General features: G+C 71.4%; 43 protein-coding genes (1 of these 43 running past the window's edge). 29 read left to right on the top strand and 14 right to left on the bottom strand.

The window, feature by feature from the left end; genetic code table 11:
* Both K7C98_RS23575 and K7C98_RS23580 read right to left on the bottom strand, forming a co-directional pair.
* Positions 1 to 1071, bottom strand: a 1071-nt coding sequence (locus tag K7C98_RS23575; RefSeq protein WP_224193997.1) for a serine/threonine-protein kinase, incomplete at its 3' end; no start/stop codon positions are given.
* A gap of 41 nt (positions 1072 to 1112) precedes the next feature.
* Positions 1113 to 2261 (bottom strand): FAD-dependent monooxygenase, encoded by a 1149-nt coding sequence (locus tag K7C98_RS23580; protein WP_224193998.1) that lies wholly within the window; start codon positions 2259 to 2261, stop codon positions 1113 to 1115.
* A 256-nt stretch (positions 2262 to 2517) separates the two neighbouring features.
* Between K7C98_RS23580 and K7C98_RS23585 the strand changes: the two genes are divergently transcribed.
* Positions 2518 to 3510: a TetR/AcrR family transcriptional regulator C-terminal domain-containing protein gene (locus K7C98_RS23585; RefSeq protein ID WP_224193999.1), complete on the top strand. Its 993-nt coding sequence runs from the start codon at positions 2518 to 2520 to the stop codon at positions 3508 to 3510.
* Positions 3511 to 3770: 260 nt separating this feature from the next.
* Here the strand turns inward: K7C98_RS23585 and K7C98_RS23590 are convergent, their stop codons facing one another.
* On the bottom strand, positions 3771 to 4121 hold the full coding sequence (locus K7C98_RS23590) for an MmcQ/YjbR family DNA-binding protein (RefSeq protein ID WP_224194000.1): 351 nt from the start codon (positions 4119 to 4121) through the stop codon (positions 3771 to 3773).
* Between the two features lie 246 nt (positions 4122 to 4367).
* Here K7C98_RS23590 and K7C98_RS23595 point away from each other — a divergent pair, with 246 nt between their 5' ends.
* From K7C98_RS23595 to K7C98_RS23610, 4 genes are all read left to right on the top strand, one after another.
* Positions 4368 to 5456: a ferritin-like domain-containing protein gene (locus tag K7C98_RS23595; protein WP_224194001.1), complete on the top strand. Its 1089-nt coding sequence runs from the start codon at positions 4368 to 4370 to the stop codon at positions 5454 to 5456.
* Positions 5457 to 5832: 376 nt separating this feature from the next.
* Complete coding sequence (locus K7C98_RS23600; protein WP_224194002.1) at positions 5833 to 6843, top strand: alcohol dehydrogenase; 1011 nt, start codon at positions 5833 to 5835, stop codon at positions 6841 to 6843.
* Positions 6844 to 6910: 67 nt separating this feature from the next.
* Positions 6911 to 7273: a hypothetical protein gene (locus K7C98_RS23605; RefSeq protein WP_224194003.1), complete on the top strand. Its 363-nt coding sequence runs from the start codon at positions 6911 to 6913 to the stop codon at positions 7271 to 7273.
* A gap of 105 nt (positions 7274 to 7378) precedes the next feature.
* Positions 7379 to 7933 carry a cysteine hydrolase family protein gene (locus K7C98_RS23610; protein WP_224194004.1) on the top strand — a complete coding sequence of 185 codons (555 nt, stop codon included), beginning with the start codon at positions 7379 to 7381 and terminating at the stop codon, positions 7931 to 7933.
* A 40-nt stretch (positions 7934 to 7973) separates the two neighbouring features.
* On the opposite strand, the gene K7C98_RS23615 is transcribed toward K7C98_RS23610, so the two are convergent.
* Complete coding sequence (locus tag K7C98_RS23615) at positions 7974 to 9473, bottom strand: M14 family metallopeptidase (protein ID WP_224194005.1); 1500 nt, start codon at positions 9471 to 9473, stop codon at positions 7974 to 7976.
* 196 nt (positions 9474 to 9669) lie between these two features.
* Between K7C98_RS23615 and K7C98_RS23620 the strand changes: the two genes are divergently transcribed.
* From K7C98_RS23620 to K7C98_RS23645, 6 genes are all read left to right on the top strand, one after another.
* Positions 9670 to 10443 (top strand): sigma factor, encoded by a 774-nt coding sequence (locus K7C98_RS23620; RefSeq protein WP_224194006.1) that lies wholly within the window; start codon positions 9670 to 9672, stop codon positions 10441 to 10443.
* A complete protein-coding gene (locus K7C98_RS23625; protein WP_224194007.1) occupies positions 10440 to 11117 on the top strand; it encodes a hypothetical protein in 678 nt (225 codons plus the stop codon). The genes K7C98_RS23620 and K7C98_RS23625 overlap by 4 nt, the downstream gene beginning before the upstream one ends.
* A 16-nt stretch (positions 11118 to 11133) precedes the next feature.
* On the top strand, positions 11134 to 13860 hold the full coding sequence (locus K7C98_RS23630) for a CHAT domain-containing protein (RefSeq protein ID WP_224194008.1): 2727 nt from the start codon (positions 11134 to 11136) through the stop codon (positions 13858 to 13860).
* Positions 13861 to 13961: 101 nt separating this feature from the next.
* The gene (locus tag K7C98_RS23635; protein ID WP_224194009.1) at positions 13962 to 16151 is read left to right on the top strand and encodes a DUF4215 domain-containing protein; all 2190 of its coding nucleotides are present in this window, start codon (positions 13962 to 13964) and stop codon (positions 16149 to 16151) included.
* Positions 16152 to 16428: 277 nt separating this feature from the next.
* Positions 16429 to 17259: a hypothetical protein gene (locus tag K7C98_RS23640; protein WP_224194010.1), complete on the top strand. Its 831-nt coding sequence runs from the start codon at positions 16429 to 16431 to the stop codon at positions 17257 to 17259.
* Between the two features lie 961 nt (positions 17260 to 18220).
* Positions 18221 to 19462 (top strand): PAS domain-containing protein, encoded by a 1242-nt coding sequence (locus K7C98_RS23645; RefSeq protein ID WP_224194011.1) that lies wholly within the window; start codon positions 18221 to 18223, stop codon positions 19460 to 19462.
* A 152-nt stretch (positions 19463 to 19614) separates the two neighbouring features.
* On the opposite strand, the gene K7C98_RS23650 is transcribed toward K7C98_RS23645, so the two are convergent.
* A complete protein-coding gene (locus tag K7C98_RS23650) occupies positions 19615 to 20049 on the bottom strand; it encodes a hypothetical protein (RefSeq protein WP_224194012.1) in 435 nt (144 codons plus the stop codon).
* A 293-nt stretch (positions 20050 to 20342) separates the two neighbouring features.
* Between K7C98_RS23650 and K7C98_RS43855 the strand changes: the two genes are divergently transcribed.
* The 4 genes from K7C98_RS43855 to K7C98_RS23670 all read left to right on the top strand — a co-directional run bounded on the left by K7C98_RS43855 (position 20343) and on the right by K7C98_RS23670 (position 25615).
* A complete protein-coding gene (locus tag K7C98_RS43855; RefSeq protein WP_263429761.1) occupies positions 20343 to 21857 on the top strand; it encodes an efflux RND transporter periplasmic adaptor subunit in 1515 nt (504 codons plus the stop codon).
* A gap of 16 nt (positions 21858 to 21873) precedes the next feature.
* Entirely contained in the window at positions 21874 to 22611 is a 738-nt protein-coding gene (locus tag K7C98_RS23660) for an ABC transporter ATP-binding protein (RefSeq protein WP_276572694.1), read from the top strand.
* A complete protein-coding gene (locus K7C98_RS23665) occupies positions 22608 to 23837 on the top strand; it encodes an ABC transporter permease (RefSeq protein WP_224194013.1) in 1230 nt (409 codons plus the stop codon). The genes K7C98_RS23660 and K7C98_RS23665 overlap by 4 nt, the downstream gene beginning before the upstream one ends.
* A gap of 98 nt (positions 23838 to 23935) precedes the next feature.
* Positions 23936 to 25615: a hypothetical protein gene (locus K7C98_RS23670; RefSeq protein WP_224194014.1), complete on the top strand. Its 1680-nt coding sequence runs from the start codon at positions 23936 to 23938 to the stop codon at positions 25613 to 25615.
* Positions 25616 to 25704: 89 nt separating this feature from the next.
* On the opposite strand, the gene K7C98_RS23675 is transcribed toward K7C98_RS23670, so the two are convergent.
* Both K7C98_RS23675 and K7C98_RS23680 read right to left on the bottom strand, forming a co-directional pair.
* Positions 25705 to 26088 carry a hypothetical protein gene (locus K7C98_RS23675; protein ID WP_224194015.1) on the bottom strand — a complete coding sequence of 128 codons (384 nt, stop codon included), beginning with the start codon at positions 26086 to 26088 and terminating at the stop codon, positions 25705 to 25707.
* A complete protein-coding gene (locus K7C98_RS23680; protein ID WP_224194016.1) occupies positions 26085 to 26954 on the bottom strand; it encodes an Ig-like domain-containing protein in 870 nt (289 codons plus the stop codon). The genes K7C98_RS23675 and K7C98_RS23680 overlap by 4 nt, the downstream gene beginning before the upstream one ends.
* Before the next feature lie 299 nt (positions 26955 to 27253).
* Here K7C98_RS23680 and K7C98_RS23685 point away from each other — a divergent pair, with 299 nt between their 5' ends.
* The 3 genes from K7C98_RS23685 to K7C98_RS23695 all read left to right on the top strand — a co-directional run bounded on the left by K7C98_RS23685 (position 27254) and on the right by K7C98_RS23695 (position 29598).
* Positions 27254 to 28669, top strand: a complete 1416-nt coding sequence (locus tag K7C98_RS23685) for an inorganic phosphate transporter (protein WP_224194017.1) — start codon at positions 27254 to 27256, stop codon at positions 28667 to 28669.
* 55 nt (positions 28670 to 28724) lie between these two features.
* Positions 28725 to 29003, top strand: coding sequence for a hypothetical protein (locus K7C98_RS23690; protein WP_224194018.1), 279 nt, complete (start codon positions 28725 to 28727; stop codon positions 29001 to 29003).
* A gap of 145 nt (positions 29004 to 29148) precedes the next feature.
* The gene (locus K7C98_RS23695; RefSeq protein WP_224194019.1) at positions 29149 to 29598 is read left to right on the top strand and encodes a hypothetical protein; all 450 of its coding nucleotides are present in this window, start codon (positions 29149 to 29151) and stop codon (positions 29596 to 29598) included.
* A 234-nt stretch (positions 29599 to 29832) separates the two neighbouring features.
* On the opposite strand, the gene K7C98_RS23700 is transcribed toward K7C98_RS23695, so the two are convergent.
* Positions 29833 to 30687, bottom strand: a complete 855-nt coding sequence (locus tag K7C98_RS23700) for a hypothetical protein (protein WP_224194020.1) — start codon at positions 30685 to 30687, stop codon at positions 29833 to 29835.
* On the opposite strand from K7C98_RS23700, the gene K7C98_RS23705 reads away from it, so the two are divergent.
* Together K7C98_RS23705 and K7C98_RS23710 are read left to right on the top strand one after the other, a co-directional pair.
* Complete coding sequence (locus K7C98_RS23705; protein WP_224194021.1) at positions 30677 to 31756, top strand: sigma factor-like helix-turn-helix DNA-binding protein; 1080 nt, start codon at positions 30677 to 30679, stop codon at positions 31754 to 31756. The genes K7C98_RS23700 and K7C98_RS23705 overlap by 11 nt on opposite strands.
* Positions 31757 to 32171: 415 nt before the next feature.
* Positions 32172 to 35135, top strand: a complete 2964-nt coding sequence (locus tag K7C98_RS23710; protein WP_224194022.1) for a carboxypeptidase regulatory-like domain-containing protein — start codon at positions 32172 to 32174, stop codon at positions 35133 to 35135.
* 79 nt (positions 35136 to 35214) lie between these two features.
* Here the strand turns inward: K7C98_RS23710 and K7C98_RS23715 are convergent, their stop codons facing one another.
* Positions 35215 to 37185 carry an FG-GAP repeat protein gene (locus K7C98_RS23715; RefSeq protein WP_224194023.1) on the bottom strand — a complete coding sequence of 657 codons (1971 nt, stop codon included), beginning with the start codon at positions 37183 to 37185 and terminating at the stop codon, positions 35215 to 35217.
* Positions 37186 to 37354: 169 nt separating this feature from the next.
* On the opposite strand from K7C98_RS23715, the gene K7C98_RS23720 reads away from it, so the two are divergent.
* The gene (locus tag K7C98_RS23720; RefSeq protein WP_224194024.1) at positions 37355 to 38890 is read left to right on the top strand and encodes an RNA polymerase sigma factor; all 1536 of its coding nucleotides are present in this window, start codon (positions 37355 to 37357) and stop codon (positions 38888 to 38890) included.
* 320 nt (positions 38891 to 39210) lie between these two features.
* Positions 39211 to 39501, top strand: a complete 291-nt coding sequence (locus K7C98_RS23725; RefSeq protein WP_224194025.1) for an antibiotic biosynthesis monooxygenase family protein — start codon at positions 39211 to 39213, stop codon at positions 39499 to 39501.
* A gap of 96 nt (positions 39502 to 39597) precedes the next feature.
* Here the strand turns inward: K7C98_RS23725 and K7C98_RS23730 are convergent, their stop codons facing one another.
* The 3 genes from K7C98_RS23730 to K7C98_RS23740 form a co-directional block, all read right to left on the bottom strand.
* Entirely contained in the window at positions 39598 to 41133 is a 1536-nt protein-coding gene (locus K7C98_RS23730) for a serine/threonine-protein kinase (RefSeq protein ID WP_224194026.1), read from the bottom strand.
* Between the two features lie 362 nt (positions 41134 to 41495).
* The gene (locus K7C98_RS23735) at positions 41496 to 41903 is read right to left on the bottom strand and encodes a response regulator (protein ID WP_224194027.1); all 408 of its coding nucleotides are present in this window, start codon (positions 41901 to 41903) and stop codon (positions 41496 to 41498) included.
* Positions 41900 to 44971, bottom strand: coding sequence for an ATP-binding protein (locus tag K7C98_RS23740; RefSeq protein ID WP_224194028.1), 3072 nt, complete (start codon positions 44969 to 44971; stop codon positions 41900 to 41902). The genes K7C98_RS23735 and K7C98_RS23740 overlap by 4 nt, the downstream gene beginning before the upstream one ends.
* Before the next feature lie 236 nt (positions 44972 to 45207).
* Between K7C98_RS23740 and K7C98_RS23745 the strand changes: the two genes are divergently transcribed.
* Positions 45208 to 46404, top strand: coding sequence for a mechanosensitive ion channel family protein (locus K7C98_RS23745; protein WP_224194029.1), 1197 nt, complete (start codon positions 45208 to 45210; stop codon positions 46402 to 46404).
* A gap of 9 nt (positions 46405 to 46413) precedes the next feature.
* Here the strand turns inward: K7C98_RS23745 and K7C98_RS23750 are convergent, their stop codons facing one another.
* Together K7C98_RS23750 and K7C98_RS23755 are read right to left on the bottom strand one after the other, a co-directional pair.
* Positions 46414 to 47037, bottom strand: coding sequence for a CAP domain-containing protein (locus tag K7C98_RS23750; RefSeq protein WP_224194030.1), 624 nt, complete (start codon positions 47035 to 47037; stop codon positions 46414 to 46416).
* 456 nt (positions 47038 to 47493) lie between these two features.
* Positions 47494 to 49173 (bottom strand): RCC1 domain-containing protein, encoded by a 1680-nt coding sequence (locus K7C98_RS23755; protein ID WP_224194031.1) that lies wholly within the window; start codon positions 49171 to 49173, stop codon positions 47494 to 47496.
* 990 nt (positions 49174 to 50163) lie between these two features.
* Between K7C98_RS23755 and K7C98_RS23760 the strand changes: the two genes are divergently transcribed.
* The 6 genes from K7C98_RS23760 to K7C98_RS23785 all read left to right on the top strand — a co-directional run.
* On the top strand, positions 50164 to 51138 hold the full coding sequence (locus K7C98_RS23760; RefSeq protein WP_224194032.1) for a VWA domain-containing protein: 975 nt from the start codon (positions 50164 to 50166) through the stop codon (positions 51136 to 51138).
* Positions 51139 to 51288: 150 nt separating this feature from the next.
* Positions 51289 to 53595 (top strand): heavy metal translocating P-type ATPase, encoded by a 2307-nt coding sequence (locus K7C98_RS23765; RefSeq protein WP_224194033.1) that lies wholly within the window; start codon positions 51289 to 51291, stop codon positions 53593 to 53595.
* A 67-nt stretch (positions 53596 to 53662) separates the two neighbouring features.
* Positions 53663 to 54268, top strand: a complete 606-nt coding sequence (locus tag K7C98_RS23770; protein ID WP_224194034.1) for a hypothetical protein — start codon at positions 53663 to 53665, stop codon at positions 54266 to 54268.
* A gap of 88 nt (positions 54269 to 54356) precedes the next feature.
* Positions 54357 to 55244 carry a hypothetical protein gene (locus K7C98_RS23775; RefSeq protein WP_224194035.1) on the top strand — a complete coding sequence of 296 codons (888 nt, stop codon included), beginning with the start codon at positions 54357 to 54359 and terminating at the stop codon, positions 55242 to 55244.
* A gap of 84 nt (positions 55245 to 55328) precedes the next feature.
* Positions 55329 to 56804, top strand: a complete 1476-nt coding sequence (locus K7C98_RS23780; protein ID WP_224194036.1) for a carboxypeptidase-like regulatory domain-containing protein — start codon at positions 55329 to 55331, stop codon at positions 56802 to 56804.
* Between the two features lie 137 nt (positions 56805 to 56941).
* Positions 56942 to 57671: the 5' portion of a hypothetical protein gene (locus tag K7C98_RS23785; RefSeq protein ID WP_224194037.1), read on the top strand. It continues 221 nt past the right edge of the window; only the first 730 of its 951 coding nucleotides appear in the window; the start codon lies at positions 56942 to 56944; the stop codon falls past the right edge of the window.

Below are 57671 nucleotides of genomic sequence, written 5' to 3' on the forward strand. Positions count from 1 at the left end.
GGATTCGGCGGAGACGCCGAGGCCGTGCAGCGTGTGCAGCAGCTCGTCGCGCGCGCGACCTGTCGGATCGCCGACCGAGAGCTCCTCCGGGAGCAAGGTGGCCCCGCGGCTGTGATCGTCGGTCGTGTCGCCGCGGCGGGGCGCGGCGAGCACGACGCTGCACAGGTGCTGCTCGTGCTGCGCGAAGGCGGTGACCTGGCGCGTGGCGAGGGTGTCCCCGAGGACAGGTTCTCGCAGCTCGCCGAGCGCGGCCAGCTCGGCGTGGAGCGCCGCGGCGTCGGGCAGGCGCTGCGCCGGGTCCTTGGCGAGCAGGCGGTCGACGAGCCGGACCAGCGGCGCGGGCAGGCCGGGCCGCCGCTCGGCCAGCGGCGCGGGCGCCTCGAACAGGATCCGCACCAGCACCGCGGCGAGGTGCTCGGCGCCGAACGGCGAGTGGCCGGTCAGGCACTCGTAGAAGATGCACCCCAGCGAGAACAGGTCGGCGGCCGGTGTCAGGTCGCGCGCCCCTCGGGCCTGCTCCGGCGCCATGTACTCCGGCGTCCCGATCACTCGCCCGGTCGCCGTCAGGACGTGCGACGCGGACAGGCGGCGGGCGATGCCGAAGTCGAGGAGCTTGGCCCGCGCGAGCTCCCCGTCGATCAGAAACACGTTGCTCGGCTTGAGGTCGCGGTGGACGACGCCGCTCCGGTGCGCGCACGCGAGGGCGTCCGCGATCCGCCGGAGGAGCGCGACGCAGTCGGGCAGCGGCAGCCGACCCCGCACCAGCCGGCGGCCGAGGTCCTCGCCCTCCAGCCACTCCATCGCCAAAAATCGCTGACCCTCCGGCGTCCGGCCGTGATCGACGTAGCCGACGATCCCCGGGTGGCGCAGCTCCGCCAGGAGCCGGGCCTCGCGAGTGAACCGCGCCGCGTCGTCCGGCCCGGCGACGCCCGCCTGGAGCAGCTTGAGCGCGACCCATTCGCCGCTGACGCGGTCGCGCGCGCGGTACACCACGCCCATGCCGCCGCTGCCGGCCACACGGTCGATCTCGAAGCGATTGGCGAATAGCGTTCCGGCGCCGAGCTCGGGCATCTTGGACCTGTCGGGGCGCAGCCGGCCCTGGGCCCGCGAGTCTACGGCACATCGCCCGGGACGGGCGCTCCATATGCGCGCAGCGCGACGGCGGCGGCCCGCTGGACCGCCTCGGGAGCGGGCGGCCGGCGCTGCTCGACGGCCAGCAGCGCGAGCTGTTGGTTCTGCGCGACGTAGCCGCGCAGGGCCGCCTCGTAGCCGGCGAAGCCGCGCCGGTGATCGCCGCCGGCGGCCGCGAGCTCGCCGGCGAGCACGTAGGCGCCGACGAGCGCGACGCTCGAGCCCTGGCCCGACATCGGCGAGCTGCAGCACGCGGCGTCGCCGACGAGGGCGACCCGGCCCTGCGACCAGCGCTCGAGCTCGATCTGGCTCATCGAATCGAAGTAGAAGTCGGGCGCCGTGGCCATCGCCGCCAGGAGGCGGGGCGCCACCCAGCCGACCCCGGCCAGCCGCTCGGCGACGAGCTGCTGTTGCCGCGCCACGTCGCGCGGGTCGAACTCCAGCGGCGGCGACGAGAAGCCGAGCATCGCCCGCGCCTCGCGGTTGTCGCGGGCGCTGTAGATGCCGACCATCGCCTCGTCGGTGTCGTGGAACACCTGCCAGTGGTCGAGCTCGAGGAAGTTCTCGACGCTGAAGATCGCCAGCCAGGTGCCGAGGTGGCGGATGAACCGCGACTCCTCGCCGAACACCAGCCGGCGGGTCGTCGAGTGCAGCCCGTCGGCGCCGATCACGAGGTCGAAGCGGCGCGGCTCGCCCCGCGCGAAGCGGACGTCGACCCCGTCGTCGTCCTGCGCCAGCGCGGTGATCGTGTCGTCGAACACGTACTCGACGTCGTCGCGGGTCGCGTCGTACAGCAGGCGGGCGAGGTCGTCGCGCATCAGCTCGACGTCGGGGCTGTCGAGCTTGCCGCCGGTCAACGTGGCCTCGGTGGTGCGCATCAGCTCGCGGCCCTCGGCGTCGACGAACGACATGCCGCGCATCCGTGTGCTCGCGCCGCGGACCTGCGCGAGCAGGCCCATGCGCTCGACGACGTCGAGGGCCGCGCCACGGACGTCGATCGCTTGACCGCCGCCGCGGATCGCCGGCGCGCGCTCGACGACGGTCGGGTGAAAGCCGTGGCGACGCAGCCAGTAGGCCAGGGCAGGCCCAGCGATGCTCGCCCCCGAGATGAGGATCTTCGTGTGCTTCACAAGGTGCTCCGATCTTCGCTGCGCGACCGGCTCCGCGCCGATCGCGATGTACACCGTACGGAAGATGCGTGCGGCATACAATCCGCCGTGTAGCCGCACTTGTGCCGTATTTGGTAAGAATTCTGGGTGTCGGTGTCCTAGGACGTGGTTCGCCCGGCGCAGAAGTGGAAGATTCGGATTCCTGGGCTCGCATGGCGGCCGATCGGCGCTGGCCACGGCTGCAGGTGTACTAGTACAGTGGGCTCGGAGCCCCGTGATGACCCGACAGCCCGCCAAGCCCGCCCGGACGGGCGATCCCCCGTCCGTCCGCATCGTCGCCGAGCTGCGTCGACGCATCGCCGACGGCGAGCTGCGGGTCGGCGACCGACTGCCCTCGACCCGCCAGATCGCCCGCGAGTGGCAGGTCGCGATCGCCACCGCGACCAAGGTGCTGACGCAGCTGCGCCACGAGGGCCTCGTGCGCGCGCTGCCGGGGGTCGGCACCGTGGTCGCACGGACGCCGCGCCCCGCGACGAAGCCCGAGCGGCGCCCGGGCGGACGGCGGCCGAGCGCGCCCGGCGAGGACCTGCACCGCGAGCCGATCGTGCAGGCCGCGATCGAGCTCGCCGACGCCGAAGGCCTGGCCGCGCTGTCGATGCGCGGCGTCGCCGGCAAGCTCGGGGTCGCGACCATGTCGCTGTACCGCCACGTCGACAGCAAGGACGACCTGATCGCGCACATGACCGACGCCGTGTTCGGCGAGGCGCAGCTCCCGGACGCGCCGCCCGCGGGCTGGCGAGCGCGTCTGACCGTGGCCGCGCGGCTGCAGTGGTCGATCTACCGCCGCCACCCGTGGCTCGCGCAGCTGGTCTCGATCACGCGACCGCAGCCGCTGCGCAACCTCCTGGTCCACGGCGAGTGGGCGCTCGTCGCGATCGACGGCCTCGGTCTCGACGCGGCGACGATGCTCCACGTCCACGTCACTCTGTTCAGCTACGTGCGCGGCCTGGCGATCAACATCGAGTGGGAGAACGAGGCCGAGGCCGCCTCCGGCCTCACCGAGGAGGAGTGGATGGACGCCCACTCCCCCGCGCTCGGCGAGCTCGCCGCTTCGGGCGCCTTCCCCACCTTCGCCAAGGTCCTCGCCGACCTCAGTGACAACTACGACCTCGACCTCGACCTGCTGTTCGAGTTCGGCCTCGAGCCGCTGCTCGACGGCCTCGCGCCGCTGCTCGACGGCACCCGGGCGGCGACGCGACCGTCGTCGTGAGCCGGCACGCTGCCGCGCGGATGTGGACCGCCGAGGTGCAGCAGCGGGAGGAGCGCGGCGCGCCGCCCGGGACGGCGCCTGTTACGCCGCCTCGCCGCACCTCGGCGCCGCGCTCGGCTGCATGGCCTTCACCCTCGTGATCAGCTTCGCCATCGGTCACGGCATGTACCTGCCGACCCGCCGCGCCTTCCTCACCGGGCTCGCGCTCGACCGCAGCGGCGACATCTTCGAGGACCTCGGAGCGTCGCCGCCTGCCGGCATCAGCGCCGGCGGGCGCGCTTCGCCGCCGGCTTCTTCTTCGGCTCGCTCGCACGCGCGTGCGCTTCGGTCAGCGCGGCCAGCAGATCCGGCTCCGACACGACGCGCAGGTTCACCGTCGTGTAGCCCATCCGTCCCCAGCCGCCGGGCACCGGGGCGAACGCCTCCGGCTTCGCCTCGCACAGGGCCTCCTGCAGATCACGCTCGAGGAGGAGGTTGGCGGTCGCGCCGTCGGGCGGCAGCGTGGCGAAGATCCGCCGCTTGGTGCGGAAGGCGGCGCGATCCATGTGCGGCACTTCGCTCGCGCCCTCGAAGCCGAGCGCGATCTCGCGGAAGCGGGCGGTGGCGATCATGGGCCGATGTTACCCGCCACGACGGCGCGGCGCGACCGTCGTGGTGAGCGCGACCGGCGGGCCCACGTCGCCCTCCTGCTCGGCGACGACGTGTGCCCCGGGCCGGCGAGATCATCGCGTGGCCGCCGTTCGCCAGCCGCGTCTCGAGCCCCGTCACCCCCACCCGCCCGGGGCGCCGTCTCGGTCCCTGCAGGGTCGGGCGCCCTGGGCAGCGGGAAGATGACGAGCATCTGCTACAGTTCGGGGATGATCGATCCTTATCGTTTGTTCTTGTGCTCCATCCTCGTCGCTCTCGGCTCCGCCTGCACCGTCGAGGGTGAGGCCTGCATGGCGGTCGACCCGTCCGTCGAGGAGTGCCCCGCTCCCAGGGACGTCGACCGCGACAAGCTGACGGGCGCCTGCGGCTCGAAGATCGTGCGGGTCCTCGGCGAGGGCGAGCGCGTCGACAACATCTCCGACTGGGTCGAGAGCGAGGAAGACTGGGTGCCGGGCTGCTGCTATCCGGTCAAGGAGACCAAGCCCAACTGCGATTACGGCCGCCCGCTGCGGGTCGAGGGCGAGCCCGTGCTCGCGGCCACGGTGACGGACGATCGCTGGGCCGCGGCGCTGGCGGTGACGGCCTCGACGCTGCCGCAGGCGGTACGCGAGGAGCTGGTAATCCGCTGGACGCGGGCCGCGCTCGACGAGCACGCGTCCGTGGCGGCGTTCAGCCGGGTCGCGCTCGACCTGATGCGCCACGGGGCGCCGCCCGAGCTGATCGAGCAGGCCCACGCGGCGGCGCTCGACGAGGTGAGGCACGCGCGCCACGGCTTCGCCATCGCGTCGGCGATCGGCGGCGCACCGGTCGGCCCGGGCGCCTTCCCGCTCGGGGCGAGCGTGCCGCTGGCGCCGGACCTCGTGGCGGTCGCGGTCGAGGCGGCGCTCGACGGTTGCATCGGCGAGACGGTCGCGTCGCTGCTGGCGTGGGAGGCCGCGGCGGTGTGCGAGGAGCCGGCGATCCGCGAGGTGCTGCGGGGGATCGCGGAGGACGAGCAGCGCCATGCGTTGCTCGGCTGGCGCACGGTGGCCTGGGCGATCCGGCACGGCGGCGCGGCGGTGCGTACGGCCGTGGCAGAGGTGTTCGCGGCGGCCGCTCGCGAGGGCGTGGCGGTGCCGCTCCCGGGTCGACTCGACGACGCGACCGTGCTCGCCCAGGTGGGGCTGCTCGACCGCGCGACGTCGCAGCGACACGCGGCGCGGACGCTGCACCAGGTGATCCTGCCGGCAGCGCGAGACCTGCTCGCCGGCGGAGCGCGCCGCGGAGGAGCGGAGCGGGAGCAGGAGATGAGGGCCTGAACCCCTCGAGAGGTCACGGTGGTGCGGCGCATTCGCGCCACCGTGACGGCGGCGGCCCGACGGAGGGCTCGACGCGCGGCGGACCAGGCTCCCCGTCGAATGTATCGTGATCAAAAGGACACGTCGAAGTGTGCATGTCCATATAGACATGTTCATATAGACATGTTCTTACGGTCATGCACCGTGTCGCGGCCGCGAGATGCATCGGGCGTTCTCTCGGCTGCGTGCTCGCGCTAACGGCGCCCTGCCCCTGGGGGCGCCGGAGGGTCGAGGCTCAGGGTAGCCGCCGGAGGGCGTCCAGGAGGAGCTGCGGGGGCGATGACCCGCTTCGACGGGGCCCTTGCGGGAATCGGCGAGGTCGACCATCGTCGCTGGCATGTCCACGATGCGTGCCCTTCAGGTCAGCAAGCCCAACGGTCCCTTCGAGCTCGTGCAGCGGGAGATCCCGACGCCGGGACCGCGCTGGGTGCGGGTGAAGGTCGAGGCGTGCGGCGTGTGCCACAGCGACGCGTTCACGCGCAGCGGGGCATATCCGGGGATCGTGCTACCGCGGGTGCCGGGGCACGAGATCGCGGGGCGGATCGACGCGGTCGGGGCCGATGTGACGGCGTGGAAGGTCGGCGACCGGGTGGGGGTGGGCTGGCACGGCGGGCACTGCTTCGAGTGCGACTCGTGCCGGCGCGGGCTGTTCCTCAATTGTGTCAAGGCGAGGGTCACGGGCATCTCGCACGACGGCGGGTACGCGGAATACGCGGTGGTGCCCTCGGAGTCCGTGGCGCGGATCCCCGAGGAGCTGTCGGCGGTCGACGCGGGGCCGCTGCTGTGCGCGGGGGTGACGACCTACAATTCGCTGCGCAACAGCGGGGCGCGTGCGGGGGCGACGGTGGCGGTGCAGGGCATCGGCGGGCTCGGGCACCTGGCGATCCAGTACGCGGCGCGGATGGGCTTTCGGACGGTGGCGCTCTCGCGCGGGGCCGACAAGGCCGCGCTGGCGCGCGAGCTCGGCGCGCACGAGTACATCGACACGGCGGTGGTCGACGCGGCGGAGGGGCTGCAGAAGCTCGGCGGGGCCGACCTGGTGCTGGCGACGGCGCCGAGCAGCGCGGCGATGGAGGGCACCGTCGGCGGGCTCAAGCCGCGCGGCAAGCTGCTGATCGTGGCGGCGCCGTTCGAGCCGATGCAGGTGTCGGCGATGGGGCTGCTGAGCGGGAAGACGATCGCGGGCTGGCCCAGCGGCAGCGCGATCGACTCGGAGGATACGATGGCCTTCAGCGCGCTGACGAACGTGCGCCCGCGGGTCGAGACCTACAAGCTCGAGCAGGCGGAGGAGGCGTTCGCCAGCATGATGGAGGGGCGCGCCCGGTTCCGTGCGGTGCTCGTGCCGTGAGCCGGTGATCGCTACTCGGCGCGCGTGGCCATCACGTCGTGGACACCGACAGCGACGAATGGAACGAGTGGGTCGCGCTGCCCGACGGGTCGCGCGACTGGGTGTGGCGGGTGGACGCGATCACCGAGACCGCGCGGGTCACCTGTTCGTCGCGGGCTGCCGCAGCAACCAGGGCCGCTGCTACCCGCTGTTCGACCGGGTCGTGCTGCTGTGCGCACCGATCGACGTCATGCTCGCGCGGCTCGTGGCACGTACGACGAACCAGTTCGGCAAGTCGCCCGCCGAGCGCGCCAAGATCCTCGCCGACCACGCCGAGGTGCAGCCGCTGCTGCGCGCGAGCGCCGATCTGGAGATCGACACCACGGCACCGCTCGGCGCCGTCGTCGACCAACTGGAACACGCCGCCGACCTGGTTCACGCAGGACAGTGAGCGAGGGCGGCGTTGTCGGCACCGCCTACCGTCAATCCGCCGGAATTCAGCGGATGGCCTCGGTGTGATGTTGACCGCGGGGCGCCGGATGGACAAGCTCGCATCATGCGTAGCGCGCTGATCGTCGGCGACCTCCAGGCCGGGATTCTCGACAACTACCCGTTTACGCGGGCGGTGGTACCGCCGGTGACCGAATTGCTGCCGCGAGCTCGCGCGGCCGGGGTGCTGGTCGTGTTCGTACGCACCGCGTTTCGGGCCAACGGCGCGGACGTGGCGGGTGAGCCGTTCGCGGGCTTCTACCGGGCCGGTGAATTTTTCCATGAGGGTTCGCCGGGTACGGAGGTCGCGCTGGAGGTCACCGCGGATGACGTCGTCGTGCTCAAGCGGCGCACGAGCGCGTTCGCGGGGACCGACCTCGATCTGGTGCTCCGCGCGCGCGGCGTGGACTCGCTCGCGCTCACCGGCGTGGCGACCAGCGCCATGGTCGCGGCGACGCTGTACGACGCGTCGGACCGGGGCTACGGGCTGACCGTGCTCCGCGACGGGTGCGCCGACCATGACCCGGCGGTGCACGAGTTCCTCGTCGACACGGTCTTTCGCGGCAGGGGAGCGGAGATCCTCACGTGCGCGGAGTGGCCAGCGCCCTCTCGAGCCAGGTAACCGCTCACCGGGCCATCGGCGATCGAACGAGGGCTGATGATCAGCGCAGGCGCCAGGCCGGGTGTTCGTCGCCGAGGGCGGGGGCGGGCGCGAGGCCGTTCTCGACCGCGCCGTCGTCGCTCTCGGGCTCGCAGAGGTACACCGCGATCGCGCCGAGCGGCTGGTCGGTGTCGACGCGCGACCAGCCCGCGGGAGCCGGTCGCGCCTCGCTGCGCCACTCGACGCTGACCTCGCCGACGCGGGCCGCCTCGAGGATCGCGCGACCGCCCTCGGCGTCGATGGCCGCGACGCGGGCGACCTCGACGTCGTGGGTGCCGGCCGCAGGTTCGACGCGCAGTCCGTGCTGTCGCAGGTGCGCGGCGATCGGCGGCGGCACGAGGTAGGCGCGCGGGCGGTCGACGACGGCGGTGCCGACGAACCTCGCGTGGTGGGGGATCGTCACGGAGACCGGCGCGCCGTCGGGCATCCGCGGCTCGCGGGTCAGGATCTCGATCGGCTCGGCGAACCGATCGAGCCGGTAGCGCACCGCGACGCGCCCGGGCGGGCGGGCGCTGGCGGCGACGACGTCGCGGATCGCCGCGGGGTGCCGCGCGGCCCACTCGAGCGTCTCGATCTGCCACGCCGACGCCGTCGCCACGCGCTCGGCGAACGGCAAATAGCTGTAGCACTCGAGCAGCAGGTCGAGGCGATTGGTGAGACCGCGGTAATTGGAGCCGAAGCGCGGGTGGTGCGGGTAGGTCATCCAGCCGAGGCCGACGGCGGTCGAGGGGTCGACGTCGCCGCCGGCGTCGAGCACCTGCTCGTCCTCGACGAAGTTGCCGTACCACCCGCTCTCGAAGCCGCGTCGGCGGACCGCCGCGATCACGTCGGGCACCAGCCGCTCGCGCATGAAGGCGATCGGCTCGGCGCGGCCGGACTCGACGGTGTGCGGGACGTCGACGGTCATCTGGAACCGGTGCACCGAGCCGTTGGTCGCGTGGTTGTCGATCGTCAGGTCGGGCGCCCACGGGATGCACACGCGTTGCTGCAGCAGGCGCATCTCGAGCGCGGCCTGGCGCAGGTAGTCGCGGTTGAGGTTGATGCCCTCGCTCTGCGTGCGCGTGCCGACGACCGGGCCCGGCTGGCCGGCGAGCTTCTTCAGGTCGAGGCGGCGGTTGGCGGGGTCGAGGGCGTCGTTGCCGTCGGGGTTGAACAGCGGCACGACCAGCAGCACCAGCTCGGACAGCCAGTCGGGGTGCTTGCCGTCGAGCAGGTCGCGGACCAGCGCGAGGCTCGCCTCCTTGCCCTCGACCTCGCCCGGGTGGATCCCGTCGAGCATCAGCACGACCGGTCGGCCGGCGCGGCGCGCCTCCTCGGGCGTGCGCACGCCGTCGCGCGACAGCACGAGCAGCGGCAGCTCGCGTCCGCCGGGGCTCGCGCCGAACTCGGTGACGTGCAGGCGCGGGTCGTTGCGCGCCTGCAGGCCGGCGACGAATCGCATCACGTCGGCGTGCAGGGAGGTCTCGCGGTATCCGGTCGCTTCGGCGCGGGTCAGCAGCATGGCCGCCTTGTGGCACGAAAACCGCGCCGGCGTCGATCGCCGCGCGCCGCTCGAGTCCCGAGAGCCGCCCATTCTCGCCAAAGCAGGTCGCAGGCGGGGCTGGCCGGCCCCAGGCACATCCATCGACGCCTCGAAGTACCCGTCTTTGAGCCGCGCATCTGTGATTTTTTACACGAGTTAACAGGAAAGATGGGGCATGAGCCTGTCCAGATTCTCGGGGCTCGAAGCCAATAGTAATTTTTGCACGCCCTTGCTCATGGACGAGACGATCGCAACCAAGAGGGGCGCCGAGCTCCGGCCCGACGACATCGACCTCGCCTTCCATGGCTCCGACGAAGCGCGGCGGAGGCTGGCGGTCACGCTGTGGTCGGTCGTCGAGCGTGCCGTCCAGCAGACCGTGCGGCCGATTGCACGGGCTCTGGGACGAGATATCGGGCAGGAGATCGAGGAATTCGTGCAGGAGACCTGGATCCTCCTGCTCAAGGACGAGGGTCGAGTGCTGCGCATGTGGGATCCGGCCCGCGGCCGGAGCCTGAACAGCTGGGTACACCTCGTCGCCCAGCGTCACATCCTGCGCACGCTCAAGGGGCATCGCAAGAACCCGTGGGCCAACCATTCCTTGCCTCTCCACGAGATCGTCGCCCTGATCGACGACGGTCTGCCGCTGCGGCATGACCTGGTGTCCGACCTGGACCGCATCGTCGATCTCATGACACTGCTCGATGCGGTGCGAGCGGAGCTCGGTGAGGCCCGGTGGAGCATCTTCCGCCAGATCTTCATCGAACAGCGCGCCCCGGCCGAGATCGCCGCAGAGGCGCGTTTGGGGGTGAGCCAAATCTATGACTTGGCCTCGTATTTTCGCCGTCAGGTTCGCTCCATCGCGAAGTCTCTCGACAGTCCGCTGTTGTCGCCGGCGCCTCCGGCCCAACCATCGCCGCGAGACAGGGAAAAATTATGCATGAGCCCATGACCGACGATCTACTCAATGAGTTAGGGGCCGCGGCGCGGCTGGATGATCGCATCCATGCGCTCGTGACCGAGGTCGCCGTGCCGACGGCCGAGGAGCGGTGGATGACGCCAGGCGACCGGCGGGGGCGCGAGCTTCTCTTACGAAAGTTCTTCGACGCCGGGGCGAGCCGACCTCCGCCGGTTCGCCGCGCTGCGGTGCGCGGGGCTCTCCTCGTCTTTACGCCGCTGCTCGCGGCCGCGGCGGTCCTGCTCGTCTTCATGCGGCCCGACGTCTCCCACCGCCCCGCCTCGCCGCCTCCCGAGAGCGCGCAGAGCGGATCTTGGGGGTACGCATTGGCGGTCGAGGGCCACGCTGTCACGCACCGCGACAGCCGTGCCGGCGGCGTCCATGTCTTCCGATCGGGGGAGCGGGTCACGCTCCGGCTCACACCGCGAGCTCCGGTGCATCAGGCGCTCGCGCTGCGTGTCGTTGCGGCCCACGCCGATCGGCAGGTCGAGCTCGCGTGGCCATGGCTGATGGATCCGAGCGAGGGGGTCATCGAGGTCCATGGTGCCGCGGACGATCTCTCGCGCGAGGCCACCGGCGTCTGGACGCTGTCCGTCGAGCTCCGCGACGCAGCGCAGCCGCACGAGGTCCAGGAGCGACTGCTCGCGCGGGTCGAGGTCTCGTCCTGAGGTCGGTGTACGGCGCATGCTGTTGGCCGCGCTCACTGCGCTGCGGCTGCTGACCAGCACCGGCGCACAAACCTTCCATGACCCGGAGGTGGGCCATGTCGAGGTCTCATGGCAATGTGACGAGGAGCGGACGGGGCGCTGTTTCCTGGCTCCGGACGGGTCCGGGAGCATCGTCGTCTGGTACCGGGCCGGGGACGCCGTCCCGCGTCTGCAGAGCGCCGGTACCAACCTCCACACGTTTGCCGGCCGGGAGAGCGACAGCAATTGGGCTCGCGTCGAGTTGCCACCCGGAGGTGGTCGCCTGTCGCTCATTGCGCCGTCGGGTCGTGCGATATGGGCGCTGGACGTGGAGCCGCTCCCGTCCGAGGCCGCGGCGCTGAGGGAGGCCCGACGGGCGTTCAAGCGCGGGGAGCTCGTTCGAGCCGAAAAGATCCTCGAGGCGACCACCCAGGCCGGGGTCGACGAGGGCGACAGCGGTCAAACCGCGGCCGCCCTCGACCTACGCCAGCGCATCGCCTTTCGAAACGGGCACTTCCAGCGGGGCGTACAGCTCGCCGAGCGAGCCCTGGCAGCCTATGACCGGGTCGGATGGACATCGCGGCGCTGCGAGCTCGCCTTCGCCCTTGCTGCGCGCCACATCGACGACAAGAACGACCTCGAGGCCGCGGCCTCCATCCTCCGGGCCGAGGCGCATTGCGGGAGTTCGGTGCCCAGTCTCGCCGCGGAGTATTATTATCTCTGCGCCAGAATCGCGGAGCTGCAGGAGCGCTGGCGGGACGCGAGCTCGGGTTACGAGCACGCCCGCCGGCTCGCGGAGCGCCTCCAGCGCCGCGCTGACGAGCTCGGCTATCTCTCTTCACATTATGTCCTCGCCGACGCCATCCATGATGACGCCGCGCTGCGACAGATCGAGGCCAAGATCGCGGGTCTTTCGCGCGATACCCTGGATCTCTGCGCGCACGCGACTGCCTGGACCAATATCGGCTGGACGCTCCTGATGCGTCGGCAGCGCGGAGGGACTGGGCCGGATCCCCGTGTGTTGTTCGAATGGGCCCGAGCGGCGTACGAGGGACCGACCGCGTGCCGGAGCCACCGGTTGGCGCAGAACAACCGTATCAACCTGGCGCTCGCCCAGCTGCAGGACGGTCGTCACGACGAGGCCCTGGCGCTGTTGGTCGCCATCGATCCCGACGAGCTCGACCTCGACGAGGCGCAGTGGTACCGAATCGCCGAGATCGAGGCCCACCTCGCGGCTCGCCAGCTCGAGCGGGCCGACGCGAGCGTCGCTGCGCTCTCGTCGCTGGCGCTCCGGACGCGGCGGCCCGAGCTGATGATGCACGCTGCCTATCATCAGGGTCTGCTCCACGAGGCCCAGGGGCAGCCCGAACGGGCGCTCGCGGCCTACGCGGCCGCCGAGGCTGCGCGCGATGAGCTGCTGCTGCCGTGGGGGTTCGGAGCGGCCCGCGAGCGCGCGGCGGCGGACTGGTATCAGGGCGTGGCGCGCATGCTGGCCCTCTCGCTCGCCGCAGAGCGCCCCGCCGAGGCGCTGTGTACGATGCGGACGGCGAGGCGACGCGCGCTCCGGGCAGCCGAGCGACTCGTCAATCTTCCACCGCAGCGACTCGCGCCCGCCCGCGAGCGGTTTTTGGCGCTCCGCCGAGCGAGTGCCATGAATCGCGGTGGGGATCGCCTCCGGAGCGCAGTGACCCGGCAAAGACGCTACCAGGAACGGCGCAGCCTCGACATGGCCGCTCGCTCGGGGCTGGAAGAAGCGCTGGACGGCGACGAGCCGGCCTCGACCGCCCCGACGTGCGTCGGCCTTCGCTCCCCGGAGCCCGGCGAGCTCCAGCTCTTCTACTTCCCTGTCGGAGGAGGTCTGTTGATGTTCGCGGCGGACGAAGAGGGGATTCAGACCCGACGGGCCGCGTTCCCGCGCTCGAGCGATGCCGACTTACAGAGCGAGACATTGCTGGCCCCGTTCGAGCGCGCGCTCGAACGGGCACGGGTCGTGCGGGTCTACGTCGCGGGGGAGTCCGCCGAGATCGAGGTGCACGCATTGCCGTGGCGAGACGGGCCCTTGCTGGCGACCGTCCCGGTGGTCTATGCCGTCGATACCTCGGCGTCCGAGATCGAACCGCTCAGGACTACGGCCACGCTCGTCGTCGCCGATCCCGAGGGGGGGCTCCGCTTGGCGAACGACGAGGCCGACGCCGTCCTTGCGGCATGGCGGCGCCTGGGGCTCCCCGCTCGGGTCCTCGCGGCCCATGAAGGCCATCAGGGCGTCATCGACGGGCTCGCGGACGGCCTGGTATTTCACTTCATCGGTCACGCCGGCCGCCCCGCGCACGTCGTGGAGGCCCCAGATCCATGGAACATCGAGCTGCAGCTCGCGGACCACAGCAGCATCAGCGTCGATGACGTGCTCGCCGCGCTGCCGTCGGCGCCACCGCTCGTCCTGTTACCCGCCTGCGAAACCGGACTGGTGGATCCCGGTGCGCCCAGCGGGGGTCTCTCGTTGGCGCCGGCGCTCGTGCTGCGAGGGGCCGCCGTGGTGGTCGCCACCACCCGCGCCGTCGAGGACCGCGCGGCGAGCGAGCTCATGCGAGCGTTCTACGATCAGGCGACGACCACCGCCGATTTGCTCGACCCCGGGCTGCTCTCGCGGGCGCAGGCAGAGCTCCTCGCCGGCGCGCGCTGCGAGGCGTACCCCGATCTGTGCGCGTTCAGGGTCTGGGTGCCCTGAGTGCACAAATTCGCCGGGCGCCGTCCAGATCCGGCCTCGCCGCTGTCTACAGGGATAAAGAGTCGCCGTATTCGCCGGAGCAGAAGACCATGGATGGTAAGATGCGCTTCACGACAATCTTGTTTCTCATGTCCGCCGGTTTGGGATGCACCACGCCGGCGGAGTCCGCCCCGCCCACCGTTGAATGTGAGGACGAGCTCTATCTCGGCCTGCTCGACGGTCGGGACGATTGCGGCGAATTTCCGGGTCAAGGCGGAGCATGGGAGGGGCAAGGGCTCTTCTCCATCCAGGAGGGATATCTCGAGCGTTTTTGCCGCTATACATGGGTCTCTGGCGACGCATCTGCGCCCGATGTCGACGCTCTGCCGGGGGTCGCCGACGGGGTCCTCGGTCTGACGCGTGACTGTCCGCTGGTGACGCCCCAGGGGGACGGCTTCGCCACGGATGAGCGGTTTCGTGAGCTCGTCCATGCGGCCTTCGAGCAGCGCGTCGGCAAGCCCATCGTGCCGCTGGACCTGACGACGGATCCGCAGGTCGCGCTGTCCGTGGTCGACACCATTCCGGAGTCGCTGGTCGACAGCGGCCTCGCTCCGAACGCGCGTCACGGCCTCACCTTGCGTGAGCTCGTCGAGGGGTTGCTCTGCGAGGGGGGGCGCTGCGTCGCCGACGTGTTCAATGTCCTCGGCCTGCCGCGGCTGCGACAAAATACGGAGCTCCTCGATCGCCGGCGCGGCGGCTACTACGGCAGCCTGGCAGACCTCGCTCGCGGGGTCGTCGAAGCGACCGATACCTGGCGGCAAAAGGCCGCCGCGCACCTCGTCATGCTCCTCGCGGTCGGGTGGGAACCGCGTGAGCAGCTCGGTGCGCTCGCGCTGCTCGACAAGCCGGTCGGCGACCTTCTCAGCCCGGCTGCGGTCGACACCGTGCCCGTACCGGTCCAGGCGGTCCTCGCGGCGATCGTTCATGCCTCTTGTGAAGACGCGATCATCATCGCCTCCGCCGGCAACGAGAGCACCGCGTCGTGTGAGGAGCAAGGCCCCGTGGGCCCTGGATTCCTCGCCCGACTCCGTGCGCCGCTCCCCGAAGAGTGCGCGGGCCTGGGCTTTCGCGCCGACGCCCGGACCGGGACCATGGCCCCCCTCGTCCACGCCGTGAGCCACGTCGGCCTGGACGGCGGTCCGCTCTCCAACGCCCGCGAGGGCGCCACCGCGAGCCTGGTCGCCCCCGGCGTGGCCTTTGGCACCGCCCAGGGCACGAGCGAGATGCTCACCGGCAGCTCTGTCGCCGCCGCCGCCGCTGCGGTGACAGCGACCTGGCTATGGTCATACTTTCCCGGCCTGACCGGCGACGAGGTGATGCGCATCGTATACGACAGCGGTCATCCGCTGCCTGCAGCCGGCACCTCGGATTTTCAGCTGGGACCGCGCCCGCTGGAGGCGCGTCAGGTGTCGCTCTGCGACGCGCTCGTCGCCGCCTGTCAATCCGCCCCGGCTGGCGGTTGTGACACGCCTCCTGCCTGCGTCGAGCTCCCGGACCGCACCGAGGAGCTCGCGGCGCGCGGCGCCGCCATGCTCGCCTGCGCCGCCGAGACGGCGCACCATATCACTCTCGGCTCGGCCTTCGAGAGCTCGGCCGAGGCGATGAACGCGTGCGGAAGAGCGAGCATCACCTGGCCCGCGACCGCGCTCCCCGAGACGATCCCCGCCTCGTGGCCCTGGACCGAGCCGACGCCGCCCGTGACCTACTGCCCGCGGTGTATCGCCATCGTCGACGACGAACCCCAGAGCCTGACCGCGGGCCTGGCTCTCACAGACAACATGGACACGCGCGAGCCGGTCCTCCTCGAGGTCAAGACCGACGACGGGGTTCATCAATATCCCCTCGCCGTGACCGATCTGCTCCCCGATCGCACCAATATCGTCCAAGTCTTTCCGGCCGATCCTTGGCTGAATGTGACCGGCGCGCGTTTTGTATATTACGTCCGAGATCTAAAGGGCGACCTGATCACGCGGGGGGACCCGCTGCTCCTCCTCGCCGGCCAGAACGATCCGCTGGCCGACAGCAACTGCTCGCAGACATGCGGGGACGGCATCGTCCAGGCCGAAGAGGAGTGCGATGACGGCAACGATGTCCCGGCGGATGCGTGTGACCAATGCGGGAGGACGTACTGTGGCGATGGCGACGTTCAGAAGCCCAACGGTGATGGTCAGGACGAGCAGTGTGACAAAGGGGGCGAGAATGGTGTCCCCGGTAGTGGCTGCAGTAGCACCTGCCAGCTTGTGGGGGGCTAGGGGCCCATGCCCGGGACGCTGCGACGAGCAGGCGCTCTCTGGACGCCTCTCCGGGTCGTCGACCTCGCTGCGGCCACAGCCCGCGCGACCCGCGTTCCGATAATGTTCACGGTCGGAGAGGCGGGGGTGCAGAGCCTCCCTCGCCGAGAGACCGCCCGGGACCGGGGTGAAGCTCGATGAGCGATGATTGAATTGGATTAAACGGAGCGAAACCAGTGGGGCGCGGTCGTCGCGTCGAATGATTCACCGTCAACGATACGAGTGGAGCAGCACCGTCATGCACAAGAACATCAAGCAATTCACCACGTTCATCACCACGTGCGCGCTCGGGGCCTTGACCTTCGGCGCTTGTGACACCGAGCCGGCGCCCGAGGGCGAGCCCCGGGTCGCGGAGGAGAGCGAGGCCGTCACGCCCGAGTCGCTCGGCTTCGGTGACGAGTGGGTCGCCGTCGAGCCGGGGCTGTGGGCCAGCTGGGACGACGAGGGCAACAAGAAGTACCTCGGCATCGGCGAGGCCGGCCAGGCCCACGCGATCGCCAGCCTGTTCACCGTGCTCGAGGAGCTCGAGGAGCAGCTCGCCGTGAAGGACAGCGACGACACCCGCGCCAAGCTGGCGGAGCTGCACGACTATATCGCCCAGGTGCAGGCGACCCCGAACCGCGAGGTCGCGGCGGATGAGCTGGCGTTCCGCTGCTCGTTCAACATCAGCGCCTACGTGGACGCCTACCCGAGCGCCTGTGGGGCGGCGGCGAGCGCGTCGACGTCGTTCGCCCACCCGTGCGGCTCGACGCAGGGCACGGTCAAGACCTTCGCGTCGGCCTCCTGCGCGTACGACACCAAGACGCACACGTGTGGCCCCAAGCGCGCCGACCCGGCGTCGTGCAGCTCCTACGTCTCGGTCACCGGCAACGCACCCTGCAGCTCGTACGCGATCGCGCAGATCTACGACGCGCCGGGCGTGAACGTGTACATCTACGACCACAACTACCAGCGCGGTCCGTGCGGCGGCACAACCACCACGACGGTCGGCTCGAGCACCAGCGCGACGGGGGGCAGTGGTGGCCCGGTCACCGGCGGCTGCTTGCTGTCCGACTGCCAGCAGCACTGAGCGTGACGCCGATAGACCTCGAAGGACATGTTAAAAAGGCATGTCCTTCGGGACACGCAACGGGGCCGCGCAGGGCCTCGTACCGCCAGGGCCCGCCCGCCGGCGGCGCAGCGCGTGAGCCGCCGGCGGGCTCGCTCGCGAGCTGTCGCCGCGGAGAGCAGTGCGACGACGGCAACCAGGTCGACACCGACGCGTGCACGACGCTGTGCAAGAACGCGGTCTGCGGCGACGGCTTCGTCCAGCCGCCCGAGCTCTGCGACGACGGCAAGGATCACGAAGCGGCCGAGCCGGGGCGCCTCGTCCTGGCGGCGGAACAGCCGGCGCTTGATCGACTGCCGCAGCTGTCGCAGCTCGATCGCCTCGTCATCGCCGACATGCCGTGGAGCGTTTATCGAGTCTCGCAGTGTTCGGCGAGCGTATCGCTCGCCGCACGCCGGCACAGCGACGAGCCCACGGGCGCTTTCGAGCCGCCGTCGAGGCGCCAAAGTGCACCGAGCCCCGGGCAGGACCGCCGATTGTCGGCCGCGGGCCGCGTCGGTAGGCTGCCGGGGCATGACGAGCGACGAGGCACTGCTTGCAGCGTGGAGAGACGGCGACGAGGACGTCGCGAGCGGCTCTTCGACCGCTACTTCATCCCCGTCCCTCGCGGCGCACGAAGATAGTCCGCGATCCATCGCGCTCGAGCGCGCCCGCGACAACGCTTCAGCGACAAGCAGCGCGCCGCGTCGACTGCTACCATCCATGCGGATCGACGCGCGCGCTCCACCGCGCCAGCGCGTGCTGCGAGATGCCGTGCATCGGTACGACTCTTGACGGCGCTGCCGAACATGTCCTTTAGAGCATGTGTGGGAGCGCGCCCGCGCGGAGTGCGTGTGAGGTCTGTGCCCCCCATGTCAACTCGCGCAGCGTTTTCCGGCGCCGGTGAGGCGTTCGGCGCGGGGTGCTGCAGTGTTGCCAGTCGATGAGCGACGACCCCGAGATCGCACGACTCAAGGCCGAGAACGCCGAGCTTCGCCGCCGGATCGGCGAGCGAGATCGGCTCGAGCGGCTGCTGCAAGCGACGATCGAGCACATCGACGGCGTGATCTACCTGCGGGACACGGACGGCGTCATCACGCACGTGAATGACATGTTCCTCCGGTTGATCGGGCTGCCGCGCGAGGAGGTCGTCGGCCGCCGCGATTCGGACCTGTTCCCGAAGGAGGTCTATGAGCAATTCCGGGTGGTCGACCGCCAGGTCGTCGAGGAGCGGCGGACCGTCACGCAGGAGGAGCACGCCCCGCAGGCCGACGGCGTGCACGTGTTTCTCTCGCGCAAGTACCCGGTGTTCGACAGCGCCGGCGCGCTGATCGGCCAGGGCGGCATCTCGACGGACATCACCGAGCAGCGCCGCGCCGAGGCGACGTTGCAGGAGACGCGGACGATCTTGCACGCGATCGTCGAGAACGCGCCGCTGGCGATCCTGGCGATCGATCGCAGCTACCGCTACGTGCTGGCGAGCCACGAGGCGGCGCGACAGGTCGGGTGGGCGCCGGCGGAGCTGCCCGGACAGCGGGTCGCCGATGTCGTGCCGCCCGACGCTGCCGAGGCGCTCCGGGCGCCGATCGAGCGCGTGTTCGGCAGCGGCGAGCCGCTGGTGCTCGAGCAGAGCGTCTCATGGCAGGGCGACACGCGGGTGCTCCTCAGCCACATGTTCCCGATCCGCGACGGCGGCGGGTCGGCCGACTACGTCGGCATCGTCGCCTCCGACGTCACCGAGGTGCGCCGCACCGAGGCCGAGCGCCTGCGGCTGCAGCAGGAGATCATCCAGGCCCAGCGCTCGGCGCTGCTCGAGCTGTCGACGCCGATCATCCCGATCGCCGAGGGCGTGCTGGCGGTGCCGCTCATCGGCGAGATCGACCACGAGCGCAGCCAGCAGATCGCCGGGGTGCTGCTCGAGCGGGTGTCGGCCGCCGGCGCCGACGTCGTGATCCTCGACCTCACCGGCGTCCGTCACGTCGAGGCCGCGATCGTCGACGCGATGATGCAGACGATCCGCGCGGTGCGCCTGCTCGGCGCGGAGGCGGTGGTGACGGGGATCTCGCCGGCCGTGGCGCAGGCGATCGCGGGGCTCGAGGAGCCGCTGCGCCAGATCACCGTCCGCCAGACGCTGCAGCACGCGGTCGAGCACGCGCTCGCCCGCACCCGCACGCGGCGAGGGTGAGGGCCGCGAGGTCTCCGGCGAGGCGCGGGCCTTTCATGCAGCGGCAATCGGGTCGAAGTCTCTGGGAGCGTGGTCAACGTCTCCGGACCGGATGGAGCTGCGACTGCCTCGGCTAAGGCTGGCGCACTCTACGAGTGCGTCGAGCACAAGATTTATTTCGATGGACTGAAGCGTTGGAGTGTGTGGATTTCCGGTGAAACGGCGAAGCGCCAATCGCTCCAGCCGTTGATCGGAGTGTCGGTCGTGCAAACGGCCGTCACGCCGCGATGCGGGTCGAGCTCGAGGTAGTACAGCTCGAAGCCTGCGGGCGGGCCGAGACGACCGCGTATTTGGCCGTCTGGGCCGAGCAACAGGAGGCGCTGTGGCTCGACGCCGGACGCGAGCAGCACAGCGATCAGCGGGCGCCCTGGCCATTCGAGGACCTGTTCAGCCGGGCCCGGAAGCTTGTGCGTCCGGCCTTCGAGCTGGATCGTGTCGGAGCCTTGTTGCCACTCGATGTTCATGATGCCTCCCCAGAGCACGGCTCGGATCGGCGTCTCGCTCACGACCCGAAGATAGTTCATGAGATCGGCCGGGGGAACCGTCATCTGGAGCTGTGTACCGCCGCCCGGCAGGTAGGCGCCGGTGGCGTGGTCGATCTGGTCATGCTCTTCAGCATGAACCGAGCCCAGCGCGAAATCGAGCGTTCATCGCGCGAGCTCGTTCGCTGGGTTTCTCGTGGCCCTTCAGACAGATCCGAAGGGCCATCGACAATTCATGCGCAGGCTCCTCGCCGGTCTTGCGGCGAGAGGCGCGTGTAAACGCGGCGTAAGCCGGCGGTAAAGCCGCGAGTCGGCCCGTTGCCGGGTGGGCGTTTGCTCGGTAGTTTCGCCGAGAACGCATGGCTCTGCCTCGCTTCCTGGCGCCGCTCCTGACCGTCGCGCTCCTCGGCGCGGGGGGTTACTACGCTTACCAGCGCTTCGCCGTCGCGGAGGCGCCGGCGGTCGAGTACCGGACGCAGCCGGTCGAGCGCACGCGCCTGACCGCGACGGTGACGGCGAGCGGGACGCTGTCGCCGGTGAAGACGGTCGCGGTCGGCAGCCAGGTGTCGGGGCGCATCGTCGAGCTGTTCGCCGACTTCAACTCGGAGGTGAAGAAGGGCGACGTGATCGCCCGCATCGACCCGAGCCTGTTCCAGTCGGACCTGATGAAGACGAAGGCGAGCTACAAGTCGGCGCAGGCGGCGGTGACGCGGGCGATCGCCGACCGCGAGAACGCGCGCATCAACCTCGAGCGCGCGAAGCAGCTGCTGGCCGACAAGGTGGCGCCGCAGGCCGAGGTCGACGCGGCCGACGCGGCCTACAAGGTCGCCAAGGCGAGCGTGGAGTCGGCGCAGGCGGCCCTGGCGGTGGCGAAGGCGGCGATCGACACGGCCGACGTCAACCTGCTCTACACGACGATCCTGTCGCCGATCGACGGGGTGGTCATCTCGCGCGACGTGTCGGTCGGGCAGACGGTGGCGGCCTCGCTCTCGGCGCCGCAGCTGTTCTCGATCGCCGAGGACCTCAAGGCGATGGAGGTCCACACCAACGTGGCCGAGTCCGACGTCGGCGCGCTCAAGCAGGACATGAAGGTGCGCTTCACGGTCGACGCGTACCCCAACGAGCGCTTCTTCGGCACGGTGGCGCAGATCCGCAACTCGCCGCTGACGCTGCAGAACGTGGTCACCTACGACGCGGTGGTCCGCGTCGACAACGACTCGCTCAAGCTGCGCCCGGGCATGACCGCGAGCGTGACGTTCATCGTCGACGAGCGCCGCGACGTGCTGGCGGTGCCCAACGCGGCGCTGCGCTTCACGCCGTCGGACCCGAAGATCGCCGCGCTGGCGCCCAAGCCGGACGGCGAGCGCGGGGGCAAGCGCGGGGGCAAGCGCGGGCGCGACGAGGGCGAGGAGGCCGGCGAGGCGAAGGCCGAGGGCGCGGAGGCGAAGGCCGAGGGCGCGGAGACCAAGGCCGAGGCGACGAGCGACGCGAAGGTTGCGGCGAAGGGCGACGCGAAGACGGACGCCGCGGAGGCGAAGGCCGAGGTCGCGGAGGCGAAGGTCGAGGTCGCGGACGCGAAGGCCGAGGAGGGCAAGGGCGAGCGGCGCCGGCGTCGCGGGCAGAACTCGGAGCTGGCCAACAACCGCACGGTGTGGGTGCTGGTCGACGGCCAGCCGAAGCCGGTGCAGGTGCAGATCGGGATCACCGACGGTTCGGTGACGGAGATCGTCGGCGGCGAGCTGACCGAGGGCATGCAGGTGATCGTGGGGGCGACCGGCGGCGAGCCGGTGACGAAGTCGGCCACGGGCTCGCCGTTCAACACGATGGGCGGCGGTCGCGGCGGCGGCGGCGGTGGTCGCCGCGGCGGGCTCTGAGCGGGGAGGCACGACGATGTCCGAGCCGATCCTCGCGGCCACCGATCTGGTCAAGACCTACAAGATGGAGGACGTCGAGGTCCGGGCGCTGCGCGGCGTGTCGCTGGCGGTCCACCCGGGCGAGTTCGTCAGCGTGATGGGCACGTCGGGCTCCGGCAAGTCGACGCTGATGAACATCCTCGGCTGCCTCGACCGCCCGACGTCCGGCAGCTACCGGCTCGCTGGCCGCGAGGTGTCGCAGCTGGGCCGCGGCGACCTGGCGACGGTCCGCAACAAGGTGCTGGGCTTCGTGTTCCAGAGCTTCAACCTGCTGGCCCGCACGAGCGCGCTCGAGAACGTCGAGCTGCCGATGGTCTACGCCGGCGTCGGCGGGGCCGAACGGCGCGAGCGGGCGCGGCATTCGCTGGAGAAGGTGGGCCTCGGCAAGCGGCTCGACCACACGCCGGCGCAGCTGTCGGGCGGTCAGCAGCAGCGCGTGGCGATCGCGCGGGCGATCGTCAACCGGCCGAAGGTGATCCTCGCCGACGAGCCGACCGGCAACCTCGACTCGCGCACGAGCATCGAGATCATGGCGCTGTTCCAGGAGCTCGGCCGCTCGGGCATCACGATCGTGCTCGTCACCCACGAGCCGGACATCGCGGAGTTCACGAGCCGCGTGGTGATGATGCGCGACGGCAAGGTCCTGTCCGACGTCACCCAGACGCCGGTCGACGCCCGCGCGGCGCTGGCGAACTACAAAGAGGGCGACGTATGAACATCTTCAGTACGTTCCGCGTGGCCGTGCTGGCGCTGCTCCTCAACAAGATGCGCTCGTTCCTGACGGTGCTCGGGATCATCATCGGCGTCGGCTCCGTGATCGCGATGGTGGCGATCGGCGAGGGCGCGAAGGCCGAGGTGCAGCGCTCGTTCGACAAGATGGGCACCAACCTGCTGGTGATCCGCTCCGGCTCGGCGCAGACCGGCGGCGTGCGCGGCGGCGCGGGCTCGCAGCCGACGCTCCTGTGGACCGACGTCGACGCGCTCCGCAAGGAGACGCAGTACGTCACCAAGGTCGCGCCGAGCCTGCGCCAGAGCGTGCAGATCCTCGGCGAGGGCAAGAACTGGACGACCTCCGCCGAGGGCACGACGCCGGAGTACTTCGACATCCGCGCCTGGTCGTTCCAGTACGGCGGGCCCTTCAACGACCAGGACGTGACGAGCAAGGCGAAGGTCGCGGTGCTCGGCGGGACGGTGGTCGACAACCTGTTCGGGCGGGCGGAGGACGCCGTCGGCTCGTCGGTGCGGATCAACAACGTGCCGTTCGAGGTGATCGGGGTGCTGGCGCGCAAGGGCCAGACCGCGGGCGGCCAGGACGCCGACGACGTGGTGCTGGTGCCGGCCGGGACGTTCGCGGCCAAGGTGCAGGGCGGGCTGCGGCAGTACCTCGGCGGCAGCATCTACGTCGGCGCGGCCTCGGCGGAGGACACGCGCCGGGCCCAGGTGGAAATCCAGAGCCTGCTGCGCGCGCGCCACAAGCTGCGCGACGACGAGGCCGACGACTTCACGGTGTCGAGCATGGCCGAGGTGGCCAGCGCCCGCCAGGAGGGCACGGAGACGATGACGCGGCTGCTCGCCGGCATCGCCCTCGTCAGCCTGCTGGTCGGCGGCATCGGCATCATGAACATCATGCTGGTCAGCGTGACCGAGCGGACGCGGGAGATCGGGCTGCGCATGGCGATCGGGGCCCGGCCCGGCGACATCCTGGTCCAGTTCGTGATCGAGGCGGTGGTGCTGGCGTCGGTCGGCGGCCTCCTCGGCGTGGGGCTCGGCTTCGGCGTCGCCACGTACCTGTCGACCGAGTTCGGATGGGCGACCAAGATCGACCCGAAGATCGTCGCGCTGGCCCTCGGCAGCAGCGCGCTGGTCGGCGTCGGCTTCGGCCTCTACCCGGCGCACAAGGCCTCGCGCCTCGACCCGATCCAGGCGCTCCGCTACGAGTGACAGGCTGTCCGCCGGGCCATGTCCCGGGGGACATCGGGCGGAATCGGCCGCCGAGCCACGCGGGCGCCGGACGGGGGGGTGGGGTATAGTCGGAGGTGATGCCGCTGGGCCCGCCGACCGACCTCGATCAGATGCTGCAGGTGCTCGCCGACGGCGGCGAGCAGGCCCGCGAGCACCTGCTCGACCACCTGCGCCTGTTGATGTCGCAGGGCTCGCCGGCGGCGTTCTCGCTGCGCGCGGCGCTGCTCAAGATCCTGTCGCAGGACTCGGGGGCGCGCGTCGACGACGAGGAGCACCCGGGCTCGTGGACGCGCTCGTGGCAGATGTCGGCGCTGGTGGTGGTGGCCGGCGAGGACGCCGAGGCGCGCGCGCTGATGGAGCTGGCCACCGACCGCGCCCGCGAGCCCAACCGGTGGGTCCGCTACTGGACGCTGGTGACCGCCAACGAGCGCAAGGAGCACCACGCGTGGACGCTGGCCCGCGCGAAGCTGCTGGCCGAGGACACCGGCGAGCGCCTGCAGCTGCGCGCCGTCGGCTGGGCGCTGCTGGCGGCCGACCACGAGGACCGCGACGCGGTCGCGGCGCTGCTGTGGTGCCTCGACGGCGCGCCGCAGCCGGTGCCGGCGGGGAATCGCTACCTGGTCGAAGGGCCAGTCGACCCGACGCACGCGCAGAGCGCCGCGCTGCGGGCGCTGCGGGCGACGCCGCTGGCGCAGGCGTTCGACAAGGTGCAGGAGATCGTCGACGCGGCGCCGTTCGCGTCGTACACGTGGGACGCGGTGTCGGTGATGGCGCGCTTCGGCGGGACGTCGCGCGCGGCCGAGGCGTCGCACACGCTGGCGCGCTTCGTCGTCACCAACCGGCGCCGCCGCGAGTACTACGACATGGTCGGCCTGGCGGTGCGGGCGATCGGCCGCCTCGGCATCGCCCAGACCGACCTGCTGATGACCGAGCTCGACAGCGCCAGCCCGGGGGTCGCGTTCGAGGCCGCGGGCGCGCTCGAGCTGCTGCTGACCACCCCGCGCGCGGTCGAGCGGATCCTCGACGCCGCGACCGCCAGCGCCGAGCGCGACGACAAGCTGGCGTCGGCGCTGCGCGGCATGCAGCGCGCCGCGGTGGTCGAGACGCTGGCGGCCGGGCTGCGCTGCGGCAACCTGTCCCGGGAGGCAGCCGCGCGGCGGATGCTGATCGAGCTCGGCGGCTCGGTGGCGATCGACCGCCTGCAGATCCGCCACCAGGACCTCGAGAGCCGGCGCAAGGTGGTCGCCGACCTCGACGACCGCCAGCGCGAGCACATCCGCTGGATCGCCCTCGGCGACGGCGTCGCCACCTGGATCTCGGTCGGGATGTGGATCGTGGTGTTCCTGGTCGGCGTGGTCGCGATCTCGGCCGGGCTGCTGCTGACGTTCCGCCAGGGCTACGACGCGTTCCAGGCGGTCGTGCTGGCCGGCGCGGGCACGGTGTTCACGCTGCTCGGCAAGGTCGGGTTCCAGGGCCGCCTGGTCGAGGTCGCGGGCGCCCGCGCGGCCGCGCGGCTGGCCGTGTTCAACGGCTACCAGCGCCGCCTGCAGCAGGTCGACCTGGTGCTGGCCCAGCGCTTCATCGACGGCGTGCAGGTCAGCGCCGAGGACCTGCGCGAGCTGTCGTCGCTGGTCTCGACCGCGCAGACCGAGGCCCAGGCGTCGCTGCTGGCGCTGATCCCCAGCGACAAGGAGTCCGACGCGCTGCAGAAGCGGCTGGCCGCCGTCGGTCAATCGCTGCAGGGCGGCGACTCCTGACGCGGGTGTCCGGGAGAGCATGCTCTCCCGGGCATGTTCGATGGGGCATGTCCGCGGGGACATGCCTTGACAGACAGGCGCCGTCTACCTCACCCGGGGGCGGTGACGCGGACGGGGATGCACTCCTCGTCCTCGTACTCGACCTCGACGGTGAGGCAGGTCTCGCCGACGGCCACGCCGACGAACACGAAGTTGTGCGAGCCGGGGGTGGGGTCGGCGGCGAGGATCCCGCGGTCCTCGCTGTCGAGGTCGAGGGCGTCGTCGGGGACGAACTCGATGTTGCTGCTGCTCTCGAGCCTGGCGTGGACCGAGACGGCGATCCCGACCGGGATCTCGATCTCGTCGGCGCCGAGGCGCACGGGGATCGGCGGCTGGCTGCGCAGCTCGAACACGATGGTCTGGTAGCGCGGGCCGCAGCCGGCGAGGGTCGCGGCGGCGAGGAGCGCGGCGAGGGCGGGGACGAGGCGGGTCACAGCACACCTCCCGTGGTGTCGGTGGTGCCGGCGGTGTCGCCGGTGTCGGTGCTCTCGGTGGTGCTTTCGGTGGCGTCGGTGCCGGCGGTGCTGTCGTCCGTGGTGGAGGAGTCGGTCGAGGTCGTGGTCTCCGCGTCGGTGGTGGGGTCGGTGGAGGTGACGGGGCCCTGGCCGACGCTGATCTCGAGGTCGGCGGTGAGATCGCCGAGCGTGGCGTGGAGGACCGTGGTGCCCTCGGCCCGGGCGCGCAGGATCACGTGGGCGTGGCCGGTGCCGACGATCTCCGCGACGGCGGTGTCGTCGATCGCGAAGGTGAACTCGAGCAGGCCGGCGAGCACGTAGGCGTCGCCGTCGCGGGTGATGGCGTCGAAGCGCAGCTCGTCGCCCTCGGCCACGGAGTAGGTGCTGTAGTCGACGCGATGGTGCTGGAGCGCCGCCTCGATCGGGGTCGAGGCCCGGAGGTGGATCAGGTCGCCGATGCTGCTGTCGGGCAACAGGGCGAGGACGGCGGTGTAGCCCTCGGCCAGCGGCGTGAAGATCTCGCCTTGCAGCCGCAGCCGCTCGGAGGCTGCGCTGCGCAGGTCGGGCGGGGCCCGCGAGACGTCGTCGTTCCAGGTGTACGCGAGCTCGAAGCGGCCGCCGAGGGCGACGCGGGCCGGGAAGTTGCCGACCGAGCCGCCGTCGATACACGCCGGGTCGCCGTCGTCGATGCAGCGGTAGTGGAATTCGCCGTTGCCGAGCTCGCCGGGGCCGGGCTGGGGGTCGTAGGGGTCGTTGCTGCCGCAGTCGTCGAAGCACCCGCCGAGGGCGAGCAGCCAGGCGAGCAACAGCGGTCGCGGGCCGGAGGAAGATGTTCTTTGGGACATAAGCGTAAGTTCAGGTTGGAAAGTTCAGCGGCGCGACGCCCACGGCGCCGGGTCCGTCGATCTTGACCGGGCCGCTGTGGAGCTGCAAGAGCGGCCGGGTAGCCCCCGATGCAGGCTCTGACACGGGTGTCAGGGCGCTTCGCGCGCGCGGGGGCGCTCGCCCGTCCGTCACCTGGATGTCACCGAGGTGTCACACGGGGGTCGGTTTTTGCGGCCGGCTCGTGACTGACAGGGCGCGCGACCCCGCGTAGATTTTCGGCGCAGGCGGCCTTCCGGCGGCCTCGACCCAGGAGCACCTCATGGAGGCGATGTTCGAAGGGCTGACGACGACGACGGGGTTCCTGCTGGTCGTCTCGCTCCTCATCGCGTTCGGGTTCGAATTCGTCAACGGCTTCCACGACACGGCCAACGCGGTCGCGACGGTGATCTACACCCGTTCGTTGCGGCCGTGGACGGCGGTGATCCTGTCGGGGGTGTGCAACTTCCTCGGCGTGTTCGTCGGCGGACTCGCGGTCGCGCTCAGCATCATCCACCTGTTGCCGCTCGAGCTGCTGGTGTCGAGCGGGGTCGGGCTCGGGCTGGCGATGATCCTGTCGCTGCTGCTGGCGGCGACGCTGTGGAACCTCGGGACCTGGTACCTCGGGCTGCCGTCCTCGAGCTCGCACACGATGATCGGCTCGATCCTGGGCGTCGGGATCGCCAACTCGATGCTGCCGGGCCACGAGTTCGGCGCGGGCGTCAACTGGGCCAAGGTCTCCGACGTCGGCATGGCGCTGCTGCTGTCGCCGCTGATCGGCTTCACGCTGGCGGCGCTGCTGCTGCTGCTGGCGAAGCGGTTGATCCGCGACCCGCAGCTGTACCGCGCGCCGCTCGGGTCGCGCCCGCCGCCGCCGTGGATCCGCAGCATCCTCATCTTCACCTGCACCGGTGTCAGCTTCGCCCACGGCTCCAACGACGGCCAGAAGGGCGTCGGCCTGGTGATGCTGATCCTGATGGGCGTGGTCCCGGCCGGGTTCGCCATCAACATGGCGGTGACCGAGCCGCAGCTGCAGCGAGCGGAGGCGGCGGTGGTGACGATCCACGACTCGCTCGGCGCGGCCGCGATGGCGGCGCCCGGCGTGCGCGCCAAGCTGGCCGAGGTCGAGGACGAGCTGCAGTCGCTCAAGGCGATGCTCGGCACGGCGAAGAGCCCCGCCGAGATCCCCGCCGACCAGCGCTTCGCGGTCCGCCGCGACGTGCTGCTGATCGACTCGACGCTGAAGGAGCTCGACAAGGCGAAGGCGCTGGTGCTGCCCGACGAGCAGGCCGAGAAGGTCAAGGCGGCCCGCGCCGACCTGCGCGAGCTGACCGACTACGCGCCCAACTGGGTGCTGTTCTGCGTCGCGCTGTCGCTCGGCATCGGGACCATGGTCGGCTGGAAGCGCATCGTCGTGACCGTCGGCGAGAAGATCGGCAAGGAGCACCTGACCTACGCGCAGGGCGCCTCGGCCGAGCTGGTGGCGATGAGCACGATCGGGATCTCCGCCGGCCTGGGGCTGCCGGTCAGCACCACCCACGTGCTGTCGTCGGGGGTCGCGGGCACCATGGTCGCTCAGCGCGCCGGGCTGCAGGCCTCGACGGTGTTGAAGATCGCGTCGGCCTGGGTGCTGACGCTGCCGGCGTCGATGCTGCTGGCGGGGACCCTCTTCCTGGTGTTCCGCGCGATGCTCTGTTAGCCGCGCGCCGACGCGCCCGGGCGAGCGGCTACAATGCGCGGCGGAGGTGACCTCGATGCGCAGGTTCTCGCTGCTCGTGCCGGTGATCGTGATCGCTGCGGTCGGTTGTGACAGGTCGACCACGCCGCCCGACGCCAACATCGGCGGCGCCTACCTCGTGACCCGCGAGACGCCGTTCTTCGACAGCGGCTGCGACCAGGACCGCCTCGGCGACGGCAAGCTGGGCAAGAAGACCCGCTTCACGCTGGTGGCCGCGCGCAGCGGCTGCTGGACCATCAAGCTCGACGACGAGGACGAGACCTACATCGTGCCGACGCACGTGCGCGCCGAGTGACGCCCCGCCCGTAAGAGCGTGGCATCGGGCACACCGGCGAGGCGCTCGCGGTGGCTCGGTCGGTCCACCGGGCCCAGAATTGCGCGCGGGCGGTCGCGAGTTTCGCGGCTCCAGGGGGGCGAGCGAGATGGTGCGACGCATCAGCATGGCCGCGGGGATCGCCTGTTTTCTGGCCATCGGGACAGGTTGCGATCTGGCCGCACCCGAGGCGGCGCCGCAGCCGTGCGGCCCCGACGGCGGGCCCTGCCCGGTCGGGACGGTGTGCGAGGACGACCCCGACGACGACTGCGATCCACTACGGTCGCGCAGCTGCCCGTCGCGCTGCGAGCCGGCGCCGTGCGGCGAGATGTTCGAAGTGACATGTTCCGAGGGACAGGTGTGTGTCGACGACCCGAGCGACACCTGCGACCCCGCCGCCGGTCCTTGCCCCGGGGTGTGCGCCGAGTCCGGGGCGCAACCGGTGCTGTGCGCCGAACTCGGTCGCACCTTCGTGTCGCACAGCCTCGACCTGTGCAAGCAGATCCTGTTCATCTGCGAGGTCGGCTGGATCCCGTTCTACAACAGCTGCGGCTGCGGCTGTCAGTTCGAGGGCTGAGCGGAGGGCCAGTGATTCGGGCTCGCGCGCGGCCTCGCCGCCCAGCCAACGCGCCCGCCGGGCGCGTCTCGGGCTAACCCGTCCAGCGAGCGAGGCGGCCCCGCGCGGCCGGCCCGTGCGAGCCCGAATCACTGGCCCCCCGCTCGGCGATCGAGCCGGCACGAGCCGGCCGAGGGTCCTGGGTGCGTGTACCGGCTCGCGGGGAGCGACGCCGGACCCGACCATCGAGCGCTCCTAACAGATGCGCCGGATCGTGATGACCCCGCTGGCGCGCGCCGACGGCAGGCCGGACTCGGACTTGCCGACCCAGAACTTCTTGCGCTCACCGATCGCCCAGCCCACATACTGCGCGACCGGCAGATCGACCTCCTGCTTTTTCTGCTGGGTGATCACCCACGCGGTCGACTTGACGACGTTGGCCGGGGTGCCGTCACAGTCCGGTCCGTCGCCGACGTACAGGCTCAGCATCGCCTGCTGCGAGAAGGCGCTGCCATCGCTCTTCTTGACGTGAAAGCGGGTGAACGTGGGATCGGCATATTGGGCCGACGCCGTCAGCGTGATGCCGTCGTCGGCGCTGCAGCCGGCCTCGGCGGCGGTGTAGGCGGGGAAGTGCGCGTTCTCGATCACGAGCGGCGTCAGACAGCGCGCGCTCCCGTCAGCGCCGATGTTGTCGCCGCCGCGCAGCGCGGGGAGCGGTGCCCCCGCTTCGTGCAGCTCGAGATCCGGGTTCGTCGCCGAAGCGGCGCAGCCTCCGGCCTCGCGCGATTCCGGATCGATCGCTGTGGCGCATTCGCTCTCCTCGCGGGCCTCGTGATCGCGGGCGTCGCACGCGCTCGCCCAGCCGAGCGCGGCGGTGAATACAATCTTCGGGGTCATCCAGTTCCGTCTCATGCCATTCTCCTCCTTCGGGTCGGCCGCCGCGCCGTGAATCGACCGTGGCTCCGAACTCGACCTCTCCAGCCTGGCCGTCGTTCCCAGCCGGGCCAGGTTGCCGATCGGCCACCTCGAGAATGCGCGGAATCGCCGGCGACTCGTAGCAATCCTTGCGGGCCGCGCGGAGCCGTTCCACGCTGGCGACATGGACGCCATCAGTGATCAGCAACACGAGCGATTGGAGGAGGCGCGGCGGGTGCTCCGCAGCTGGAGCCCGTCGCGGAAGGTGCCGGAGATAATCGCCTCGGGTCTATCCGTGCTCCACGGCGGGCTCCCGTCCGGGGTCTATTGCGTCTCCGATCGAGGGCGGGGTGACTTGGCTGTCGGCGCGCTCTCGGGGATGCTCATCGACAGGTTGCTCGACACGCCGTTCATGCGCACCGATCAGCTGTTCTCGCGGACATTCGCGGATGTGTCCGAGGAGGAGAGCGTTTGGGGCGCCGAGAACCGGCCGGTCATGGGCGATGATCTGCGCCGGGATTCGTATCGCTGGCGGGCATTTCAGCGGACGTTGATGGCAGAGCTCGGATACAGGGACAACCTGCGCATCTTCTTTGCGAGCAAGGACGCCTGGCTCGGCTGGTGCGGCTCCTTCGCCATCGGCTCGCAAGTCTTCACGGAGAGCGACCGGGCGCTTCTCAGCCTGTTCGCCGAGGATCTGCAGCGCGTCTTGCTCGCCTGGCACGAGCTCGCTCCGGCTTTCGGCACCGCGCACTCGATGGTGCAGGTCGCCATGGGGTGGCCTTCCCCGGTGTTCGCGTACACCTGCGCCGGGCAGTTCCTGTTCGCGAACGACGCCGCGAGGCTCACGCACGTCCGCATGCCCGAATGGTTGGATGAGGCTCTCGCCGACAATTCCCGCGCCGTGGAAGGCTGGGATCGGATGTTCTTGCCCTACGCGGGCGGCTCGATCCTCCTGTTCTGGCGGCGTAGCAGCGACGGTCCGCAGATCTGCCTGTTCGACGCCAACGTGGTGGCTCGTCTGGAGCTGCCGCCGCATCTGCAGCGGATCGCGCTCCTGGTGATGCAGGGCTGCTCGAACAAGGAGATCGCACGCTTGACGAGGCTGTCGCCCGTTACGGTCAAGCGTTACCTCGAGAAGTTGCGCAAGCGTACGGGTGGGGCCAAGAGCCGCGGAGAATTCGCGTACCAGGCGAGACGCGACTCGTTCGCGGCGTACGACCTCTGGCCCGTGAAGTTCCAGCGGACGCGTGCATCGGGGTGAGATCGGCAATGAGCGCACTGCAGCGCGTTGCCGCGGGCAATCAGCTGTGCCTGCGAATGAACATTGTCGAGACCGCGACAGCCGCCGGGAGCGTCGCGCCGTTGCGACGCCGCCGGTCCTCGCGGGGCCGACGCGTGTGATACGAATCATGCGCATCGGAGGCCGTGTGGGGCTTCCGACATGTGTGAATCCTTTCGTCGGTCGAATCGCGCGGCGAGGAGACGCCGGCCTCGGCGTCGGTGCGCGCGGAATCGCGTTCAGAGCCGGTGGGGGCCAGCGGGCCGCGCGCGCTGGCTGCCCGGACCGCTGGGGCGGCGGCGGTTTTCGCCGCGGGCCTGTGTTACCGTGTCCGGCGTGGGCGGCTCGGCCGGCTCGGCCGCGGCGGGCCGGTATGCTGCGACAGGAACTCTGAGACATGACCCAAACGACACGGAAGTTCGTGACCGCGAGCGCGCTGGGGGTGCTCGCGCTGCTGCTGTGGTGGTGGTCGGCGGGGCGGCGGGGCGAGGATGGGGCGGGCCAGGACGGCGCGCCGGCGGCCGGCGGGGCAGCGGCGCTCGACGTCGGGCCGCTGGTCGACGCGGCCAGGCTGCCTCGCTTCGACCCGCGGCGCGCCGATCGGTCGGCCGTCTCGGGGCACGTGCGCGAGCCTGACGGGCGCGCCATCGCCGGAGCGACGGTGTGCGCGGGCAGCTCGGCGCCGGGGCTCGACGCGAAGGAGCTGGCGGCTCGCACCTGTGCGACCAGCGAGGCCGACGGCAGCTATCGCATCGAGGGGCTGTTGCCGGTGCCGCACTTCGTGCACGCGAGCGCGCCGGGGCACCTCCCGGCGGGCTATCGCCGGGGCAAGGGGGCGCGCGCGCGCGGGCGGGTGACGCTGTTGGCGGGGCAGGAGACGCGCGAGGTCGACGTGGTGCTGCGACCCGGCGGGGTCGAGCTGAAGGGCGTCGTGCGCGACCTCAGCGGCGGCGAGCTCGAGGGGGCGCAGGTGACGTCGGGCTATGCGATCGCCCGCTCGGGGGCCGACGGGGAATTCACGATGTGGGTGGCGCCGGGCGAGACGGTCGTCCAGGCGCGCGCCGAGGGCTACGCCCCGGGGTTCATGATCGGCGTGGCGCCGGGGCTGCTGTTCGAGATCGCGTTGACGCCGGAGTCGGTGCTGGTCGGCAAGGTGGTGCGCGCGGAGGACGGCGCGCCGGTCGCGGGCGCGGACGTGTGGGCGCAGCAGCAGTTCGAGGGCGTCGGGCCGGCCCGCACCGACGCGAACGGGCAGTTCCGGGTCGAGGGGCTGAAGCCGGGGGCCTACCGGCTCGAGGCGTTCCACGACGAGGCCTACGGCGCGGCGCCCGAGAGCGCGGTGCTCGGGTTGGGCGAGACGTCGGAGCCGATCGTGATCCGGGCGCACCCGGCGTACCTGGTCGAAGGGACAGTCACGATCGCGGGCGGGGAGTCGTGCGAGCGCGGCTGGGTGCGCCTGACCGACAAGACGGCGGGCGTGCGCCACGCGGACGTCGAGGCCGACGGGTCGGTGCGGATCCGCGGGGTGCTGCCGGGGTCGTACGAGCCGCAGGTCGAATGCGACACGTACGTGAGCCAGGGGCCCTACGAGGCGGTGACGGTCGGCGACGCGGCGGTCCGCGGGCTGCGCTGGGAGGTGCTGCCGGGCCAGGCGATCCGCGGCAAGGTCGTGCTGTCCGGAGGGACAGGTGTCGGCGGGATCCACGTGAGCGTCGAGCCCCAGGTCGACCCGGCCGCGCCGCGGGCCCTGGGCGCGCGCGCGTGGTCGCAGCCGAGCGCGCCCGACGGCCGCTTCGAGGCGGTGGGGCTCGTGCCGGGCAAATATCGCGTGTCCACGTCCTCGAGCCAGTACCCGCCGCCGGCGGCGCCGCTCGAGCTCGAATTGCCCGAAGGACAGGACCTCGAGGACATCGTGGTGTCGCTGCCGGCGACCGGCGAGCTGCGCGGGACGGTCAAGGACAGCGAGGGCCTGGCGGTGAAGGGCGTCGAGGTCGTGCTGCGCGGCGGGCAGCAGGAGCTGCCGACCACGCGCACGCTCGACGACGGCAGCTTCCGCCTGGCGCACGTGCCGGCCGGCTCGTACCGCGTGCAGGCGGTCAGCGCGTGGGTGCCGCTGCAGGCGCCGGGGACCACCGACGACGATGTCCAGGGGGCGTCGGTGACGATCGCGGTCGGCGAGACGCGCGAGGTGCAATTGGCGGTGGAGTCGCAGCACGGGCGGATCGTCGGGCGAGTGGTCGACGCCGCCGGCGGGCCGCTGTCGGACGCGTTCGTCGAGGCGACGCGCGAGAGCGACAGCGCCGCGGCCGGGGCCGGCGACGGGCTCCGCGACTCGCGCTGGTCGCACTGGGGCGGCGAGACCCGCAAGCTCACCGACCAGGACGGGCGCTTCGAGCTGAATCGCCTCGGCGACGGCAATTACACGCTGGTGGCCCAGCGGCGCGGCGGCGGCGAGGGCTCGGTCGAGCACGTGGCGACCGGCAGCGAGGTCGAGATCAAGATCGCCGAGGCCGGATCGATCTCCGGCTCGGTGCGGCTCCAGGGCGGCGGTGCGCCGCAACAATTCGAGGTGACGCTGATCGAGCCGAGCACCGGCTGGCGCAGTAGTGACAGGTTCTTTCGGACAGGTGGCGCGTTCCGCTTCCCCGAGGTCCCGCGCGGCAACTACACGGTGATCGTGGAGGCGTCCGAGGGCTCGAGCTCGGGCAAGACGAGCGTGAGCGAGGGCGGCCGCGGCGAGGTGCAGCTCGAGCTGCTGCCGCTGGTGATGGTGCGCGGCCGGCTGGTCGACGCGCTGTCGGGAGCGCCGGTGCCGGGCATGGAGGTCCGGATCCGCGCCCGCGGGCAGGGGCACCTGTTCACGGGGTTCGACGAGACGCCGCGCGGCCAGACGTCCGACGAACAGGGCCGCTTCGAGGTCGAGAAGGTGGCGTCGGGCGCGGCCGAGGCGCTGGTGCTGCCGAAGCACTGGATCGAGAACGGTTACTCGACGTCGTCGATCATGCTGCAGGTGCCCGCGACGGGGGCGACGACGGTGGACATCGGCGACGTGAAGATCGCCGGCAAGCGGCGCGGCGAGAACGAGGCGCCCGGCGACCTCGGGCTGCGCGTGCGCCCGCCGGCCCCGGAGACCGAGCCGAGCGAGGCGAAGCTGGTGGTGGCGTCGCTGCGGCCGGGCGGGCCGGCGATGCAGGCGGGGCTGCAGATCGGCGACGAGATCGTGAGCGTCGACGGGCAGGACGTGACCGGCGCGAACGGCTATCTGTGGCACGAGCTGTCGGCGGTGCCGGCCGGCACGACGGTGCGGCTGGGGCTCGGCCGCGGGGCGACGATCGAGGTGCGCGCCGATGCGATGAATTGATTCGCGGAGCGTGGGCGGTGCACGTCGAGGGCGCGCTGCGGCTGTCCAGCGCGCGTGGGCCGACGCGAGCGCGGAGAAATCAATAGAGGTAGACGGCGCCGGCGCCGTCGGCCGTCTTGTCGGTCGCGTCGCCGCCGATGCCGACGGCGCTGCCGTCCTCGCCGTTCGCGCCGACGGCGAGGGTGCTGCCGTCGGCCGACAGCGCGAGGCCGTAGCCGTAGTAATCGTAGGGGGCGGGGTTGGTGGCCTTGACGTAGGCGCGCTGCGACCAGACGTCGTCGGTGCGGACGAACACGTAGGCGGCGCCGGCGACGAAGACGGAATTGTCGGCCTGGTCGCCGTCGATGCCGGTGGCCTTGCTGGCCTCCTGCGAGGCGCTGATGGCGAGCATGTTGCCATCGGCCGTCAGGGCGACGCGGTAGCCGAACAGGTCGGACATGCCGGGGTTGGAGGCCTTGACGTAGGCCTGCTGGAACCACACGCCCTCGGTGCGCGTGAAGACGTAGACCGCACCCGCGGCGGGGCAGGAGCCGTCGGCCTGGTCGCCGCCGATGCCGGCGGCGCAGCTGTTCTCCTGCAACGAACCGACGGCGAGGGTGTGGCCGTCGGCCGACAGCGCGACGCTCTGGCCGAAGTAGTCGTACTGCTCGGTGTTGGAGGCCTTGACGTAGGCCTGCTGCGACCAGGTGGCGTTGGCGTAGACGAACACGTAGACGGCGCCGGCGTTGGGGGCCGAGGTGTTGGCCTGGTTGCCGTTGATCCCCTTGGCGGCGCTGCTCTCCTTCTCGGAGGCGATGGCCAGGGTCTTGCCGTCGGCCGCGAGCGCGAGCGCAGAGCCGAAATTGTAGCCCGAGCCGGTGTTGGAGGCCTTGATGTACGCTTGATGCGACCAGGTGCCGTTCGATCGGGTGAAGACGTAGACGGCGCCGGCGTCGGCGGCGGTCTCGTCGAGCTGGATGCCGTCGATGCCGGTGGCGCCGCTGCTCTCGTTCGGCGCGCCGACGGCGAGGACGTCGCCGTCGCCGGACAGGGCGACGGTGGTCCCGAACATGTCCTGCTCGCCGGCGTTGGAGGCCTTGACGTAGGCCTGCTGCGACCAGGTCTCGCCGGTGCGGAAGAACACGTAGACGGCCCCGGCGCTGATGGCGGTGTTGTCGGCCTCGTTGCCGTTGATGCCGGCGGCGCCGCTGTCCTCGTTCCTGGCGCCGACGGCGAGGGTGCGCCCGTCGGCCGAGAGGGCGACGACCTCGCCGAAGTGGTCCCCGGAGCCCGGGCTCGAGGCCTTGATGTAGGCCTGCTGCGACCAACTGCCGTCCACGCGGGCGAACACGTAGACGGCGCCGGCGATGGCGAGGGTGTCGTCGGCCTCGTCGCCGTTTACGCCGGTGGCCGCGCTGGCTTCCCGGTATGCGCCCACGGCCAGGGTGTCGCCGGCGGCGGACAGCGCGACGCTGAGCCCGAACGAGTCGCCCTCGTCGGTGTTGGAGGCCTTGAAGTACCCGACGGCTTCGACCATCGAATCGACGACGTCGACCGGCTCGGAGTCGGTGCAGCCCTCGGCGTTGCAGGCCTGGAGGACGTAGCTGGCGCCGATTCGCAGGTGTAGCGGCATCTCCAGGGAGATCGATTCGTCGGCGATGTCCTCGCCGAGCTGGACGTAATCATCGGACCCGGGCAGGCGCTCCTGCAAGCGATAATGCGTGGCGCCGGCCGCGGCGGACCAGCTGAAGTCGAAGCGCTTGATCGCCGAGAAGCTCAGCTGCAGCGTGGTGGCCTCGGGGAAGCCGGGCGGCGGATCGATGGTGTCGCTCGTGGTGGTGGTGGTCGTCGTCGTGGGGGTGGTCGGGCTGGTCTCGTCGGTGTCGCCCGTGCTCGTGTCGGTGGTGGAGCTCGTGGCGGTCGCGGTGGTGCCCGTCTCGCTCGCGGCGCTGTCCGTGGCGACCTGGCCGACCTGCGGGTTGTAAAAACACGCCGGGGCGCCGACGCAGGTCAGCGCGAGGCCGAGCCGGCGCGCCGCCGACCTGCGCTTCAGGGTCTCCGTGTTGGCCATGTCGGGCGATTGTAGGGCGCGAGGCCCGGGCAGGGCAGCCACGGGCGCGGCGGCGCGAATTCGCCGCGCCGCGGACGGGGGGACGGGGCGAAAACGCGCGGAGACGCGCTGCACTTTCCGTTACGATCCGGGCGGGCTGGCTGCAAGGAGCGGATCGAGGAGCCACGCCATGACCGCGACCCCGGGCCGCCCCACCGAGACCCTGAGCCAGGCCTGCGCGCGCCACGAGGCGTATCTGCGCGGCCGTCTGCGCGGACTGGGGGTGCCCGAGGCCGGGCTCGACGACGCGGTCCAGGACGTGTTCGAGGTGCTGGTGCGGCGGATCGAGTCCTACGACTCGCGGTTCTCGCTGCGCCAGTGGATGGCCGGGGTGGCGCGCAAGATCGCCCGACGCCACCGCGAGCGCGGCCTGCGGGCGCCGGAGGGGCTCGACGAGGCGCAGCTGGCCTCGCCGGCGCTCGACCCGGAGGGCTGGGCGGCGCGCCAGGAGGCGCTGGCGGACCTGCGAGCGTTCCTGGGCGAGCTCGATCGCGAGCGCTGGGCGGTGTTCGTGCTGGCGGAGATCGAAGGGCTGCGCGGGACGGAGATCGCGGCGGAGCTCGGGGTCAACCTCAGCACGGTGTACGCGCGGCTACGTGTCGCAAAGGACAGCTTCGAACGGACGATGACGCGACGGCAGCGGGCGGAGCGACGCTCGTGGCTGTTGCTGCCGCTGTTCGGCGAGCCGTCGGGGCGCACCAGCGCGGCGTTCACGACGCCGCTGGCGCTGATCGGGCTGCTGACGGCGAGCGGCGGGGCGGGGCTGGCGATCCGGGGCTGCGCGCCGACGAATGATGGGAGCGCGTCCGAGGCGGCGGTGGTGAATGCGGGGAGGCTCGAATCGGCGGCGACGCCGGTGGGCGCGCTCGGGGTGGAGGCGCGGGAGGTCGATCCGGCGGACGGGGGGGTGCAGGGGCTGCGCGAGACGGCGTCGCGCGAGTCGGAGGGGTGGATCGCCGGCGGCAGCCAGAGCTCGAGCGGTGGGGGATGGACGACGACGTCGCAGCTCCGCTACCGCCTGCTCGGGGACGACGCGATCTTCGAGGTCGAGCTCTTCGGAGACGACGCAGTAGCGACCGACGGCGGGATCGCCTGGGTCGAGCTCGAGGGGTTCGCGCGGGTCGAGGGCCCGGGCTCGTGGTCGCTAGCGCTGGCACCGGCGGAGCAACGGGTGATCACGCTGCGCCTGCGGGCGGCCCGCGACGGGGTGGTGCGCGCGGACTTCCACCACGGGCGCAGGATCGGCGAATCGCAGGGTTCGCACTCGGTGCCGCTGGTGCGCGAGCAGGGGCGGCTCCGGCCCTGCCGCGACCGCGAGTGCGATCGCACGGCCGAAACGATCGCGGAGAGCCTCATCGGCGAGACGGTCGACATCGATCTGCACAATCAGTGCACGACGGCGATCGAGGTGGCGATGCTGCCGTGCGAATTGCTGGTGCCGCCGCCCGACGCGCCCCGGGTGCGGCTGGCGGTCGGAGAGCGGCGCGCGGTGACGATCGACACTGCCCTGTGCGTCGGCCGGGTGCGGGAGGACGGCCGCCTCGGCAGCTCGGCGGGCGGGAGCGACGGGTTTACGATCAGGTTCTACGGCGAGGGCTGCGATTGGGTGGGGTCACACTCGAAGGACCTGCCGCCGGGGCTGGTGCCAGGGCCGACGGGGCGGTGAGCGACGTGCTGGGCCGCTGGACAGCGCGACGGCCGGCGGCGCGGCGCGAGCTTCCGGTGGGCAGGTGCTGTTCGCTTTTGCTGCGCCGTCTTGTGTGATCAGCCGCAAAGGGAATGCGAGGCAGAGGTCGCGGGCTGCGTCGGTATGAATGATTAAAATGTTTAAAGGGGCATGTCTTGAGAGACATGCGAAGATGACGGGCGGGCGTTGCGGCGAATGGGACGGCGCGGAGCGTGCGCGAACTCGCGTCGGGGCGCGACCGCGCGCATGCGCGGCAGGCCGGGTTGTGGTGCCATGCGAGGCCTCAGGAGGCACGAGCCATGGCGATCCGGCAGGTCATCACGTTTCGCGTCCAGCGCGGCGCGGCCCAGGCGTTCATTTCCGGGTTTCAGCCGATCATCGACAAGGTCCGCGGCGAGGACGGGTGCGAGCAGTACGAGCTGTTCGTCGGCCACGGCGACCCCGACGTGCTGGTGATGCTCGAGCGCTCGCGCGACCTCGCGGCCCTGCAGGGCGCGCTGGCGAAGCACTACAAGGGCCCGGACGACCCGTCGGTGGCATTTTTTAAATTGGTCGAGGGGGCGCCGGCGCGCGAGCGCTACGAGGTGTGACGGAGCGTCCAGTCCTTGAGGACATGCCTGAATGGGCATGTTCTCGGGGATATGTCGGTTCAGACATGCCCCATCGAGCATGCGCGGTGATGCGCGTCACTCGTCGTTGCGCATCTTGCAGAGCTTGAGCCAGTCCTGCACCTCGGGGTCGTGCAGGCCGGAGCCGATGGTGATGCAGCTGGCGAAGTCGCCGAGCTCCATCGCGGCCTTGGTCTGCAGCTTGCGGCGCTCGGGGTCGGAGGCCCAGCACTCGCGGTGGCGGCTCTGATCGCGGAGCACGCTCCAGCGCTGGGTGCGGCGGGCCTCCTCCGCCTTCGAGCGGATCCGTTGACAGCGCGCCGTCAGGTGCGCCTCCTCGGTCGTGCCGCCCGGCTCCGGAGCGGTCACGGGGTCCGGCGCGGCGGGGGTCGGCGAGGTGCCGGGGTCGGCCACGAGGGCGGGCCGTCGGGGCTGCGACTTCGCGCTGGCTTCGGGGCCTCGAGGGGTGGGCGCGAGCTCGGGCCCGGGCGGCGGCGGGTCGACGGGAGCGGGTGGTGGGGTCGCCTGCGAGGTGTCGCGCTCCGGCGTGATGGGCACGGGGGTCGTCGTGGTCGGGGTGCGCGCTGCGGGCACGGGCTCGAGCGCCTGGTCGGGCCCGAGCCACACGAAGGCGCCGAGCGCCAGCGCGGCCACGCCGAGCGCGAGGGCGACGCGCCGCGGGGTCGACGATGTTGCGGCGACGGCGGGCGGCTCGGTCGGCGGGGCCTTGGGCTCGGGCGGGAGGAACGGCGCCTGCGGGTGGTGGAGGTCGGCCAGGACCTCGTCGAGGCGGGACACCAGCGCGGCGCCGTTGGCGGGGCGCGCCGCGGGGTCGATGCTGAGACAGTCGGCGATCAGGCGCACGAGCCGGGGCGGGAGGCCGGGGCGGCGGGCGTCGATCGAGGGGGCAGGGTGGAGCAGCTTGATGTTCAAGAGCTCGAAGGTGTGCCGCGCGGTGAACGGCAGCGAGCCGGTGAGCATCTCGTAGAGCATCACGCCGACGGCGTAGACGTCGAAGGTCGGGTTCGGCGCGACGCTGGTCGCCTGCTCGGGGGCCATGTAATCGGCCTCGTTGCGGTGGGCGCCGGCCTCGCTGGCGTGCTCGACGGCGCCGGCGTTGAGCGCGACCTTGGCGGCGAGCCCGAAGTCGAGGAGCTTGACGACCTCGCCGCTCGGCTGGCTCGCCAGCATGACGCTGCCGGGGGTGAGGGCGCGGTGGACGATCCCGGCCCCGTGCACCGCCGCGAGGGCCAGCGCGGCCTGGCGCATGAGCAGGCAGGCCCGGTCGGCCTCGAACACCAGCACCTCGTCGAGCTCGCGCGCGAGGTCGTGGCCCTCGAGGTACTCCATGACGAGGAACAGGCGGCCGTCCGCCAGCGCGCCGGCGTCGAACACCTCGACGATGTGCGGGCTGCCGAGCGAGCCGGCCTTGCACGCCTCGACGCGGAAGCGGCGGGCGATCGCGGCGCGGGCGCTCGGCTCGGCGTGGAGCACCTTGATCGCGACCCGGCGCCGGAGCTCGAGGTGCTCGCCGAGGTACACGGCGCCCATCCCGCCCTCGCCGACGACCTCGCCGACGCGGTATCGACCTTCGAGCAATGTCCCTGGGGACATGTCCCTGTCGACAGGTGGCGACGGCTCGTCGGACGCTCTGGCTTCGAGGTTGTCCATCGGCGAGTGCGAGCGAGCGTCCGAGCGTACCACGAGGTCCGCGCAGGACGCCGACGGCGCGGCGCTGCGCGGGCCCCCGATGGCGCGGGTTTTTTCGGCGGCCGCGCACCCGCGCGCGCGCGTGGTGGCGATCGCCTCTGCGGCCGGGGATGTTCGATCCGCGAGCGCGCACCGCGATACGCGGGCGTGCATGTGCCCGGGTGTGGGCGCAGCGGCGCCTTCGTCGCCGCAGGCGCCGGGGGAATTCGCGGGCGTTCGGCTCACATGTCTCTGAAGACAGGTGAGTGCAGGGCGCGGCGAGCGGATCAGCTGCGGGCCTGCACGGCGGCGCCGACGAGGCGGAGCAGGTCGTCGAGGTCGACGGGCTTTTGGATGCACTCGAAGGCGCCGGCGTTGCGGCAGCGCTGCTCGGTGTCGTCGGACGCGTAGCCGGTGACGACGATGACGGGCAGGCGCGGGTCGAGCTGGCGCAGACCGATGAGCGTGTGCAGGCCGTCGATGCCGGGCATGCGCATGTCGGTGATGGCGACGTCGAAGCTGCCGTGCCTGCACAGCTCGAGCGCCCGTTCGCCGCTGTCGGCGACCATCACCGCGTAGCCCTCGCTCTCGAAGAAGTCTTGCAGGATCTCGAGCATGTCGCGCTCGTCGTCGACCACGAGCACCCGGGGGACGGCGCAGGCCTGGCTGGCGCCCTCGGCGTCGGCGGCGCTCACGGGGCCTCCTCGGCGAGGCGCGGCGGTTCGGCGGCGCGCGGGGGCTCGGGCGGGACCAGCGGGAGCCACAGGCGGACGGTGGTGCCGTGGCCGAGCGCGCTGTCGAGGCGGATCGAGCCGCCCTGGGCCTGGACGAACTTCTGCGTCATCGGCAGGCCGAGGCCGGTGCCCTTGCCCGGGGCTTTGGTGGTGTAAAACGGTTCGAACACGTGGGGGAGGGCCTGCGGAGCGATGCCGACGCCGCTGTCGCGGACGAGGATCTCGGCGCCGTCGATGTCACCGTCGCCGGCGGCGGCGCGCGCGTGGACCTCGATGATACCACCTCGGCTGGTGGCATCGGCGGCGTTGCCGATGACATTCAACAGCGCGGACTCGAGCGCGGGCCGGTGGACCACCAGGGCCGGCAGGGCGTCGGGGGAGAAGTCGGCGACGAGACGGATCCCCCGCTCCTCGGTCTCGGGCCGGACGAGCTCCAGCAGCCAGGTGAGCACCTGGCCGAGTTCGCAGCGCTCGGCCACCTGCGGTCGGCGGCGCGAATAGGCCAGCAGGGCCTCGACCAGGGCGGCGCAGCGCTGCGAGTGGCGTTCGATCCGCTCGAGGGTGCGGCGGACGAACGGGTCGCGGGCGCCGCGGCGCAGCAACATCTGGGCGCTCATGCGAATGATGGCGACCGGGTTGTTGAGCTCGTGCGACAGGCCGGCCACCAGCGTGCCGACGGCGGCCATCTTGCTCGACTGTACCAGTTGTTCCTGGGTGTCCTTGAGGGCGCGGAGGGTCCGCTCGAGCTCGACCGTGCGGGCGACGACCTCGAGGTGGACGCGGTGCAGGCGGAGGGCCGCGCCGACGCGGGCGCGCAGCTCGGCGGGGGCGAACGGCTTGGGCAGGTAGTCGTCGGCGCCGACCTCGAGGCCACGGACGGTCTCGTCGCGGCTGGCCTTGGCGCTGAGGAGGACGACGGGGATGTCGCGCAGGTCCGGGGCGCGCTTGAGGCGGGTGACGAGCTCGTAACCGTCCATCTCGGGCATCATGATGTCGGAGACGATGACGTCGGGGCGGCGGGCGCGGGCGGCGGCGAGGGCCTCGGCGCCGTTGGCGGTGAGGACGATGTCGTGGTCGTCGCGGAGGATCGAGGCGATGTAGGCCCGCATGTCGGCGTTGTCCTCGGCGACGATGATGCGCGGGCGGCCCTCCGCAGCCGCGGAGTGCTCGACGGGGGCGGGGACGCCGGGGGTCGGGTGCAGCGGGCGAGCGGGCCGCGGACGGGGCGGCTCGGCGTCGACCAGGCGGTCGGGATCGATCGGCAGCTCGACGGTGAAGCAGGCGCCGGCCCCGAGCGCGCTCGCAAGGGTGATGCCGCCGCCCATCTCCTCGGCGAACTCGCGGACGATCGCCAGGCCGAGGCCGGTGCCCTCGTGCTTGCGGCTGATCGAGCTGTCGAGCTGCTGGAAGCGCTGGAACACCCGCTCGTGCTCCTCGAGGGGGATGCCGGGGCCGGTGTCGCGGACCGAGAGGCGCAGGCGGTCGGGGCCGGTGTGCGCGAGCGAGACGACGACGGTGCCGCCGAGCGGGGTGAACTTGAGGGCGTTGCCGAGGAGGTTGAGGACGATCTTCTCGAACATGCGCCGGTCGAGCGGGACGGTCCGCAGGTCGGGGTCGAGCTCGTGGCGGAGGGTGATGCCGGCGCTGTGGGCGGCGGGCTCGGCGTCGAGGACGATGCCCTCGACGAGGTCGTGGACGTCGACCGGCTCCCACCGGACCTTCATCTTTCCGGCCTCGATCTTTTGATAGTCGAGGATGTCGTCGACGAGGCGGCCGAGGCGCGAGGCGTTGCGCCACACGCGGGTGAGCGCGGCGCGGGTGGCGTCGCTGAGCGGCTCCGAGACGTCGGCGAGCAGCGCCTCGAGCGGGCCGAGGATCAGCGTGAGCGGGGTCCGCAGCTCGTGGCTCATGACCGTGAGGAACTCGCTCTTGGCCCGCAAGGCGGCGTCGGCGGCCTCCTTGGCGCGCTGGAGCTCCATCTCGATGCGCTTGCGCTCGGTGATGTCGACGTAGATCCCGAGCAGCCCGGTGACCTCGCCGGCGTCGTCGCGGATCGGAACCTTGCTGGTGAGGATGCAGGTCTGGCGCCCGTCGGGCAGCCGCAATGGCTCCTCGATGTCGAGGATCGGGACGCCGGTCGACATGACCCGCTCGTCGATCATGCGGAAGAAGTCGGCCTCCTCGCGGCTGTCCCAGATGTCGTGGTCGGTCTTGCCGAGCAGCTCGTCGACGGCGGTCAGCCCGGTGTGCGCGAGGAACTTCTGGTTGCAGCCGAGGAACCGGCGCTGGCGGTCCTTCCAGAAGATCGCCTGCGGCACGTTGGCGAGCAGGTACTTGAGGACAGATTGCTGCGCGGCCAGCTTGTCCATCGCCCGCTCGCGCTCGGTGACGTCGAGCGCGACGCCGAGGACGCCGGAGATCTGGTGGGGCCGCTCGTACACCGGCGCGTAGTGGACCTCGAACACGCGGCCGCGCAGCTCGCCGACCACCGAGACCTGCTCGCCGGCGAGGGAGCGGCGGACGGCGTCGCAGATCCACGGCACGTCGCGGTAGACGTCGAAGGTCGAGCAGCCGACGTTGGTGCCGGCGACGCGGCCGAGGACCGCGAGGCCGTGGCCCTCGCTCAGGGTGATCGTGCCCTCGGCGTCGACGCCGAACAGCACGAGCGGCGCGTGGTCGAGGATCGTGCGCAGCCGGTCGTTGCCGGCGACCGCGGCCGCGTGCGCGTGCGGGTCGTCGCGGAGGAACACCCAGGCGTCGTCGTCGCGCGGGACGATCCGGACGGCCAGGCTGATGCCGCGGCGATCGCCGGCGCTCAAGCGCACCTCGCAGGCGCCGCTGCAGGCCTCGAGCAGCGCGCCGTCGGGCGCGCCCGGGAGCAGCGCGGACAGCTCGCAGCCGACCAACGCGGCGCGCTCCGCCCCCAACACGCGCTCGGCGGCGGCGTTGGCGGCCCGGACCGCGCCGTCGCGGGTGACGACCAAAAACCCGTCGTCGAGCAACTCGGCCAGCTCTGTCCCCGGAATCACGACCTGGAGAAGGATACTGGAGCGCCGCCGGCTCCTCGGCGCGGGCGGCGAAAACGGCGTAGGCGCCGTCCCATGTGCGCGCGGGCGCTCCGCCGCGGGGGCCGCGGGTTTGCCGCAGCCCGGAGACCGCGCTGCTCCGCGCCCCCGACCGGCGCCGGCGCCGTGGGCCGGGACCGCCGCTCGCGCCAGTGATCAAGTCTGAACAGGCATGTTCTCGTGAACATGTTCGATCGGTCATGTCCGCGGGTGCCTCGTCCGCCGCGGCCGGCGGCGTGGCGCGGGCGGCGAAGTCGATCATGTTTCCGGCGATGACGGAGGCCCTCGAAACGCTGCTCGGGCGGACCTGGCTCGGGATCACCGGCCTGCAGTGGTTGGCGGCCGCGGTGATCCTGCTGGCGCTGACGCCGACGCTGATGCTGATCCGGCGGACGGCGGCGAGGCGGCTGCGCAGCTACGCGGTGCGCAGCGCGTCGGACGTCGACGACGTGATCGCCGATCTGGTCGAGCGCACGCGGACGTGGTTCCTGGCGCTGATCGGGCTGCGGCTGGCGACGGTCACGCTCGACCTGCCGGAGCGGTGGGACCAGCGGGTGCACACGGCGCTGATCATCGGCGGGATGATCCAGGGCGGGCTGTGGGCCAGCACGGTGGTCCGCTACCTGGTCGACCGCCGCTTCGCCCGCCACGTGCAGGCCGAGGGGGCGGCGCCGCAGGTCACGCCGATCGCCCAGACGATGCTGCGATTGGCCGGCCTGGTGCTGGTGTGGACGGTGGTCGTGCTGGTGGTGCTGTCGGCGTTCGGCATCAACATCACGGCGCTGGTGGCGGGCCTCGGGATCGGCGGCGTGGCGGTGGCGCTGGCGGTGCAGCAGGTGCTGGGCGACATCCTGGCGTCGATCTCGATCATCGTCGACAAGCCGTTCCAGCCCGGCGAGTTCATCGCCGTGGGCCAGGTCATGGGCACGGTGCGGCGGATCGGCGTGCGCAGCACGGTGCTGGCCAGCCTCTCGGGCGAGGAGCTGGTGCTGTCGAACAACGACCTGCTGTCGAGCCGGATCCAGAACTTCACGCGCATGCGGGAGCGGCGCGTGGTGTTCCGCGTCGGCGTGGTCTACGCGACGTCGCAGGAGCTGATCGAGCGGCTCCCGGGGCTGCTGCGGGCCGCGGTCGAGCGCCGCGAGCAGGTCCGCTTCGACCGCGCGACGCTGGTCAACTTCGGCGAATCGGGGCTCGAGTACGAGGTGGTGTACATCGTGCTGTCCGCCGATTACAATCTATACACCCAGATCCACCAGCAATTGCTGTTCGAGCTGCTGCGAGAGATGCGCGGGCTCGGCTACGAATTCGCGCTGCCGAGCCGCACGCTGTACGTGGTGCCGCCCGAGGGCGCCCCGGCGGCGGGCCAGGCCGAGCCGGCCGCGGCGCCGGGGTGAGGCCGTTCGTCAGTTCTTGCCGAAGTCCTGCGTCCAGTAGTGCTTGTAGGTCGCGCCGGCGGCGTAGTAGTAGCCGACGCCGAGGTGCTTGTAGTTGCCGTTCATGATGTTGTTGCAGTGGCCGGTGCTGGCCATCCAGCCGTTGACGACCGCGGCGGCGGTGTTGTAGCCGGCGGCGATGTTCTCGCCGGCGGCCTTCCACACGTAGCCGGCGGCGGTGATGCGCTGGCTGAAGGAGGAGCCGTTGGAGCCGGTGTGGCTGAAGAAGTTGTTGACGCCCATGTCCTTCGAGTGGTTGCGGGCGGCGCAGCGCAGCTGGGCGTTGGCGGTCACCGGGGGCACCGGCGGCTTGCTGACGCCGCCGCACACGGCCCCGGCGGCGCGCTTCTGATTGACGAGGGTGAGCACCTGATCCTCGAGCGTGGCCCAGGCGGGGGTCCAGCCGGCGTCGCTGCACGCGAACGAGGGGTCGACCGCGTCGGTGAGCTCGTCGATGCCGAGGTCCTCGAATTGCTGCTCGAGGCCGATCCCGACGAAGCCCTCGCCGACGGGGTTCGCGGTGTCGTCGTCGACGTCACAGGCGACGGGGGCGAGCAGGGCGAGGAGGGCGAGGATGCGCGGAGTGTTTTGCATAATTGCATCTATATCATCACAGCCGCGGGCGTCGTCGCGCGCGGCCGCCCTCGAGCGAGCGCTGCCGCGCCCGGCCGATCCCGCCGGGCCGCGAACGGCGAAATGCGCCGGCGTGGATCGATAATATGTCTTGAAGGACAGGCGTCTCGCGGTGTCGTGTGATGAGCCGAGGCCGCCAGGGAACGCCGTCCGGCCCCGCATGAGGTCGAGGATACCCAAATCGAAGGATCGACGAGTAGTCGCGCGAATCTCGGCGTTTTCGCGGCCGCGTCCCCGCATCGGCGGACTGTCAGAGCAGAGCGCGAATGTGTGTAGCGAAGATCCTGACGAGCGGCGAAGGGTCGCCGGGGTGGCTCGCGCGTGGGAGGTGGTGCGACGTCCCACGAACGAGGGCGTGCGGCGGCGGATCGTGGAGTGCCCTGATTCGCGGCGGGCGGTGGATCGGCGAGCCGGGAATCAGGGCAGGGCGACGAGCAGGGGGACGGCGCTATGGGTGCCGTTGCCGGCGTCGCCCTTGCCGAGCTGCCCGAACGAATTGAGGCCCCAGGCCCAGACGCCGCCGTCGGCGTCGAGGACGACGGTGTGGGCGAGGCCGGCCGCGATCGCGTGCACGGGCGGGAGGCCCGGGACGGCGGTAGGCTCGCTGCGGTCGAGGGCGTCGCCGAGGCCGAGCTGGCCGTTGAAGTTCTGACCCCACGCCCACAGCGTGGCGTCGCCGGCGAGCGCGAGCGCGAGCGAGAGGTTGCCGGAGGCGGCGACGGTCAGGACGTCGGCGAACTCGGCGACGGTGACGGGCAGCAGCTCGTCGTCGACGTTCACGCCGTCGCCGAGCTGGCCGCTGGCGTCGAGGCCGCAGGCGGCGAGGCTGCCGAGCGGGGCGAGGGCGAGGGTGTGGGCCTTGCCGGCCGCGACGGCGGCGGCGTCGACCATCGAGATGACCTTCGGGACAGGCGAGTCGAGGGTCGTGCCGTCGCCGAGCTGGCCGTCGCTGCCGTTGCCCCACGCCCACACCGCGCCGGCGCCGTCGACCGCGAGCGAGTAGGAGCCGCCGGCGGCGATGGCGACGATGTCCTCGAGGTCGGGGATGACGGCGGGCGCGGCGTCGCCCTCGCGGCCGAGCTGGCCGTTGCTGTCGGCCCCGAACGACCACACGTGGCCGTCGTCGGTGAGCGCGAGGCTGTGCCGCTGACCGGCGGCGACGAGCACGACCTCGGGCACGCCGGGGACGATCGCGGGGGTCGAGAGATCGGGGCCGGGACCCAGGCCGAGCTGCTCCTCGTCGTTGCGCCCCCAGGCCTTGACGGCGCCGTCGGCCGTGACGGCGAGCGAGTGATTGAGGTTGGCCGACAGCGAGACGGCGTCGCCCAGCTCGACGAGCTCGACGGCGTCGTGGTGATCGACGAGGTCGCCCGCCGCCAGCTGGCCCTCGTTGTTGCGGCCGAAGCCCCAGGCGACGCCGTCGACGAGCGCGAGCGAGTGGGCGCCGCCGGCAGCGACGGGCACGCCGAGGTGGACGAGGCGCGTGCTGCTGCCGATGTTGTCGGCGGCGTCGCGGGCGACGATCTCGACGGTGTTCCAGCCGCGGGCGAGGCGAAGGTCGGCGGTGAAAGCGGCGTCCGGGCCGGGGGCGATCGGGAGCGAGACGGGGGCGCCACCGTTGAGCAGGAGGTCGACGGCGACGACGCCGGTGTCGTCGCTGGCCTCGCCGGTGACGAGGAGGCGCCGACTGGCGAGATGCACGCCGTCGAAGGGGCGCAGGATGACGACGCCCGGCGGGGTGTCGTCGACGGCGCCGGTGGTGCTGGTGCTGGATGTGTCGCCGGTCTCGGTGGCGGTGGTGTCGTCGGTCTCGGCGGTGGTGGTGTCGCCGGTGGTCGAGGTTGCATCGGTGGTCGAGGTGACCGGCTGGGTCGTGCTCGTCTCCGGCTCGGTGGTGGTGGTCGTCGGAGCCACGGTCGTGCTGGTGCCCGGATCGGCGGTCGAGGTGGTCGGCGCGGCGGTCGGATCTGGCTCGGTGGTGCCGGTGCTGCTGGTTCCGCTGCTGCCGTCGCTCGCGCTGGTCTGACCGTCGTCCCCGCAGGCAGAGAGCGAGAGGGCTGCGACGAGGAGGGCGGGGAGCGGACGGCGGCGGGTCATGATGTCTCTTGGGCCAGGTCACGGCGAGGCCACCGGGAGGGCGGAACGCGCGATTTCGTGCCGGTCTTTTTGATATCAGCTTTCAAAACTGTCGGTCAATCTCCTGGGATGGGGCTCTCCGCCGGGTTCTGTGTGAGCAAGGATCAACTTTGGCTTTCATTTTCAAGACGGGACGGTCGCGGGTCAGGGACGCCCTGGAGGATATGGCTATAAAAACATGTCTTAAAGGACATGGTAATTAAAACATGTTCGCAAGGCCTACATGGCCGCCGCCGGTCACGCGCTGCAAAGCGTCACCGGTGCGCATTGCGGCGAGGACACGCCGCCGCAGGAGCGGAGGGACGATGGCTGCTGTCACATCCGCGGAGGTGCTGATGCGTATGCCTCCGGCCTGCACGGTGTGGTGATTGCGACGGAGTGTGCGTGGCGGTGAAGACGCCGCGTGATCGTGGGCGCGCGTGCCGCGTGGGCGGGGGCGGCTGGTCCCTTGCGCGGGCTGTGAGGGCGAGGGCGGGCTCTGCTGTGTGATACCCGCGTGAAACGTCGCATCCGGGGTTGCGCTTAACGCGCAGGAGCGACGGACGGTGGGTACAAGCTGGGTAAAATGTGAGATTGCTCCTAAATTGTGCCCAGAAAATTCACCCTCGAATGTGGGCTGCGAATTTTGGCGCGCGGGCCGCCGGGACGGACGGGGCGCAGGGCCGGTCTGCCGCCGTTCGGCGATCACGATCATGCCCGAACGAGCATGTTCTTCAGGACATATGTGCAATTGCCGCGGGCGCGGTCGTGCGGGCGGCGTCGGGGACGCACCATTGACGGAGGGCGCGGGCGCGAGTGAATGTAAAGAGTGGAGGTGGTCTGATGAATCTCAGCAATCGGCAGCTCATCAGTCGGGCGGCTCTGGCGGCGCCCGTGTGTCTGGGCCTTCTCGCTGGGGCCTGCAGCGAGGCAGGCGGGCGAGATTCGGCGTCGGCGGGGGCCTCGTACGGCGTGATCACGACGGTCCAGCCGGGGGCCGCGGCGACGACCGAGGAGGATCCCGCAGATGTACCCACGACCTCGGAGGGCACGGGCACGGGTACGAGCTCGAGCACGGGCGCGGCGGACGAGACCGGCGCCCCGGAGGAGGAGCCGCAGGGCGAGCCGTCCGATTCGGGGCCGAAGTTCGACCTCGGCGATTCGCCGGCTCCGGCCGATCCGGGCGGCCAGGCCGACAAACCGTGCGTCAAGATCGATCTGCTGTTCGTGGTCGACAATTCGAGCAGCATGAAGCAGGAGCAGGTCAATCTGGTGGCCAGCTTCCCTACATTCGTCAGCGAGATGCAGGACCAATTGGCGGACGCGGAGAGCCTGCACATCGGGGTCGTGTCGACCGACGACTACGAATACAACGAGCCGGGCTGCACCGACACGCTCGGGGCGCTGGTGACGCAGACGGGCGGCGAGGGCTCCAGCGGGGCGGTGTGCGGGCCGTACGCCAGCGGGAAACGCTTCATGACGCAGGACGACGACCTGCCGGCGCGCTTCACCTGCGCGGCCCAGGTCGGGATCGACGGCAGCGGCGACGAGATGCCGATCGACGCGGCGCTGGCGGCCCTCGGCCCCGATCTGGCGGGACCAGGCGCGTGCAACGAGCAATTCATGCGCGAGGACGCGTTGCTCGTGCTCGTGATCATCACCGACGAGGAGGAGGAAGGATCGGCCGGCGACCCGCCGCAGTGGTTCAACGCGATCACGGCGCTGAAGGGCGGCATCGAGACCAACATCGTGGTGCTGTCGCTCATCGGCCCCAAGAACCCGGCCTGCAAGGACGCGGCGGAGATCGGCGAGCGCCTCACCGAATTCACGGAGATGTTCACCTACGGCAGCGTCGGCCAGATCTGCGCCGCGAACTATCAGATGTTCTTCCACGACGCGATCGCGGGGATCGCCGAGGCCTGCGACGGCTTCACGCCGCCGGGCTGAAGCATGAGCCGGCGGCGCCGGCTCCGCGAGGGGTGGCGCGATCGGTCGCGCCGGCGCAGCCGCAGGGAATGATGCGCGCGCAGCGAGGGCGCGGGCGTCGCAGCGAGGGGGGTGTAATGCCCCCGAGGGGCGCGGCGTCCGCTCGGGGTCATGACCACACACCATCATCACTCGGCGCCGGTCCTCGATCCCGTCTGCGGCATGACGGTCGACCCGGCGACCGCCAGGGGTGGCCGGCACACGCACGCGGGACAGACGTACTACTTCTGCAATCCGCGCTGTCGCGACAAGTTCGCGGCGGCGCCGGAGCAGTTCCTCGCGCCGCGACCCCCGCCCGCGCCGGCGCAGCAGGGCGTGGAATACACGTGCCCGATGCACCCGGAGATCGTGCAGATCGGCGCGGGGACGTGCCCGATCTGCGGGATGGCGCTCGAGCCAAAGCAGCCGAGCGCGGAGGCGGGGCCGAACCCGGAGCTCGTCGACTTCGAGCGCCGGTTCTGGTGGACGCTGCCGGCCAGCGCGGCGGTGTTCGTGCTGGCGATGTCGGACATGATCCCCGGCCAGCCGGTGCAGCACGCGCTCGGGTCGGCGCTGCCGTGGATCGAGCTGGTGCTGTCGGTGCCGGTGGTGCTGTGGGCGGGGTGGCCGCTGCTGCACCGCGGGGCGGCGTCGCTGCGCTCGCGGCACCTCAACATGTTCACGCTGATCATGATCGGGGTGGTGGCGGCGTTCGTGTACAGCGTGATCATGACGGTCGCGCCGATCGCCGGGGTGCACGCGGGCGGGCACGGGCCGGGGGTCTACTACGAGGCCGCGTGCATGATCGTCAGCCTCGTGCTGCTCGGCCAGATCTGGGAGCTGCGGGCGCGGCAGCGCACCGGCGACGCCGTGCGCGCGCTGCTCGGCCTGGCGCCGCGCCACGCCCGGCGAGTGGAGGCCGACGGGCGCGAGGTCGACGTGCCGATCGCGGAGATCCAGGTCGGCGACGACCTGCGCGTTCGGCCAGGTGAGCGCATTCCCGTCGACGGGACGATCGCCGAGGGCAGCAGCGCGGTCGACGAGTCGATGCTGACCGGCGAGCCACTGCCGGTGCAGCGAGGCGCGGGCGAGCCGGTGGTCGGCGGGACGCTCAACGGAGCCGGCAGCTTCGTGATGCGGGCGGACAGGGTCGGCAGCGAGACGGTGCTGGCGCGGATCGTCCACCTGGTCGGCGAGGCGCAGCGCAGCCGGGCCCCGAGCCAGCGCCTGGCCGATCGGGTGGCGGCGGTGTTCGTGCCGGCGGTGCTGGTGATCGCGGCGCTCGCGTTCGTGGTGTGGTGGCAGGTCGGGCCGGAGCCGCGGGTGGCGACGGCGCTGATGAACGCGGTCGCGGTGCTGATCATCGCCTGTCCGTGCGCGCTCGGCCTGGCGACGCCGATGTCGATCATGGTGGCGACGGGGCGCGGGGCGACGCACGGGGTGCTGGTGCGCGACGCGGAGGCGCTCGAGACGATGGCGCGGGTCGACACGCTGGTGTTCGACAAGACGGGGACGCTGACCGAGGGGAAGCCGCAATTGACGATAATCGAGCCGGTGGAGGCGATCGCGGCGGACGAGCTGCTGCGATTGGCGGCGAGCCTCGAGCAGGGCAGCGAGCACCCGCTGGCGGGGGCGATCGTGGCGGCGGCGGGCGAGCGCGGGCTGCGGCTCGCCGCGGTGCAGGCGTTCCGCGCGGAGGCCGGGCGCGGGGTAACGGGGGTGGTCGAGGGGCACGCGGTGGCGCTCGGCAACGCGGAGCTGCTGCGCGCCCAGGGGCTGGGGGACGAGGCGTTCGCGGGGCGGGCGGGGGCGCTGCGCGAGCGCGGCGCGACGGTGATGTTCGTGGCCGTCGACGGGCGCGTGGTCGGTCTGCTCGGCGTGGCCGACCCGGTGCGGGCCGGCGCGCACGAGACGCTCGCGCGCCTGCGCGGGCAGGGGCTGCGCCTGGTGATGCTGACGGGCGATCACCAGGCGACGGCCGAGGCGGTGGCGCGCGGGCTCGGCATCGACGAGGTCGAGGCCGGGGTCTCGCCGGCGGGCAAGGCGGAATTCATCCGCAAGCTGCAGCGCGAGGGCCGGCGCGTGGCGATGGCGGGCGACGGGATCAACGACGCACCGGCGCTGGCGCAGGCGGAGGTCGGGATCGCCATGGGCAGCGGGACCGACGTGGCGATCGAGAGCGCCGGCATCACGCTGCTGCACGGCGACCTCCGCGGGGTCGCGCGCGCGCGGACCCTCGGCCTGGAGACGCTCGCGAACATCCGTCAGAACCTGGCGTTCGCGTTCGTCTACAACCTCCTCGGCGTGCCGGTCGCGGCGGGGGCGCTCTATCCCGCGTTCGGGCTGCTGCTCAGCCCGATGATCGCCAGCGCCGCGATGAGCCTGAGCTCGGTGTCGGTCGTCGCCAACGCGCTGCGGATGCGCCGGCGGCCGCTGTGACGCGGTCGGGCGCGAGCGCGGGGATCCCCTTGGAATCCCGGCGGGCGGGCCTGTCGCAGCGGGAGACATGCCCTCGATCTCCCGGTCGATCCTCGTGCGCGCCGCCACGGGCGCGCTGCTGTCCACCCTGGTCCTGGGCTGCCAGCCGCCGCCGAACGACGGCGTCGCCGACCCGGACTCGGCGCGGCGGGCCTACCTGGGGCTCGACCGCGCGGTCGACCGCATGATCAAGCTCGGCTTCGACGGCTTCAACGCGGCCTCGAACGCCAACATCCCCGAGCAGATGGAGGCCGGCGAGCTCTCGGGCACGATGGTGGTCGGCGGCAAGGTCGACCAGGGCGCGTCGAACAACAAGGAGATGGACCTCCAGGTCACGCTCACCGACTACTCGGATGGGCCGGTCGAGGACATGTTCGACGTCGTCTACGACGGCGGGCCGGCGCTGCTCGACATCAGCCTGCGCGACTTGCCGGCCGGGACGCTCACCGGCAGCTTCACCGGCGAGTTCGCGATGACGGGCGAGCTCGGCGGCGTCGTCGCGCTCGACCTCGACATCTCCGGCGAGACCGAGGAGGCGCCCGACGGGACGATCCGCCGCAAGGCCGGGACGATCCACGTGGTCGGCACGGCGACCTCGGACTACGGCGTGTTCGAGATCGACGTGAGCCTGTGAGCCGGCCTTGGAACCGTCGACCTGGAGCCTGTCGAATCCGCTGATGCGGCGAAATCTTCACGGTTATTGTGGGTATGTCCTGTGGGCAATGGTCGTCGGGTGCGGCACGTCGCCGGCGACGACCACCGAGACGAGCACGACCACGAGCACGGCGACGACGACGGTGACGACCGGCGACGTCGAGGCGACGGCGACGACCACCACCACGGGGACGAGCGAGTCACCGACGAGCGGCGAGCCGGGGACGACGACGACGACGGGCGGGACGACGGGGACGACGACGACGACGGGGGCGACGGCGGAGACGACCGAGGGCGGGATGCCGACGCCGGTGCCGTGCGGCGGCAAGATCTACCAGTGCGGCGACGCGATCGACAACGACGGCGACGGGGCGATCGACGGCGGCGACAAGGAGTGTACGAGCCCGTGCGACGACAACGAGGGCTCGTTTCAGACCGACCTGCCGGGGCAGAACCTGGACTGCAAGAACGACTGTTACTGGGACTCCGACAGCGGCGTCGGCAACGACAAGTGTGAATACGACCTGCAGTGCGACCCGCAGAACCCGGGCGGGATGATCGGCTGCGCGTTCAAGCAGGAGTGCGAGCCCGACGTGCCGGCGCAGTGCCTCGAGGTGTGCGCCGACCTGGTGCCGAACGGCTGCGACTGCTTCGGCTGCTGCCACGTGCAGACGCCGGAGGGGACGGTCGACATCTTCCTCGGCTCGACGCCGGAGTGCGCGCTCGACAACCTCGCGGCGTGCGGGACATGCACGTTCCAGGAGTCGTGCAACAACATCTGCGAGCCGGAGAAGTGCGAGCTGTGCTTCGGCGAGGACGAGCTGCCCGAGGGCTGCGAGGAGCCGGGCTGCGCCGAGGACGACACCCCGTGCACGGTCGGCAAGGACGGCGTGTCGAATTGTCCGGAGGGGTTCTTCTGCTCGACCGGATGCTGCCAGGCGATCGTGCCGGGGTGAGGTGCGGCGGGCGGCGCGCGCGATGACGCGAGGTTCTGGGATCGATCTTGGAATCGTGTCAAGCTCGGCGGTCCAAGGGGCACGATGCGAAAGATCCTCGTTCTGACGTGCGGGTCGATGCTCACGTTCGGTCTTGCGGGCTGCCAGCAGAAGGAGCTCGACGTGACCGAACCTTCGGACAAGGGCGGGCCGTGCGACCCGCTCGTCGACCCGGCCACGGCCGACGGGCCCCACTGTGCCGAGGGGTTCGTGTGCGATCCGGTGGCCGGCGCGAGCGACACCTGGGTGTGCGGCGAGCCGCTGCAGATCCACGGGACGGTGATCGATCTGCAGACCGAGGAGCCGATCGAGGGGGCGCTGGTGAACGGCCAGGATCGCACCGGCGCGCCGCTCGGCGAGATCGCGGTGACCGACGCGATGGGCCGCTACGAGCTGCAGGTCAGCGCGCCGCGCCAGCCCGACGGCGAGCTGGCGAGCGACATCAACTACACGCTGCAGGCGTTCGCGCGCGACTACCTGCCGTTCCCGTCGGGCATCCGCGTGGCGCTGCCGATCCACGCGGCCGAGGCGGCGTACGACGCGGAGCTCAAGGTCAGCGTGATCGAGAGCCCGCTGACCACGGTGGGCCTGGTGATGCTGCCGGAGGAGCTGCGCGGCGGGGTGACGGTGACGGGCACCGTCGGCGGCGTCGACCCGGGCGGCACGCTGGTGGTCGCCGAGGGGGTGAGCGGCGATCGGGTGGCGCAGTACGGGGTGTCCGATCGGACAGGTGCGTACACGATCTTCAACGTGCAGTCGGGCGCGGCGACGATCCGGGGTTACCGTCGCGGGCTCGAGCTGGCCGCGGGGACGGCCCAGGTGGCGGCGGAGGACCTCGCGGCGGTCGACCTCGAGGCGGTGGCGGAGGGCGAGGAGAACCTCGGGGCCGTCAGCGGCTCGGTGCAGATCGTCAACGCGCCGGGCGGCAGCGTGACGAGCGTGGTGCTGGTGCCGGTGAGCGTGTTCAACGCGACGCTCGAGCGCGGGCCGGTGCCGTTCGGGCTGCGCGCGCCCGATCCCGGGCTCGACCCCGACGTCGAGGGGACGTTCCGGATCCCCGGGGTGCCGGCGGGCACCTACAAGGTGCTGGCATCCTTCGAGAACGACAGGCTGGTGCGCGACCCGGACACCTCGATCGGGGGCACCGAGCTGCAGGAGGTCACGGTCGCCGCGGGCGAGGCGGTGACGGTCGACGCGGGGTTCAAGGTCACCGAGGCGCTGGCGGTCGTGGCGCCCGGGGCCGAGGAGCCGACCGCGACCAGCGCGACACCGACCTTCGAGTTCGCCGACGACTCGAGCGAGAAGGGCTACCTCGTGCGCGTGTTCGACGTGTTCGGCGAGCTGGTGTGGGAGAACGCGATGGTGCCGTCGGTGTCGGGCAGCAAGACGGTGGAGGTGCCGTACGAGGGGCCGGCGTTGACCTCGGGGCTGTACTATCAATTCCGGGCGATCTCGCTCGACGGCAACGGGGTGCCGCTTTCGGCCACGGAGGACCTGCGCGGGGTGTTCCTGGTCGAATGATGGCAGCCGTCGCGGAGGCGCCCGGTCGCGGTCAACCGGGCTCTGCCGCGATCGTCGCACGATTACGGGTCAGCAACATCGTTCACGGGCGATAATAACATTTGCGTTTCGGCGCGACCGGCGACAGCATCGTCGGCATGTCGAAGAATTACCTCATCGGGGTGTGCGTCCTCCTGGCCTGCAGTGGGTCGGGAAAGGGCGAGACGGACACGGCGGTCGCCAGCGACACCAGCACGTCGACGATCACGAGCGCGACGACGACGACGATGACGACCGGTCCGACGACCGGCACCGACGGCACGAGCAGCACCACGGCCGAGCCGACCACGACCGAGGCGCCGACGAGCACGAGCACGAGCACGACCGACACGACCGCGCCGGCGACGGCGACCGAGACGACGACGACGACGACGACGACGACGGGTGGCGGGACCTGCGTGCCCCTCATGTGCGACGGGAAGACCTACGCCTGCGGCGACTGCATGGACAACGACGGCGACGGGCTGCTCGACCTGGCCGACCCGGAGTGTGTGTCGCCGTGCGACGACCGCGAAGACTCGTTTGCGACCGGCCTGCCGGGCGACAACATGGACCCGTGCAAGCAGGACTGCTTCTTCGACGGCAACTCGGGCGGCGGGGCCGGCGACTGCGCGTGGGACCTGAAGTGCGACCCGAAGAGCCCGGGCGGCGACAAGTGCCCGTACGACGAGAACTTCAACAACTGCCCGGCGGAGCAGCCGCAGGAGTGCATCGACACCTGCCAGGTGCCGAACGGCTGTGACTGCTTCGGCTGCTGCACGGTGGAGGTCGACGGCATGACCTACGACATCTTCCTCGGCGACCTGGACTGCTCGCTGGCGAATATCG

This window comes from Nannocystis pusilla (genome assembly GCF_020073745.1).
GTDB classification, from domain to species: domain Bacteria; phylum Myxococcota_A; class Polyangia; order Nannocystales; family Nannocystaceae; genus Nannocystis; species Nannocystis radixulma.

Bases quoted from the DNA above. Each gene is read 5' to 3' on its own strand.
- K7C98_RS23585 (WP_224193999.1), top strand. From the start codon at position 2,518: ATGACCCGACAGCCCGCCAAGCCCGCCCGGACGGGCGATCCCCCGTCC.
- K7C98_RS23590 (WP_224194000.1), bottom strand. From the start codon at position 4,121: ATGATCGCCACCGCCCGCTTCCGCGAGATCGCGCTCGGCTTCGAGGGC.
- K7C98_RS23595 (WP_224194001.1), top strand. From the start codon at position 4,368: ATGATCGATCCTTATCGTTTGTTCTTGTGCTCCATCCTCGTCGCTCTC.
- K7C98_RS23600 (WP_224194002.1), top strand. From the start codon at position 5,833: ATGTCCACGATGCGTGCCCTTCAGGTCAGCAAGCCCAACGGTCCCTTC.
- K7C98_RS23610 (WP_224194004.1), top strand. From the start codon at position 7,379: ATGCGTAGCGCGCTGATCGTCGGCGACCTCCAGGCCGGGATTCTCGAC.
- K7C98_RS23615 (WP_224194005.1), bottom strand. From the start codon at position 9,473: ATGCTGCTGACCCGCGCCGAAGCGACCGGATACCGCGAGACCTCCCTG.
- K7C98_RS23620 (WP_224194006.1), top strand. From the start codon at position 9,670: ATGAGCCTGTCCAGATTCTCGGGGCTCGAAGCCAATAGTAATTTTTGC.
- K7C98_RS23625 (WP_224194007.1), top strand. From the start codon at position 10,440: ATGACCGACGATCTACTCAATGAGTTAGGGGCCGCGGCGCGGCTGGAT.
- K7C98_RS23630 (WP_224194008.1), top strand. From the start codon at position 11,134: ATGCTGTTGGCCGCGCTCACTGCGCTGCGGCTGCTGACCAGCACCGGC.
- K7C98_RS23635 (WP_224194009.1), top strand. From the start codon at position 13,962: ATGCGCTTCACGACAATCTTGTTTCTCATGTCCGCCGGTTTGGGATGC.
- K7C98_RS23640 (WP_224194010.1), top strand. From the start codon at position 16,429: ATGCACAAGAACATCAAGCAATTCACCACGTTCATCACCACGTGCGCG.
- K7C98_RS23645 (WP_224194011.1), top strand. From the start codon at position 18,221: ATGAGCGACGACCCCGAGATCGCACGACTCAAGGCCGAGAACGCCGAG.
- K7C98_RS23650 (WP_224194012.1), bottom strand. From the start codon at position 20,049: ATGACGGTTCCCCCGGCCGATCTCATGAACTATCTTCGGGTCGTGAGC.
- K7C98_RS43855 (WP_263429761.1), top strand. From the start codon at position 20,343: ATGGCTCTGCCTCGCTTCCTGGCGCCGCTCCTGACCGTCGCGCTCCTC.
- K7C98_RS23660 (WP_276572694.1), top strand. From the start codon at position 21,874: ATGTCCGAGCCGATCCTCGCGGCCACCGATCTGGTCAAGACCTACAAG.
- K7C98_RS23665 (WP_224194013.1), top strand. From the start codon at position 22,608: ATGAACATCTTCAGTACGTTCCGCGTGGCCGTGCTGGCGCTGCTCCTC.
- K7C98_RS23670 (WP_224194014.1), top strand. From the start codon at position 23,936: ATGCCGCTGGGCCCGCCGACCGACCTCGATCAGATGCTGCAGGTGCTC.
- K7C98_RS23680 (WP_224194016.1), bottom strand. From the start codon at position 26,954: ATGTCCCAAAGAACATCTTCCTCCGGCCCGCGACCGCTGTTGCTCGCC.
- K7C98_RS23685 (WP_224194017.1), top strand. From the start codon at position 27,254: ATGGAGGCGATGTTCGAAGGGCTGACGACGACGACGGGGTTCCTGCTG.
- K7C98_RS23690 (WP_224194018.1), top strand. From the start codon at position 28,725: ATGCGCAGGTTCTCGCTGCTCGTGCCGGTGATCGTGATCGCTGCGGTC.
- K7C98_RS23695 (WP_224194019.1), top strand. From the start codon at position 29,149: ATGGCCGCGGGGATCGCCTGTTTTCTGGCCATCGGGACAGGTTGCGAT.
- K7C98_RS23705 (WP_224194021.1), top strand. From the start codon at position 30,677: ATGGACGCCATCAGTGATCAGCAACACGAGCGATTGGAGGAGGCGCGG.
- K7C98_RS23700 (WP_224194020.1), bottom strand. From the start codon at position 30,687: ATGGCGTCCATGTCGCCAGCGTGGAACGGCTCCGCGCGGCCCGCAAGG.
- K7C98_RS23710 (WP_224194022.1), top strand. From the start codon at position 32,172: ATGACCCAAACGACACGGAAGTTCGTGACCGCGAGCGCGCTGGGGGTG.
- K7C98_RS23715 (WP_224194023.1), bottom strand. From the start codon at position 37,185: ATGGCCAACACGGAGACCCTGAAGCGCAGGTCGGCGGCGCGCCGGCTC.
- K7C98_RS23720 (WP_224194024.1), top strand. From the start codon at position 37,355: ATGACCGCGACCCCGGGCCGCCCCACCGAGACCCTGAGCCAGGCCTGC.
- K7C98_RS23725 (WP_224194025.1), top strand. From the start codon at position 39,211: ATGGCGATCCGGCAGGTCATCACGTTTCGCGTCCAGCGCGGCGCGGCC.
- K7C98_RS23730 (WP_224194026.1), bottom strand. From the start codon at position 41,133: ATGTCCCCAGGGACATTGCTCGAAGGTCGATACCGCGTCGGCGAGGTC.
- K7C98_RS23745 (WP_224194029.1), top strand. From the start codon at position 45,208: ATGTCCGCGGGTGCCTCGTCCGCCGCGGCCGGCGGCGTGGCGCGGGCG.
- K7C98_RS23750 (WP_224194030.1), bottom strand. From the start codon at position 47,037: ATGCAAAACACTCCGCGCATCCTCGCCCTCCTCGCCCTGCTCGCCCCC.
- K7C98_RS23755 (WP_224194031.1), bottom strand. From the start codon at position 49,173: ATGACCCGCCGCCGTCCGCTCCCCGCCCTCCTCGTCGCAGCCCTCTCG.
- K7C98_RS23765 (WP_224194033.1), top strand. From the start codon at position 51,289: ATGACCACACACCATCATCACTCGGCGCCGGTCCTCGATCCCGTCTGC.
- K7C98_RS23770 (WP_224194034.1), top strand. From the start codon at position 53,663: ATGCCCTCGATCTCCCGGTCGATCCTCGTGCGCGCCGCCACGGGCGCG.
- K7C98_RS23775 (WP_224194035.1), top strand. From the start codon at position 54,357: ATGGTCGTCGGGTGCGGCACGTCGCCGGCGACGACCACCGAGACGAGC.
- K7C98_RS23780 (WP_224194036.1), top strand. From the start codon at position 55,329: ATGCGAAAGATCCTCGTTCTGACGTGCGGGTCGATGCTCACGTTCGGT.